General features: G+C 42.5%; 38 protein-coding genes and 1 riboswitch. Of the genes, 21 read left to right on the forward strand and 17 right to left on the reverse strand.

The window, feature by feature from the left end; all coding sequences use genetic code 11:
• Positions 1-92: 92 nt before the first annotated feature.
• Entirely contained in the window at positions 93-539 is a 447-nt protein-coding gene (locus HY063_15215; GenBank protein ID MBI3503135.1) for a hypothetical protein, read from the reverse strand.
• Between the two features lie 121 nt (positions 540-660).
• On the opposite strand from HY063_15215, the gene HY063_15220 reads away from it, so the two are divergent.
• Positions 661-3,207, forward strand: a complete 2,547-nt coding sequence (locus tag HY063_15220) for a gliding motility-associated C-terminal domain-containing protein (protein ID MBI3503136.1) — start codon at positions 661-663, stop codon at positions 3,205-3,207.
• A gap of 39 nt (positions 3,208-3,246) precedes the next feature.
• Here the strand turns inward: HY063_15220 and HY063_15225 are convergent, their stop codons facing one another.
• From HY063_15225 to HY063_15260, 8 genes are all read right to left on the reverse strand, one after another.
• Complete coding sequence (locus tag HY063_15225; protein MBI3503137.1) at positions 3,247-3,495, reverse strand: hypothetical protein; 249 nt, start codon at positions 3,493-3,495, stop codon at positions 3,247-3,249.
• On the reverse strand, positions 3,492-3,707 hold the full coding sequence (locus HY063_15230; protein MBI3503138.1) for a hypothetical protein: 216 nt from the start codon (positions 3,705-3,707) through the stop codon (positions 3,492-3,494). Before HY063_15230 ends, HY063_15225 begins: the two co-directional genes overlap by 4 nt.
• 341 nt (positions 3,708-4,048) lie before the next feature.
• Positions 4,049-4,873, reverse strand: a complete 825-nt coding sequence (locus HY063_15235; protein ID MBI3503139.1) for a T9SS type A sorting domain-containing protein — start codon at positions 4,871-4,873, stop codon at positions 4,049-4,051.
• A 136-nt stretch (positions 4,874-5,009) separates the two neighbouring features.
• The gene (locus HY063_15240; GenBank protein MBI3503140.1) at positions 5,010-5,861 is read right to left on the reverse strand and encodes a T9SS type A sorting domain-containing protein; all 852 of its coding nucleotides are present in this window, start codon (positions 5,859-5,861) and stop codon (positions 5,010-5,012) included.
• Between the two features lie 13 nt (positions 5,862-5,874).
• A complete protein-coding gene (locus HY063_15245; GenBank protein MBI3503141.1) occupies positions 5,875-6,177 on the reverse strand; it encodes a hypothetical protein in 303 nt (100 codons plus the stop codon).
• A 187-nt stretch (positions 6,178-6,364) separates the two neighbouring features.
• Entirely contained in the window at positions 6,365-7,123 is a 759-nt protein-coding gene (locus HY063_15250; protein ID MBI3503142.1) for a hypothetical protein, read from the reverse strand.
• A 337-nt stretch (positions 7,124-7,460) separates the two neighbouring features.
• Positions 7,461-8,870 carry a T9SS type A sorting domain-containing protein gene (locus tag HY063_15255; GenBank protein ID MBI3503143.1) on the reverse strand — a complete coding sequence of 470 codons (1,410 nt, stop codon included), beginning with the start codon at positions 8,868-8,870 and terminating at the stop codon, positions 7,461-7,463.
• A 71-nt stretch (positions 8,871-8,941) separates the two neighbouring features.
• Positions 8,942-10,579, reverse strand: a complete 1,638-nt coding sequence (locus HY063_15260; GenBank protein MBI3503144.1) for a tail fiber domain-containing protein — start codon at positions 10,577-10,579, stop codon at positions 8,942-8,944.
• A gap of 197 nt (positions 10,580-10,776) precedes the next feature.
• Here HY063_15260 and HY063_15265 point away from each other — a divergent pair, with 197 nt between their 5' ends.
• Positions 10,777-12,264 (forward strand): hypothetical protein, encoded by a 1,488-nt coding sequence (locus tag HY063_15265; GenBank protein ID MBI3503145.1) that lies wholly within the window; start codon positions 10,777-10,779, stop codon positions 12,262-12,264.
• A gap of 12 nt (positions 12,265-12,276) precedes the next feature.
• Here the strand turns inward: HY063_15265 and bamA are convergent, their stop codons facing one another.
• Both bamA and HY063_15275 read right to left on the reverse strand, forming a co-directional pair.
• Entirely contained in the window at positions 12,277-14,940 is a 2,664-nt protein-coding gene (bamA, locus tag HY063_15270) for an outer membrane protein assembly factor BamA (protein ID MBI3503146.1), read from the reverse strand.
• A 123-nt stretch (positions 14,941-15,063) separates the two neighbouring features.
• Positions 15,064-15,807, reverse strand: coding sequence for an isoprenyl transferase (locus tag HY063_15275; protein MBI3503147.1), 744 nt, complete (start codon positions 15,805-15,807; stop codon positions 15,064-15,066).
• A 110-nt stretch (positions 15,808-15,917) separates the two neighbouring features.
• Between HY063_15275 and HY063_15280 the strand changes: the two genes are divergently transcribed.
• The 12 genes from HY063_15280 (at position 15,918) to lpxB (ending at position 30,846) form a co-directional block, all read left to right on the forward strand.
• Positions 15,918-16,133 (forward strand): hypothetical protein, encoded by a 216-nt coding sequence (locus HY063_15280; protein MBI3503148.1) that lies wholly within the window; start codon positions 15,918-15,920, stop codon positions 16,131-16,133.
• Between the two features lie 28 nt (positions 16,134-16,161).
• Entirely contained in the window at positions 16,162-16,719 is a 558-nt protein-coding gene (locus HY063_15285) for a hypothetical protein (GenBank protein MBI3503149.1), read from the forward strand.
• Positions 16,716-17,153, forward strand: a complete 438-nt coding sequence (locus HY063_15290) for a hypothetical protein (GenBank protein ID MBI3503150.1) — start codon at positions 16,716-16,718, stop codon at positions 17,151-17,153. The genes HY063_15285 and HY063_15290 overlap by 4 nt, the downstream gene beginning before the upstream one ends.
• Before the next feature lie 13 nt (positions 17,154-17,166).
• Complete coding sequence (locus HY063_15295) at positions 17,167-17,976, forward strand: T9SS type A sorting domain-containing protein (protein MBI3503151.1); 810 nt, start codon at positions 17,167-17,169, stop codon at positions 17,974-17,976.
• A 163-nt stretch (positions 17,977-18,139) separates the two neighbouring features.
• Entirely contained in the window at positions 18,140-20,326 is a 2,187-nt protein-coding gene (locus tag HY063_15300) for a hypothetical protein (protein MBI3503152.1), read from the forward strand.
• 485 nt (positions 20,327-20,811) lie between these two features.
• On the forward strand, positions 20,812-21,243 hold the full coding sequence (locus tag HY063_15305) for a hypothetical protein (GenBank protein ID MBI3503153.1): 432 nt from the start codon (positions 20,812-20,814) through the stop codon (positions 21,241-21,243).
• Positions 21,161-23,902, forward strand: a complete 2,742-nt coding sequence (locus HY063_15310; protein ID MBI3503154.1) for a PKD domain-containing protein — start codon at positions 21,161-21,163, stop codon at positions 23,900-23,902. Before HY063_15305 ends, HY063_15310 begins: the two co-directional genes overlap by 83 nt.
• Before the next feature lie 15 nt (positions 23,903-23,917).
• The gene (locus HY063_15315; GenBank protein ID MBI3503155.1) at positions 23,918-25,489 is read left to right on the forward strand and encodes a T9SS type A sorting domain-containing protein; all 1,572 of its coding nucleotides are present in this window, start codon (positions 23,918-23,920) and stop codon (positions 25,487-25,489) included.
• A gap of 438 nt (positions 25,490-25,927) precedes the next feature.
• A riboswitch (cobalamin riboswitch) is annotated at positions 25,928-26,142 on the forward strand.
• A 179-nt stretch (positions 26,143-26,321) separates the two neighbouring features.
• Positions 26,322-28,622 carry a TonB-dependent receptor gene (locus tag HY063_15320; GenBank protein ID MBI3503156.1) on the forward strand — a complete coding sequence of 767 codons (2,301 nt, stop codon included), beginning with the start codon at positions 26,322-26,324 and terminating at the stop codon, positions 28,620-28,622.
• 3 nt (positions 28,623-28,625) lie between these two features.
• Positions 28,626-29,429: a 5'/3'-nucleotidase SurE gene (gene surE, locus HY063_15325; protein MBI3503157.1), complete on the forward strand. Its 804-nt coding sequence runs from the start codon at positions 28,626-28,628 to the stop codon at positions 29,427-29,429.
• Positions 29,426-29,731 (forward strand): hypothetical protein, encoded by a 306-nt coding sequence (locus HY063_15330; GenBank protein MBI3503158.1) that lies wholly within the window; start codon positions 29,426-29,428, stop codon positions 29,729-29,731. Before surE ends, HY063_15330 begins: the two co-directional genes overlap by 4 nt.
• Complete coding sequence (lpxB, locus tag HY063_15335) at positions 29,728-30,846, forward strand: lipid-A-disaccharide synthase (GenBank protein MBI3503159.1); 1,119 nt, start codon at positions 29,728-29,730, stop codon at positions 30,844-30,846. The genes HY063_15330 and lpxB overlap by 4 nt, the downstream gene beginning before the upstream one ends.
• A 79-nt stretch (positions 30,847-30,925) precedes the next feature.
• Here the strand turns inward: lpxB and HY063_15340 are convergent, their stop codons facing one another.
• The 4 genes from HY063_15340 to HY063_15355 all read right to left on the reverse strand — a co-directional run bounded on the left by HY063_15340 (position 30,926) and on the right by HY063_15355 (position 32,784).
• Positions 30,926-31,108, reverse strand: coding sequence for a hypothetical protein (locus tag HY063_15340; protein MBI3503160.1), 183 nt, complete (start codon positions 31,106-31,108; stop codon positions 30,926-30,928).
• Positions 31,109-31,231: 123 nt separating this feature from the next.
• Entirely contained in the window at positions 31,232-31,765 is a 534-nt protein-coding gene (locus HY063_15345; GenBank protein MBI3503161.1) for a hypothetical protein, read from the reverse strand.
• Between the two features lie 10 nt (positions 31,766-31,775).
• On the reverse strand, positions 31,776-32,201 hold the full coding sequence (locus HY063_15350; protein ID MBI3503162.1) for a hypothetical protein: 426 nt from the start codon (positions 32,199-32,201) through the stop codon (positions 31,776-31,778).
• A gap of 31 nt (positions 32,202-32,232) precedes the next feature.
• On the reverse strand, positions 32,233-32,784 hold the full coding sequence (locus HY063_15355) for an RNA polymerase sigma factor (protein ID MBI3503163.1): 552 nt from the start codon (positions 32,782-32,784) through the stop codon (positions 32,233-32,235).
• Positions 32,785-32,865: 81 nt separating this feature from the next.
• Between HY063_15355 and recN the strand changes: the two genes are divergently transcribed.
• On the forward strand, positions 32,866-34,521 hold the full coding sequence (gene recN / locus HY063_15360) for a DNA repair protein RecN (protein ID MBI3503164.1): 1,656 nt from the start codon (positions 32,866-32,868) through the stop codon (positions 34,519-34,521).
• Positions 34,522-34,524: 3 nt separating this feature from the next.
• On the opposite strand, the gene HY063_15365 is transcribed toward recN, so the two are convergent.
• Positions 34,525-36,462, reverse strand: a complete 1,938-nt coding sequence (locus HY063_15365; GenBank protein ID MBI3503165.1) for a glycosyltransferase — start codon at positions 36,460-36,462, stop codon at positions 34,525-34,527.
• On the reverse strand, positions 36,459-37,091 hold the full coding sequence (gene recR, locus HY063_15370; GenBank protein ID MBI3503166.1) for a recombination protein RecR: 633 nt from the start codon (positions 37,089-37,091) through the stop codon (positions 36,459-36,461). Before recR ends, HY063_15365 begins: the two co-directional genes overlap by 4 nt.
• Before the next feature lie 117 nt (positions 37,092-37,208).
• On the opposite strand from recR, the gene HY063_15375 reads away from it, so the two are divergent.
• From HY063_15375 to HY063_15400, 6 genes are all read left to right on the forward strand, one after another.
• Positions 37,209-38,060 carry an aminotransferase class IV family protein gene (locus HY063_15375; GenBank protein MBI3503167.1) on the forward strand — a complete coding sequence of 284 codons (852 nt, stop codon included), beginning with the start codon at positions 37,209-37,211 and terminating at the stop codon, positions 38,058-38,060.
• Complete coding sequence (locus HY063_15380; protein MBI3503168.1) at positions 38,057-39,292, forward strand: outer membrane protein transport protein; 1,236 nt, start codon at positions 38,057-38,059, stop codon at positions 39,290-39,292. Before HY063_15375 ends, HY063_15380 begins: the two co-directional genes overlap by 4 nt.
• Before the next feature lie 49 nt (positions 39,293-39,341).
• Complete coding sequence (locus tag HY063_15385) at positions 39,342-40,676, forward strand: carboxylesterase family protein (GenBank protein ID MBI3503169.1); 1,335 nt, start codon at positions 39,342-39,344, stop codon at positions 40,674-40,676.
• Between the two features lie 49 nt (positions 40,677-40,725).
• Positions 40,726-42,123 carry a hypothetical protein gene (locus HY063_15390; protein MBI3503170.1) on the forward strand — a complete coding sequence of 466 codons (1,398 nt, stop codon included), beginning with the start codon at positions 40,726-40,728 and terminating at the stop codon, positions 42,121-42,123.
• Between the two features lie 122 nt (positions 42,124-42,245).
• Positions 42,246-42,587 (forward strand): hypothetical protein, encoded by a 342-nt coding sequence (locus HY063_15395; protein MBI3503171.1) that lies wholly within the window; start codon positions 42,246-42,248, stop codon positions 42,585-42,587.
• Positions 42,588-42,622: 35 nt separating this feature from the next.
• The coding region (locus HY063_15400; protein ID MBI3503172.1) for a hypothetical protein at positions 42,623-43,000 on the forward strand (378 nt) is incomplete at its 3' end.

The following is a 43,000-nucleotide window of genomic DNA, read 5'->3' on the forward strand; positions in this document are numbered from 1 at the left end:
ATGATGTAGTGTTAATGTTCGGTAATAACTCGCCACGAGTTATTCTGAACATTAATACTGTTGCTCTAAAACAAAAAATGTAACTTTAAACTCTAAACCAAAAATCGCCTTGTTGCGCTAAGGCCTTGAATGCACCACAGGTAATTATAATTGAAAGTTTCCTCTGCAAGTTTTTCCGCTTTGTCAAGAATTTTCTTTGCCGGTTTGAACAGCCGCTTTGCTTTCAGCAGTTCGATGCGCTGAAGGAGCCGCTGCAATTTTATGTCGGCTGAGTAATCGGAATAATGATGTTCGAGGAACCGGAGCAGTGCCTCTTGAAGGTAACTTTTAATGCGTTTCAGGTTTTTCAGCGCTCCCTGACGATGTAACATTGCGCCCAGTTTTCTTTCATCGTATTGTTCAAGGGAGTTGATGCAGTCAAACAGCCGGATGAATCCCGCGTTCTCCTGCTTTCCCTGGTAAAATAATTTAAAGTGCCGTTTTTCCTGGCTGGAAAGAGAATGAATCAAGTGAAAAAGTTCATCTGAAGGTGTTTTCATATATCAGTGCAAAAGGAAACACCGCGAATATATGAATGTTTTCTTAAAGGTATCTTTTGAACAACTTTGATTTGTATTGCAAGCCGCCTCTGCTTACTTTTGAATCATAAAACTTTCAGATATGAAAAAATATTTTTTACTCACCTCCGCTTGTCTCCTTGTTTCTTATTTTATTTCCGCTCAGGTTTGGAATGATGAAATAATTTTCCGCATGGAAATGAAAAACCAGGGAATGACAGAGGAAATGATAAACCAGGCGGTGAATGAGCACACCCAATTTTTAAAAGAAGGAAAAACTATTTCCACTCCTGCTCAGTTTAAAAATAATTTCATTCCTGTTCCCAATGCCGTGTGCAGCGATTTAGGCGTGGAGAACGGATGGGGCGCCTGGCAGGCGTTCCAGGGGAAAAATATTCAGGGCGGAGGATTGTCGCTTGCGCCAACTTCGCCTGTTTCTCCGCGCTTCACTCTGATGAGCGGAAACGGAATTGATGCCTGCACACCCGGTCCGCTTGCCGGCTCTCCCGTCATTACTGAAGTGGCTCCGGGTTTTGGAAACTATACCATCCGCCTTGGCGAGCCGAATACAAACGGAGTTCAGGGCGGCTGCTGCAACACGGTTACCGCTGGATGTGCCGAGCAGTTAATTTATCCGCTGAGCGTGACTGCGCAGGATACAAATTTTGTTTACTCGTATGCCATTGTGATTGAGAACCCGCAGAACGGGCATCTTGTTTCGGAAGCGCCTTATGCCGAAATTTATATTCTGGATTCCAAAGGCGACACGGTGCCGTGCAGCCATCACAAGTACATGGGAAATGTTTTGGATTCATCCGTTGCGCCCGGAATGTATCGTGGCGGCTGCGCGAGCACTTATATTCCCGCCTGGAAAGATATTACCTACAAGCCATGGACCATTGAAGGAATAAATTTATCGGCTTATGTGGGGCAGGCGCTCACCGTTGTGCTCACGAATGCCGATTGCCAGCAGGGCGGGCATTTTTGCCATTCGTACTGGGATTTTTCCTGCGGAATAATTAACGGAACAAAAACGTTGAACTGCAACGCTGCGGTGCAGGATACTTTTTGCGCCCCGGGTTCTGACCCCAGCAATCCCTATACCTACGCATGGACTCAAAACGGAAATGCTGCCGTAATCGGAACTTCGCAATGTTTGATTGCCACCGTGAATCCTAACGATACTTTTTATGTGGAGGTGCAGCAGCAATCGGGCTGCCCGTTTCATTTGATTTATGTTCCGAACACGCAGCAGGTCAGTCCTGCGTTTTCCACTTCGGGAAATTGTTCCTCCCTATCCTTTACCGATAACACTGCTTCCAATCCTGCGTGGACTATTGCTTCGTGGAACTGGAGTTTTCCCGGAGGAAATCCTTCTTCGTCCACATTGCAGAATCCCGGACCCATTATTTTTCCTGCGGGAACGTATACCATAACGCTGACTGTTACAACCAATACCGGCTGCACGGGAACGGTTCAGCAGGTTATCACTTTCGGAACGCCTCCGACTATTTCGGTTACGAGTTTTTCTTCCTGCTCCAGCGCAAACAACGGAAGCGCCTCTGCAATTGTTTCCGGTGGAAGCAGCCCTTATACCTATAACTGGTCGCCTGCGGCAGGAAGCAATTCATCGGTTTCAGGATTGGCGGGCGGAACTTATACGGTGCTTGTGACTGATGCAAACGGATGCGCAACTTCTGCAACCACTACGGTTTCTGTTTCTCCTCCTCCCGTTGCTTCGGCAACTTCGGCAACTGTTTGCGCAGGACAAAATGCAATTCTTACTGCGAGCGGTGGCGGCAATTATTTATGGAGCAATGGAGCAACCGCTTCTTCCATTACTATTTCTTCTGCCGGAAATTATTCCGTAATTGTTTCGGTGGGCTCGTGTGCCGATACCGCCTATAGTTCCGTAATGGTTACTCCTTCGCCTTCGGTGAATCTCGGAAACAATCAAACGCTTTGTGACGGACAAAATTTTATGCTCAATGCAGGCAATGCGGGCGCGGGCTATTTATGGAGCACGGGTGAAACTTCGCAGACAATTTCGGTTTCGGGAGCGGGAACTTACTGGGTGATTGTGGCGTTGAATAATTGCCTGGCGAAAGATACGGTGCAGACATTCATTGCTCCGAAGGTGCATCTTTTTGATTCATCGCTTTGCACGGCTTCGCCCATTGTGCTTGATGCGGGAAGCAATGCTTCTTCGTATAGTTGGAGCAATGGCGCTGCCACGCAAACCATTTCGGTTAGTGAAGCGGGAAATTACTGGGTTCAGGCAAGTTTTGGAAACTGCGTTTCGTCCGATACGGCAAAAATCACCGGCATGGAAGGAGGAGCGGGCGCGCTCTATGTTCCAAACGCATTTACTCCGAATGGCGATCGCCTGAATGAAATTTTCCTGGCGAAAGGGGAAGGAATCACATCCTTTGATATGAAAATTTTTGACCGCTGGGGAAATTTAATTTTTGCTTCCGCCAATATGAAGGAGGGATGGGATGGAAAAATTCAGGGCGGGCATTATTTGCTGAAAGAAGATGGAAGCGAACCCGCGCAGGAAGATGTTTACATCTGGAAAATTAATTATACCACGCAGTGTTTTCCTGCAAAAGAGATGCGCGAGACGGGGCAGGTGAGCATTGTGAAGTAAAATGGAAGGCGATATACGAATAGCGTTGACGAGGCAGTATTATTTATAATGATTTGTAATTTGAAAAACTTCCGCTTCTCCTTGAGGAGTAATGAAAAACAATGCCCTATACTTTGAATCAAGACGGAAAGAATAAATTCCGCGCCAATGCGGCTCAAGGATTTCGGTATTTAAAGAAGGGTGGCGGATATTTATTTCAAACAGGCGAACAGATTTTTCCCATTTCTTTTGAAGATGATGCTTGTGAATGTATTCAAGCAAATCATTCCGCAGAGATTTTATTTTCATCGTTTGACGTACGATGATTTTTTCAACCCCGCTTCAAGGTCTGAAAGGAATGCTTCAGAATATAATTTTGTTTTACGGAAATCTTCAACCACTGCTTCCGCTGAATCAGTGATAACAGATTCGAATATGCGCCCTGCCAGCTTTTGAAATGCTTTGGCTTGCTTGCGAAGCTTTTGATATTCATCTCGGGATATTACAACGGTTGAACTCATAGAGTATATAGATTTATATTGTTCAACAAAAATACGAATTTATTCCCTGTTTACCATTTTGAATGCAGAACAAAAAAATAATTCATTTCGCAGCCGAGTATCCGTTTCGGGACTCGGATTAGTTATACGCAGTGTCCCTTTCAGGAGACACTGCTGCGAATGAAGCATTGTGAAATAAAATGGAAGGCGATATACGAATAGCGTTAACAAATGCGCATATACGAATATCACTTTACTACAATCATCTTCTTACTCCCCACACTTCCTTTGCTCGTTTGCAAAAAACTCACCCTGTCCTTCGGACATCCCTCTCTATCAGATAGAGAGGGAATGAGGGTGAGTTATTTCACCACCACCATCTTCTTGCTCCCCACACTTCCTTTACTTGTTTGCAGTTGGTAAAAATAAGTTCCCGCTTGCAGTTGCGTGTTATCAAGCAGTAAATCATTAAAAGTATCATCCACTTTGTAGCGTTTTACCTCTGCGCCTTGCGTGTTGTATAAAATTATTTCTCCCTCGCGCTCTCCTTTTGGCAACTCATATTGCAGGGTTGCTTTGCCGGTGCTGGGGTTTGGGTAAAGGTTGCCTAAGCCCTGCGCCTGCATAAGCGCGGCATTGCCCTCTTGTATGCCGCTGCTTAATGTGCCGGGTAAGCCAAATACTTTTGCCTGCCCGTTAGGGCAACTTAAAATCATTTTTGTCCCAAAAGAGGTATTGTAAATTGGTAATTGTTGTTGCTCATAATTTGTTTTTATCCAAGCTAAACTTGTATCTGAAAAAAGCAAAGTACCATCTTCATTATATATGCCTGTATAAAAACCTCCCGAAACAGGAGTATCATACATAAATTCGATTTTATCATCCAAATTAAACAGATGTTCTGACAAATAAAGAACATCGAAAACACCACTTGGCGTTGGAACGCCAGCAAGAGAAATGGTTTTGACTAAAGAATGATTCATATCATAAATATCAATTACCGCCTGAGCCCTGTTGACTTTAACATAGTGCTCTCCTGAAACTTCAAATTTTATTATCATTAACTGACTGCCTTTACTACTCGGAACATTCCATGTTGCTGCACTATCGTAAATGTGTTCCAGAGTTATCTGCGCTTGTGTATTTGTTGCAAACGCGATAAGAGATATAATAATATATTTTTTCATGTTAAATGTGTTTTTGTAATTTTTATTTTACTACAATCATCTTTTTCGCTCCCACACTTCCCTTACTCGTTTGCAAAAAACTCACCCTGTCTTTCAGACATCCCTCTCTTTCTGAAAGAGAGGGAATGAGGGAGAGTTATTTGATTACCACCATTTTTTTTGTTCCCACACTTCCCTTGCTTGTTTGCAGTTGATAAAAATAAGTTCCCGCAGGCAGTTGCGTGTTATCAAGCAGTAAATCCTTAAAAGTATCATCTACTTTGTAGCGTTTTACCTCTGCGCCCTGTGTGTTGTATAAAATTATTTCTCCCTCGCGCTCGCCTTTGGGCAACTCATATTGCAGTGTTACTTTGCCGGTGCTGGGGTTTGGGTAAAGGTTGCTTATTGCGCCCTGCGCCTGCATGAGCGCGGCATTGCCCTCCTGTATGCCTGCGCTTAATGTGCCAGGCAAAGAAAATACTTTTGCCTTAAAACTACTTAAAGTACTTCCCTTATAACTTAAAATCATTTTTGTGCCTTGCGTAGTATTATAAATAGGATATTGCTGCGAAGGGAAATTAATCAAAATTTCCGCAATAGCAGTGTCAGAAAAAATCAAAGTGCCATCGTCATTATATATTCCGGTATAAATATAAGGCGGAGTAGATGTTTGATCTGACGTGTACATAAATTCAATTCCAGGGTCAGTATCAAACAATGATTCTGAAAGATATAGTATGTACAGATTTGGCGACCCGGGAAAACCTGAAAGGTCAATTGTTTTAAGTAAAACATGATTCAAATCATATATAGATATTTTTTCTCCGTGCCTGTTTATTTTAACATATCTGTCTCCTGAAACTTCAAAATGTACTAACTCCAATTGGTCGCTTAAGGCTGGGCTTCCACTTTTAAAAGTGGAAGCAGTATCGTAGGAATGTTCCAAAGCAATCTGTGCATTTGCATTTATACTATATGCAAGCAAGATAATGTATATGATTTTTTTCATAGTAGTAGTTTTATTAGTTTGTGTAAAGATAAATATTTTTGAGATAAATAAAAAAAGCCAATCTGCAGGTCTCACGCCAAGTCATGCAGGGAAAATCATTTTCCCTGCAAGTCCGTTTGTTGTCCTTACAGGGATGGCGTTTTCGCTGCAAGTCCGTTTGCTGTCCTTGCATGGATGGCGTTTTCCCTGCAAGTCCGTTTGCTTTCCTTGCAAGTCCGAGTGTTTTCCCTGCAAGTCCGTTCGCTTTCCTTGCAGGGATGGCGTTTTCGCTGCAAGTCCGTTCGCTGTCCTTGCAGGGATGGCGTTTTCGCTGCAAGTCCGTTCGTTTTCCTTGCAAGTCCGAGCGTCATTCCTGTATGTCTGTTCATCATTCATCGCAAAACCATTGTTTTTTATGTGCAGATAACGAATTGTTACGAATCTTTGAATAACTGCTATTGTATTCCTGCCCGTTCCGCAGGCGGGCATTCGAAGATTCGCAGTTGTTCGTTATCCGTACCTCTCTACATGACTCCCGTATAAAGAAAATCCGTCCACAGATAAGGGTCTGCATTGGTGTGGCTGTAAACCGGATGTTTCGCCTTGTTTGCCGGAACGGAAGAGGCGGCTTTGCTGGTTTGCGTAGTTGCCGCGCTGGTTTTTTTTGTATGCGAAACAGGAAGAATGCTGGTGTGCTGAATGCCCACGATGCTGCCGCTGGCAAGGTCGGAAATAATAATGTCGGCTTCGAGGGTGAAGCGAAGAATAACGATTACAGGCGGTGTGCCTTTTTGCGTGGTGATTCCATACCTCCATATATGACCTTCATTTCCTTTCTTTGCTTTTTTCACGCGGTAATGCTCCCAGCCCGGTCCGCTGTCCACCAGTTCAAAATCGCGCGGGTGCAGTTCGGGTTTCTTTTTTAATTTATAGCCGGTTCCGAGAATAAGCCCTTCGGCTTTTTTTTCATCGCCCGCGCCAAGAGTGTTAGCCACATCTTCTACATAATGCCCGTTGGAAGTGAGCGAGAGCATGAGCGCGGTTGCCTGCTGCTGCATCTGGTTGGTGAGGGTTTCTGATTTATCACCCCCGGCAATCAGTTTAAGCGTGGCGCGCAGGTTAACCACTTGCGTATTTACAGTAGAGAGCGGCACCAGCGGACTGGGAAAATTAGTGTTGCCGGTGAGTCCCTGCACGGTGCCATCGCCAAAAGTGGCGAGTTTGCTTGCATCCATTTCTCTGAATTCGAACGATACTTTTGCTTTTCTGATGATGAGTTTCATAAGTGGTCGGTTTTAGTGAGTGTAAAATTTATTTTGTACAAAACTAACCTTGCCTGCCGGAATGAACAAGAAAAAACGACTGTACTTAAATTACACGGGCAGAAAGAAAAGTTAATAACTGCGCGTTTGATTTCATAGCGGAAACCATATAACTTCATGTACTTTGATTACACGAGTTGAAAGATGTTACTAACTTTTTAAAGGAATGAGTGCAAAAAAATGACAGCAAAGCGGGAGAAAAAATTATTCAAGGTGCATAAAACAAAAATCCCCCGCGCTGTCATGATGGCGAAGGGGAGTTTTTTGCTGCTTCTGTTCAAACAATGGAACAGGGAGATTATCTTGCCAAAATTATTTTCTTTGAAATGATTGCTTCTCTTGTAATGATTTGTCCGCCAGAGGACGGATTCGTCCATTTGGCGAACAGAAAATAAATTCCCGCGGGCTGAGTACTTAAATCAATTTCTGATTTTTCATTTTGAAATTTTTGAGAAAGAATTTTTTCTCCAAGAGTGTTTGTTAGTATAATTGCATATTCTTTTTCTTTACTTTCAATAGTGAATGTTTCGGCAGATGGATTTGGATAAATGGAAATATTTTCTAAAACTTCTTCATTCTCTTCTGCTGATGAAATATTACATAATCCGATAACTTGCTCTGGAATTGAATCATTCAAGGTTGTTCCATTGCCTAATTGTCCGTAGCCATTGTAACCGCAAGCCCAAACTGTGCCATCGTTTTTTAGAAAAAGAGAATGGATATTTCCTGATGCTATTGCAACAATGCCTGTTAAACCCAACACCTGAGCAGGTGTTGGATGTGGATTTGCATCTGCACTTCCATTACCCAATTGCCCGTATTGATTATTGCCACAAGCCCAAACTGTGCCATCGTTTTTTAAAAAAAGGCTGGTTTCGTGTTTTGATGCTACTGCAATAATTCCTGTAATACCCTGCACTTGAACAGGAGTAGTTTTCGTAACGGTTGTTCCATCTCCAAGTTGTCCGCGTGTATTATCACCACAAGCCCAAACTGTACCATCACTTTTGAGAAAAAGTGAATGACTATTTCCTGCTCCAACTGCTGTAATGCCATTTAAAACTGCTGATTTAACAGGAACCAATTTATTGGAAGATGTAAATCCTAATCCAAGTTGACCAACATTATTTGCTCCGCAAGCCCAAACCGTGCTGTCATTTTTAAGAAAAAGTGAATGATAAACCCCGCCTGCTGCCGAAATAATTCCTGTTAAGCCCACTACCTGAACGGGCGAATGCCTATCTGTTGCTGTTCCATCACCAAGTTGACCAGCACCATTAAAACCGCAAGCCCATGCTGTTCCATCGCTTTTTATAAAAAGAGATTGATTGCATCCGCTTGCCATTATTGCAATAATGCCTGTTAAGTTAGATACCTGAACAGGCATTAACTGGTTTGTGCTTGTACCATCGCCAAGTTCGCCTTCCCCATTATATCCGCAAGCCCAAACGGTACTATCGTTTTTCAGAAAAAGAGAATGGATGCTGCCACCTGCTACAGCAATTACACCTATTAAACCCATTACCTGAACCGGAGTTGACCGGGGAGTAGTTGTTGCATCTCCAAGCGAGCCATAGGTATTTGCTCCCCATGAGCGCGCTGAATTATTTGAACAAAGTGATAAAGAATGTTCGGTACCGCATGAAATTGTTTGAGTATTTCCAATTCGACATAATACTAATAAAGAAATCAGTAATTTTGTTTTCATATATGTAAAGATAAAAAGAAAAGGCGGACTCTGAAAACAGAATTGCCGCCTTTGAATATTTAAGTATAAAATTAATTATTCTTAATCATCTTTTTTGTGTCCACCACTTTTCCGTTTATAATAAGAGAATAAGAATAAAAACCTGAAGAAAGATTCACAGTTGAAACATTCAACTGTCCCATTCCTTTTTCTTCCACTTTAAATTCTTTCAATTTATTTCCGAACTCATCAAGGAAAATTATTTGTGCATTGCTGTTATCGGATACAAAATATTTGATGGTTGTTCCATCGCCAAAAGGATTCGGTGCATTTTGATAGAGCATTGCATTGTTTGCAAGTTCAATCTGACTGACCGTTGCATTTTTTCCTTGCGCGTCATTATTCATTGTGCGTTGAGAACTTTTTGCGTTTGATAAACTATCAACTTTATGACTTAATTCCTGCACTGCTTTGATTAGCGGCACAACAAAATCGCTATAATTTAAGCCGCACATGCCGCCCAAGGCGCAAGCGCTGACAACTCCGCTAAAATCATAATTGATTTTCTTTGCAGCAGAGTCAACCTGCTGTGCAATTAAGCCCGAGTAAGTAATTTTTTCTTTATCATATTTTCCATCCCAGTAAGAAGTATCAACAACTTCTTTAGTTACTGCTGCGGTAAAAATTCCATTAGCAGTATCATTTACAGCCGGACTGATTTCAATAACTCTTTTTGGATATCCAAGTATATTATTCATTTTATGAATATCATAATTAAAAGAAACCGGCTTCAATAAATTAATAAAAGCAAGTCCCGGAATATTTTCCTTGATATTGTTTTTAACGCGCCTGTCGCTGCATGATGTAATTGAAGTTGCGCCACAATAGAGCGTTGTGGTGCTGGTATTTCCTAATTGTACCTGATTGCTGCCGGTTAAACAACTGCCGGATGAATTGCCCAATGCAACATCATTTGTCCAAGTAGTGGAAGAAACATTTGCGCCATAACCTATAATGGTATTACTTCCATTTGTAACAGGTGTTTGCCCTGCCGCTGCACCCACTACTACATTATGCGTTGCGGTTGTAATTCCATTTCCTGCCTGAAAACCTACAATGCAATTATCGGCTCCGGTTGTATTTACATCGGCTGCCTGATAACCCATAAAAACATTTTCGCCTCCGCTTGTGTTTGCAAGGCCTGCTTCAGAACCTATAAAAGTATTGAAACCGATTGTGTTCACAAGCCCAGCCTGATAACCCACAAAACAATTATTGCCGCCTGTTGTAATGGCATTTCCGGCTTTGTAGCCGAAAAAAGAATTATTACTATTGTTGTTGCCTGCTACTCCTTGCCCCGCACCATATCCACAAGAAGTATTATTGTTTCCTGTGGCATTATTAAAACCTGCCGCTAATCCTACAGCAATATTTTGCGCTCCAGATGTATTTGCATTTCCTGAATTATGCCCGAAAAAAGAATTACCGCTACCTGTGCTAATGGCAGTTCCGGCTTGATAGCCATATGAACTATTTCCTGTTCCGCTCATAGCTGCAGCGCCTGCTCCGCATCCAACAGAAGTATTGTTTACTCCTCCATCATTTGCTCCACTAGTACATGAATTTGTCATTCCACCACTGCCTTTAGTTTGTCCCTGCGCATTAAACGCAACCATTGCTCCTGCAATTACCATTGCAAAGAAAATGGATTTCATTTTTGTTGTTTTCATTGTAATTGTTTTATATTGATCTTTTGTTTTACATAAAACTAAGCCGCCTTTTTATAATAAAGAAGAAAAAACGCGTTATCCTGAATTACATTGGCAGAAAGAAAAGTTAATAACTGCGCCTTTGATTTCATAGCGGAAACCATATAACTTCATGTACTTTGATTACACGAGTTGAAAGATGTTACTAACTTTACGGAATGAAAGCGATAAGAAACATTGCCACGTTGCTGAAAAAGCACGAAGCGCAGCGGTTTATAAATTATTTATACCCGCAGCAAAAGCCGGATAAAACGCTTGAACTCTTCCGCCTGCTGCGCGCGCATAAGAGAAAAAAAATAAGCGTTCAGGAAATGCAGGAGTTCGGGAAAAAAATCTATCCCATTGCCGGTCGGGATTTGAAATCCCGACCAACAAACCGCCTCGATGTATTGCACCACCGCCTGCGCGAAGACGTGCTTGATTTTTTAACCAGCAATTCATTTCTGAAAAACCACCCCGTGCTTGAGCCGCTTCATGCCGCGCAGGTGGAAATAAAAAAGAAATGGGCGCAGCAGTATATTCTCCGCTTCACGGGCAGAACAGGAGAACCTGCCGATTCATTGCTTGATGAAGCCATTGCGCTGGCAAAAAAATATGAATACTATAATGAACTGATTAAACTGATTCAGACAAGGCGGCTGGAAAGGGCGTACCGTTTTGGCGAGCGCGAATTGAACAAAACCACCGCAGAAATAAAGCGCTATGAAAAATGCGAGCGGGCGGTGCGCAGGGCAAATGAAATTTATTACCGCATACTCATCTGGCAAAAATTCCATGCGAATCCTGACAAGAAGAAATTGCGTGCCTACGAAAAAAAAGTAATAAAGGAATTACACCGGCTGCATGCGCAAACCAAGGCATCGGAGGTATTGTATTTTCTGAGGTACATTGAAATAGATTTTTACCAGCAGCGGCAGCAATATGACAAAGCAAGGGAAGCGTGCATCCAACTGTTGAATATAGTTTATCATTACCCTGCCGTGCAAACCCGCCCGCGTTTCGATTATGTATTCGGCAATCTCGCCCAATGCCATGTGTACGAAGGCGATTATTCCAAAGCGCTGGATGCATTAAGCGAGATACATTATTTGACCCATCAGCCGCTCGACTGGGCGGAAAGCAAAGAAATGGAAACGCGGATTTTATTTTATCAGAGAAAATATCAGGAAGCCATGCGCCTGCTTAATAAAATAATTAAAAAACTTCCGGAAGATGCCGAGCCGGTTCGCGTATCGCGCCTTCACTTCATCCGCGCCTGCATTTTATTCGCGCAGGAAAACAAGGAAGCGGCAAAAAAAATTATGGAACGCAAATTATATATACGGAAAGATAAAACGGGCTGGAACATTGCCGTGCGCATGCTGGAACTTATGCTGCTAACGGAAGAAAAGAGCGTTCGCTCATTCCGCATGGCAAAACACCTGAAAAAATTTCTGCTGACACAGGAAAAAAAATCCACACGTGATACGATGCTCGCTGCTTTGTTTTTTCAAATGAGCAAAAATAATTTTATGTTCCGCAATTATAAAGAGCAATTCCGCAGAACGCAAAAACTTTTTTCCATGCAAAAAGGCAAATACGCATGGAATCCCCTGGGACATGAACTGATTAAATATGATGCATGGCTGAAGAAAATTTATTCCTGATTCGCAGCGCATTTACAACTCACCGAGGTTATAGCCAATCGTAAAGTGGAACTGTGATTTCTGCATGCCGGTGCGGAAGGGCACATCGTCAAACCGCCAGCCATAATCAAAGCCCAGCATTCCGAACATGGGGAGGAAAAAGCGAATGCCCACTCCGGCAGAGCGCCTCACGTCAAAGGGCTTGAAATCGCGTATGCTTCCCCAGGAATTTCCGGCTTCGGCAAACACCAGCCCGAAAATAGTTGCCTGCGGATTGAGCGAAAGCGGATAGCGCAACTCAGCCGTGTATTTTGCAATGCTCGATGCGCCCGGGTTGTTCTGCGGCTTGCTGAAATTATATACTTCGCCATCGTCATAGCCGCGCAGGGCAATAATTTCCCGTCCATCAAGGGGATTGTAGCCGGTGAGCCCGCTTCCTCCGAGATAAAACCGTTCAAAGGGAGTTAATCCCAGTTCTTTGTTGTAGAAGCCGAGAAATCCGTAACCGAAGCGGTTCATCAGCACTAATTTCCCGGTGAGTTTGATAAACCACTCCGAAGTTATTTTGAGTTTATAATATTCCAGCCAGTGGTATTTCTGCTGCGCGCTCATTTCGGAGAAGGCGGTGTCGGGGAAAAAATATTTCTTCAGCAGTTTGCCGGAAACAGGCAGCGTGCTTTGCGCGGAGAAAGTGAGTTTGGAGCAGGTGTAATTCTTTCCCGGGTAAATATTATCATCGAGGGCGTTCCGCGAAAGAGAATATTTAAAGTTAAGGTCATTGGCAAAGCCATTGGTGAAAGAGAACACGCTGCGGTAATTCTTCAGCACATAGTAGCGGTAATTGATTTCAAAGAGTTCGGAGAAAAAATCATCGGGCACTTTTTTTCTTCTTCCCAAGCCCACGTCCATTCCCCAAATGTTCAAATCGCCAAACTGCGGGTCGCTCTTGGTTCGCCCGTTGGTAATGCGGTTCACATAGGGAGTGATGCTGAGGGAGTTTGGTTTTTTTCCGCCCAGCCACGGCTCGGTGAACGACATGTTCAGCGATTGATAGTAACGTCCGTTCGATTGCCCGCGAACGCTCAGCCGCTGCCCATCACCCGAAGGAAGCGGCTGCCACGCGCCTTTCCTGAAAAAATTCTTTGCTGAAAAATTATTGAACGCCACTCCCATGGAACCCACCACGCGGTTCGCTCCAAAGCCGCCCGAGAGTTCCAATTGGTCGGATGATTTTTCTTCCACCTGGTATTCTATATCCACCGTTCCGTTTTCGGGATGGGGAATAGGGGTGACGCCCATTTTTTCCGTATCGAAATAACCGAGCACCGATAGTTCGCGCTGCGAGCGGATGACATCGCTTCTGCGGAACAATTGCCCGGGGCGCGTGCGTATTTCGCGCATGATAACGTGGTCGTTTGTTTTGGTGTTGCCTTTCACCGTTACTTTATTTATGGTTGCCTGCTTGCCTTCGTAAATTCGAATTTCAATGTCAATGGAATCGCCCACCACTAAAATTTCCACGGGTGTTACCTGGAAGAAAAGATAGCCGTCATCCATGTAAAGCGAACTCACATCGGTGGCGTTAGCGTTCATGGTAAGGCGCGAATCGAGCAGCGACTGGTTGAACACATCTCCTTTTTTTATGCCGAGCGCTTTGTCGAGTTCTCTGGTAGAGTATTTTGAATTTCCCACCCACGTAATGTTTCGGAAATAATATTTCTTGCCTTCGCTCACGTGAATGTCAATGGCAATGCGGTTGTTTTTCAAATCGCCTTCGCTGCGCTTTTTAATTAAATGCCCGAGGGAATAAAAAGCAATTCCGTTCTCAATCACTTTTCCATAGAGCGGAGCAACAAAATCGGGAAGTTCGGTTTCTTCTATGCTGTAAACCGGATAAATGGTATCGCTTGTAATTTTCGCATCGCGGAAACCTTTGGATAAATATTTATCAATGACTTTCTGCTTGTCGTCTTCGTATTTTGTTTCGAGCAGCGTGTGGGAATTGAAAATGGCATACCAGCGTTTTTGCTTGGTGTCTTTCATGGCGCGCCTCAAGGTTCCGCTGCTAACATTTTCATTTCCGAAAAAGTTCACGTCTCCGATTTTCACTTTTGAACCTTTGTTCACGCTGATGTAAAGAACCACGCTGTTGGCAAGTTCTTTGTCTTTTTCCTGCGAAACAATCACCGTGCAATTCTTGTAGCCCTTATCCCTGAAATGTTCGAGCGTACGGTTTTTTGTATTCACCAACACATTTTGGGTTACCACTTTTCCGCGGTTGAGGTCGAGTTTCTTTTTCAGGTCGTCAATTTCTCCTTTCTTCAATCCGTTGAAAGAAAATTTGGAAAGGCGCGGACGTTCTTTCACTTGTATTTCAAGAGTAATGGTTTTTCCCATTACCCTCGTAGCGACCACTTTTACATCTTCAAAAAATCCTTCCTTCCATAAATTTTTAATGGCGGAAGAAATGGATTCTCCGGGAATTTTTATTTTATCGCCCACATACAAGCCGGCAATGGAGAGCAGCACGCTGTTATCGAGCGAGCCGGCACCGGTAATGGTTATTCCGCCAATTTCATATTCTTTGGGATTGGAATAATCGAGCGTGAGCGAATCTTGTCCGGAAATTAATTGAGAAAAAGCAGAAGCAGAAAAAAGAAAACAGAAGAGAGAGGCGAGGAGAGTTGTTTTTTTCATAGACCTCACCCCCTTCCCCTCTCCTTGAAAAAGGAGAGGGGTGTCTGAAAGACGGGGTGAGGTTTTCAGTAACGACATTCCTTCAATTAAATTTTACTCTTCATTAACTTTGCACTTTAAACATTAAACCTTCACCTGCTCGCTTGTTTTCCCGAATCTTCTTTCGCGCTGCTGGTAATCGAGAATGGCTTCAAAAAAATCTTCCTTGCGGAAATCGGGCCATAACTTTTCAGTGAAGTACAATTCGGCATACGCAATCTGCCACAGCAGAAAATTGCTGACGCGCTGCTCCCCGCTGGTGCGGATGAGCAGTTCGGGGTCGGGAAAGTTGGGGGTTTTCAGATAGCGGGAAAAAACTTTTTCGTCAATATCTTTTTCTTTTAGTTTTTCTCTCTTTACTTTTGATGCAATCAGTTTTACCGCTTCCAGAATTTCCCACCTTGCACTATAACTCAGCGCGAGCACCAGCGTCATGTGTGTGTTGCCTGCGGTTTCCTGCATGGCGCTTAGCAGTTCGTTGCAGCAACTTTCGGGCAGCGTTTTTAAGTTTCCGATTGCGATTAGGCGTATTTTATTTTTGTTCAGCGTGGGCACTTCTTTATGAATGGTGCTTACGAGCAATGTCATGAGCGCGTCCACTTCTTCTTTCGGGCGGCTCCAGTTTTCGGTGGAGAAAGCATAGAGCGTGAGGTATTTTATTCCTATTTCTGCAGCGGCTTCGGTAATTTCGCGCACGGATTCCACGCCATGCTGATGCCCGAAAATGCGGTGTTCGCCCTGCTGTTTTGCCCAGCGCCCGTTGCCGTCCATGATAATTGCAACGTGGCGGGGGAGTTTATCTGCATCTATTTGTTCTTTCAGCGACATAGTAATTTTTAGCGGCAAAAGTAATGTAAAATGTTTCGCTCCCTGTTGTTTATATTTTTTTAACACATTTCTGATAAATATTTTTATCTTTGATTTCAAACCGAACTATCATGATGAAGAAAATAGTTGTCTCTCTTTTCTTTTTCACTCTTGTTTTTTTAGCAACTGAAAGTTTTGCGGGCGGTCCTCCCGGTCCTCCCACCGGTCCTCCTCCTTGCTGGCCTCCTCCGTGTTCCATTCCTCTCGATGGAGGCATCAGCATTTTGATTGCCGCAGGCGCAGCGCTGGGCGGAAAAAAATTATTCGATCTTAAGAAGAAAAAGTGATTCCACTTTTTTCTGTGTAATCTTTTTTATGAAAAAGTTTTTTCAGGAGCCGGTGGTAAGATTTTTATTCTTCGGCTTGGCGCTTTATCTTGGCTGGCTCGCAATATATGAATGGTGGATTCAGCCGATGCGGTGGGCGGATAATGCAGTTATCAGCAACACGCTTTTTCTCAGCCGGAAAATTCTCGGAGGATTCGGTTATGAAACTGCTTCGTGCAGCGAACGAATGATATGCCTGAAAGGAACTCCCGGCCTTTTCATGGGCGACAGTTGCAACGGCATTTCTCTTTTTGCGCTCTACAGCATTTTCCTCATCGCTTTTCCGGGGAAAATTATTTCCAAACTTATTTTTATTCCAGCGGGCATTGTATGCATTCACCTGTTAAATGTGTTTCGCGTGGTTTGTCTTTCGGTGATTGAAACGTATTCTTATTCCTGGACGGAATTTAACCACACCTACACCTTCACCATTCTGATTTACGTTTTTATTTTCGGAGCGTGGCTGTATTGGGTAAATAAATTTTCTTCAATCACCGGAAAACGCCCTTCGACTTCACTCAGGGAGACAACGAAAAATACGAAATGAGGAAAAAGAAACTCTTCATTGCGCTGCTGATTATTCTTACAATTGGTTTAGGATTTTTGCGAGATTATGTTTTTGTTCACATCAACGAAAAAACGGGTCAAGGATTGGCCGGGATTTCAAATCACGAACAGCGGGAACTTTTCATGTTGAAATGGCTGCTCACATTTGCTTTCGCGTTTTTATATTTCGGAGCCGCTGTTTTATTCCTGCATTTGCTTTTCAAAAAGAAAAAATATTTTCAACTCACCGCGCTTATTTATGCCGCACTTATCCTGATTTCTGTTTTTACTGGAGCAACAGGATATTTTTTTTTCTCCTTCGAAAAAGCGTATCCTTTTATACGCACCGTGATGGGAATCGCTCAATCGCCCATTGTGCTGATGATTCTGATTCCCGCCTGCCTTATAAATGAATCAAAACTTTTTATAAAATGATTACTTTTGCTTTATGAAAAAATTCCTTCTAATCCTTTTCGCATCGCTTGCCATGAATGTGCAGGCGCAGGTTAATTTTGAACATAATTATCCCAACTCAACTATTAATTATGCCGAATTCGGAATGACAAGGTTGGACAGTTCAACTTATATGTATTACCTGATAAATTACGACAGCACAAAATTCAGGTTGTACAATCTTAATCACTCTCTTTATCTCACCGTGCAGATTCCTGTTGCCTATATTTCTTACGATTATAATATTCAACATATCACAAAATCATTATTTGACTGCGATACCTCAAACATCGAATACTTGTTAGCGTACCACAGCGGAACTACCTACTATGTAAAAATATTCAGAACAGACGGAACACAGTTATTTTTTTCTGACAGCGCACAAGTTGTAAATTGTTTCGATTGTGCTTCTGTAGAAAATTATTATATCGTGAACACTCCTTTAGGTGCCAAAATGTTTTTGCAATATCCTAACGGATCCACTTCTGTATTCGGATTGTGCGGTACACTGCCTGTTGAAAATCACGAATACGGCACCATGGAAAATGGTTTTAAAATCTCCAATCCATATCCAAACCCAACAACGAATTCAACACGCATCAACTACCAATTGCCTCCGAATGTAAACCAGGGCGAAATTGTTTTTTATAATTTACAGGGGAGAGAAATTAAACGCTTTATGGTGGATAGAGCATTTGACCACCTGCTTATTTCCGCTGCCGACATTGCTGCAGGAACTTACATTTATCAGTTGCAAACCAACGCTCAAGCCAGCGCAAGCAAAAAAATAGTAGTAATAAAGTAATATTTCGGAGCAGATTACATGGTTGCCATCACACGCTATCTGTTGAAAAATATTTTTTCGTCTTCTTACTATTAAGCGATTTTTTGTTACTTTTAGAGTGTTGTTTTGCCATCCCCGTGAAACCGTTAATTGTTCTTTAACTGACAGGTTAAATTTTTTTTCTATGAAAAAGAAAACATTATGGAGCATGGGGATGTGTATTTTTTTCTGCTCCGGAAAAATTCTTTCACAGGGCATCGGCATCAGCAACAGTTCCATAACGCCTGATGCTTCTTCCATTTTAGAATTGCGTTCTACAACACAGGGTTTTTTACCTGTGCGAATGACCACCGCGCAGCGCGGTGCGATTGCATCGCCTGCAACCGGGTTAACCATTTTTAATACCAGCACTCTTCAATTTAATTTTTATGATGGAAGCGCGTGGCAAGTGCTTTTAGGAGGCGCTGGAAACGGAATAACTTCGCTAAATGGATTGACAGGAGCATCACAAACATTTACAAATGGAACAAACATCAGCATTACTTCTGCTGGAAGTGCGCACACTATTGGAATCACGGGAACAATTGGAGTAACCAATGGCGGAACAGGATTATCTTCTGTTGCACAAGGAGATTTACTTTACGGTTCGGCTGCGAATACAATTTCTGCTCTTGCAAAAAACACAACTGCGACAAGATATTTATCCAACACAGGCGCGAGCAATAATCCCGCTTGGACGCAAATAGATTTATCAAATGGCGTTACCGGAAATTTACCTGTAGGAAATCTGAATTCAGGAACGGGAGCATCCGCAACAACTTTTTGGACAGGCAATGGAACTTGGTCCACTCCTGCGGGAACTGGGGTAACATCTGTTACCGGTTCAGGAAATATTGCTTCGTCAGGTGGCACAACTCCTAATATTACATTCACTGGAACATTGCCTATAGCAAATGGCGGAACAAACTCATCAACAGCATTAAATAATAACAGAGTAATGATTTCTTCCGGAGGTACAATAGCAGAGCAATCTGCCCTTACGGCTTCTAAACCCATGCGAACTGATGCAAGCGGACTTCCGACAACAGGAAATACTGATTTGTCTTCGGAAGTAACCGGCAATTTGCCTGTAGGAAATTTGAATTCAGGAACATTAGCATCGGCAACCACATTTTGGAGAGGAGATGGAACCTGGGTAACCCCTGCAGGAACAGGAGTTACTTCCGTTACCGCTTCTTCGCCTTTATCTTCCAGCGGAGGAACTACTCCGAACATTACGATTACCAGTCCGCTGCCGGTTACCAATGGCGGAACAGCATTATCATCCGGAACTTCGGGAGGAATATTGGGATTTACCGCTGCAGGAACTTTAGCGTCATCGGCTCTTCTCACTGCAAATGCAATTATGATTGGCGGAGGAGCGGGAGCAACACCCGCTGTGCTGGGAAGTTTAGGAACAACCACAAGTGTTCTTCACGGAAACGCGGCTGGCGCGCCAACATTTAGTGCAGTAAGTTTGACAGCAGATGTTACCGGTATTTTGCCCGTTGCTAACGGAGGAACCGGTTCTGCCGCACAAAACTATGTTGACCTTACCACCGCACAAACGGCTGCTGGCGCTAAGACATGGAGTAATCTCGGAACATTCAATGCAGGTATAACTTCCATTGGCGCGGCAGTTAATTTGAATGCGAGTTCAAATTTTGCTGCTAATATAAATACCGGAACTTCTACAGGAGCCGTTTCGATTGGAAACAGTTCAAGCGGATTGATTTCGATTGCTTCGGGAGCGAGCGGAGTCAGCATCAACGATGCAATTAATAATCCCATTAACATAGGAACAAGCACTTCAACGGGAACAATTTCTCTTGGAGGAACAGGCGCACAAACAATAAGCATTGGAAACGGAGCCGCAGCAAAAACAGTGAACCTTGGAAGTTTAAACACAACGAGTACCACCACAATACTATCCGGTTCAGGAGCGGTAAATATAAATGCCAGCAACAATCAACCTACAAATATTAACACCGGAACTTCTACGGGAGTTGTGAATCTGGGCAACAGCACCGGATTAGGCGGCATAACTGTTGGAGGCGGAGCGGTGATAAAACAAATTTTATCTGCTACTGCTTCTCTGAATTTTCCGGCTACGGGTAATGGTGCTTCAAACACTTTAACAATGACTGTTGCAGGAGCAGCCGATGGGGACCCGGTTTTTGTTGGCGTTCCTAATTCCATGAATTTTATAAACGCTGCTTACTCCGCATGGGTTTCGGCAGCAAATACTGTTACCGTTCAGTTTTCAAACTTTGGAGGAGGAAATAAAAACCCCGGAATCGGCACAGTCAGAGCAACGGTGTTTCATTATTAAAGCGCACCTTATATGTTTACTGCTGTTTTTGAAAAATATACTATGATAACCTCACTCCCTTCCCCTCTCCTTGCACAAGCAGAGAGGGGTGTCCGCAGGACGGGGTGAGTTCCTGATGTGACAATGTTGGCGACTCACGTAATAGTCGCGCAGGTTGTTATAAGAGAAGCGAAGATTGTTCTAAGAGAAGCGAAGGTTGTTAGAAGAGAAGCATAGGTTGTTATAATAGTCGCGCATACTATTATAAGAGTCGCGCAGATTGTTACAGCAACAGCACAGGTTGTTAAAGGAGTCACGCAGATTGATGCATGAGTAGCGCAGATTGATACATGAGTCGCGCAGATTGATACATGAGTCGCGAAGATTGATGCATGAGTAGCGAAGATAGATGCAGGAGTAACGCAGGTTGCTGCAATAGGATGAATAAGCGTGAAAAATACAGCCATGCGGAAAATTGAGTTCTTCAGCAATATAACTGATGCAGAATGAAAAAAGAAAAGTATAAAACAGGAAGCACGAACAACACCATATATGGTAAAATGCATGAGTTGTTTCTTGAAATGAAAGAAATGAGTAAAGAAATGCACGAAATGTATGACGAAGTAGTAGAAATATACAACAAAGCAACCCGGCTTTTGGAACCTTGCAAACAAACCCCCTCTTTAATTCTCCCCCTTGTTCAAGGGGGAGATGTCCGAAGGACTGAGGGGGTTTGTTCGGAAATGAACGCCTTTGGCGCCATCACGCAAGGCGTGACCCGGCTACTTTCGGTATATAATAAGAAATGGCTCATAGCGCTCTTGCTTCTTCCTTCGCTTTGGCAGGGGGTCGGGGATGAACTGCTTTTCCCAAGTTATTTCAAACTCCGGAGCCGTTGCAAATATCACTTCAGGCACGGTTATCAGCAACGCAAGTGATGTTGGCAACACCAGCGGCACTATCAGCAATTCGGGAACAATTACAATGTCCGGAAATCTCACCAACAGCGGCACTATTAACGGAAGCGGGCTTATTAACCTTCCGGGCAACTTAACCAACAATGCAACTTTTACCGGCAACAGCGTAACTTTTAACGGAACAACAAGCATTCTCGGTTCTGCCGTCAGTTCTTTCAATGATGTAACCATTGCAGGCGGCAGTTCGCTTACTGCCTATTCCGGTAATATGAACATTGCAGGCAATTTTACGAATAACGGCACCTTCACACACAACAGCGGCACTGCAACATTTAACGGCAGCAGCGCACAAACAATAGGAGGAGGCGACCTGAGTGATTTTTATAACATCACGCTTAACAACAGCAGCGGGGCAAGCATTTTGCGCGATGAGCATTTGATTAACACGCTCACCATTTCCAACGGAACATTCACCACCACCGGCTATGACTTCACCCTTCTTTCCAATTCAAGCGGAACTGCGCGCATTGCCGCCATTCCTTCGGGAGCAAATTTAACGGGCAACATTAACATGCTGCGCTATACCGGAACGGGTCCAACCGACTGGCGGTTTCTTGGCGCGCCTGTGAGCGGAGCCACCATTGCCGATTGGGCGGATGATTTCGCCACCAGCGGATTCACCGGCTCCACGTGCCCCGCGTGCGCTTTCAAATCCATTTACTGGTACGATGAAACGCAACCGGGCGACAAAGACCAGTTCGGCTATGTTGCCGCAACGAATGTTACCAACCCGCTGTATGTGGGAAGAGGATACTGGGTATATCTCGGACCCAATCCGAAAACATTTGCGGTGAAAAATACTCCCAACAAATTTACGCAGTCAATACCGGTAACTTTCACCAGCAGCAGCGCGGGAATAACTCATGACGGATGGAATCTGGTTTCCAATCCCTATCCCTGCGCGCTTGACTGGAATTCCGCTAACTGGACAAAAACAAAATTAGACAACGCCATTTACATTTATAATTCTTCCACCGGAAGTTATGCGAGTTATGTGAGCGGAGTGGGCGTGAACGGAGGCACGCAGTACATTCCTTCTTCGCAGGCGTTTTGGGTGCACACCAATGCCGCCTCACCTGTTCTTACCGCAGTGGAAAATGTAAAATCAACTTCCGCCAATCCCGTTTTCCTGAAAACAAATCCACAGAACATTTCACATTACCCGCTTGCGTTCAAAGATTTTCCGGTTCCGCTTAACGCGAACACCATTCCGAACAGCATTAAACTTACCGCGAAGGGGGGAGGATATGAAGATGAAACATTCATCCGCTTCCTACCGGGCGCCACCGATAGTTTCGATGTGCAATACGATGCCTATAAAATGTGGGGCACACTGAACCTTGCTTCCGTGATAAATGATTCGCTCGATTTATCCATTAACAGTTTGCCCGATTTAACTTCGGATGTAACCGTAAAAATGCGCCTCACTATTCCCACAAACAAATCCGGAAATTATTCCATCCGCAGAGACAGCACGCTGATGCTTCCGATGAGTTCGTGTTTGATTCTTGAAGACCTTGCAAACGGAAGCATGACCGATTTGCGCGCGAACATTTCGTATTCATTCACTATTTCAGACACCACTGCCGCACCGCGCTTTCTTCTGCACGTGTACGCGCCCATCACCAAGCAGGCAGTCAACACGCATTGCGCCAGCGACAGCACCGGTATGGCAATTGCCATGGGAACAGGAAGCGGTCCGTGGACGTATACATGGAAGGATTCCATCGGAACTATTTTGAAAACTACAATCAGTTCTTCCACAGCCGATACATTGTTCAATCTTCCGAAAGGGCTTTATTGGGTGGAAGTTTCTTCGGGCGTTTGCGGAACGGTGAAAGATACACTGCGCATTAATTCTTCTTCCAACCTGCTTGTGATGGTGAACTACAGCGATGTTTCCTGCTATGGCGCAAACGATGGCTCTGCTTACACCACCCTTTCGGGAGGAATTGCTCCGTTCACGTATTCGTGGAGCAGCGGGCAAACCGCTTCCGCCATTACTAATCTTTCTGCGGGAAATTATTCCGTAACGGTGATTGATTCCAACGGATGTTCCCAAACCCAGTTTATTATTATTTCGCAGCCCAACCTGCTCGCTGCCGCTTTCACTCCTGGCGCGGACACGGTGAATCTTTTTATAAGCGGAACCGATTCATTCACGAATACTTCTTCGGGCGCGCTTTCCTGGCTCTGGAATTTTGGCGATGGCTCGCCTGCCGATACTGCCATGAATACTTCGCATACCTACACTGCCGTGGGCACATACACGGTAATGCTCATTGCGCAAAACGGAAACTGCTCTGACACTTCGTATAAGGTGATTGAAGTGATTTACGACAATCTCACGGGCGCGAATGTGCTGTTTACTTCTTCCGATGTAAATGTTATGTACGGCAATGGCGAAGTGTATTTGGATTTTGATTTGCCCGCCATCACCGATGTGAGCATCAGCATTTATAGTTTGCTGGGAGAAAAAATTGGCACGCAATACGAAGAGCATATCCGGAAAAAGCGTGTGCGCCTCGAAACCTCCCTGCTCTCTGCCGGAATTTATATTTCTGTTTCCTCCATGAAAGAGGCGGTGATTTCAAAAAAGATTATGCTGCCGGGGAGGTGAGTAAAATAAAAGAGGATGAAAAAAGTAGTATTCATCTTATTGTTATCCGTTTCTATCTGCACTATAGCAAGTGCGCAGCAGATAACTTTTTCAAAAGTATATTATGATTCACTAAACATGGGGATAGGCGCTAATGCATTTGTTCCCACATTTGATAATAAGTATATTGTTGCAGGCGGGTCATTCAGCAGCGCAGGGGGATACATTATGAAAATTGATTCGGCAGGAAATTCTCTCTGGAGTAAAACCATTGCTTGTGATGGATTTAATTGTATTGTTTCAACCAATGATTCCTGTTACATTCTTGGCGGCAGCAAATATAACGGCACTTTCTCCGATGCATTTTGTACAAAAATAAATTCAGCAGGAAGTGTTATTTGGTCGAAAACTTTCAGCGCGAATGACAACTTAAAGATTAATTCCATTCTGCAAACATTTGATTCGGGCTTTGTGATGACCGGCACTTTAAATATGAATGCTGCTCCTTATTCGAAAATATTTATCGCAAAAATGGATGCGGCTCTAACTATTTCCTGGGTGAAATTTATTGTTATAGGTAGCGATGACAACGAAGGATTTTCTGTGAAGCAGGCGCCTGACAGCAGTTATTATGTGGCTGGAAATACTGCCGATTATCCTCCTTACAATGCATACGCATTTGCCATTCATCTCTCAGAAAGCGGAACTGTATTGTGGGCGAAAAAATATAATTCAGGAAGTTATATTGTATTCAGTGATTTTATTGTTATATATAACGGACTTGTTTTCTATTTGGATGATGGTGGTAATGCGGAGCTTGCGAAGACAGATTTTTCAGGAAATATTTTATGGAATAAATGTTATCAAATTTTTCCTCAAGGTCCGCATATGTTTTTTCCCCAGGTTACAAGTAAAGTTCATCAAACAGCCGATACTTCTCTTGTTTTTGTAAGCGGTTCCTGTGGCGGAAGTTCCATGGCAAAAACCGATTCCTCCGGAAATGTGATATGGAGCAGAAGTTTAATTCTTGATGTGGTAGAAGCCGTAGAGACAAAGGATAAGGGATATTTCATTTTTGGAAATGGTCCCATGTGCGGCAGCAAACAACCACCCACTACTAGTTCTCAGATTGGCATTCTCAAAACCGATTCACTCGGAAATGATACGATTAATTCATGGTGGGGATGTATGTATGATAATCCATTTTCTGCTTCCTCCTGCATCATTAATTCCATTCTGGCAACCTTTGGAGTTTCTGGCGGTATAACATCAAATACTATTGCTTCTTCGGCAAATAATGTTGCAATTGTGGTTGAAGGTGGCTGTGTGGCGGTTTTAGGAGCAGTATCTGAAAATAAGGAGGATGAGTCCATTTCCATTTCCCCCAACCCCTTCACCACGCAAACCACAGTGGAGATAAAAGGAAATAGAGGTATAGGGGAAATAAGGGCAGAGGTCTATGATGTTTTCGGACGAGAGGTGAAATCATTAGTCATTAGTCATTCGCCATTTACCATTGAGCGCGGCAATCTTGGCAGCGGAGTGTATTTTCTGCGGCTGACTGAGGAGAATAAAATCTTCACTGGCAAATTAGTAATTACTGACTGACACAATGATGTGCCGTCAGGTGTTCCCATTTCTCTGAAACGCTTCAGGATTCCTCTGAAACGCCTCAGGATTTTTCTGAAACGCCTCAGGATTTTTCTGAAACACCTCAGGATTTTTCTGAAACGCCTCAGGATTTTTCTGAAACGCCTCAGGATTCTTCTGAAACGCTTCAGGATTCCTCTGAAACGCCTCAGGATTCTTCTGAAATGCCTCAGAATAGTCCTGAAGTAACGCAGCATTTCTCTGCGGTAATGCGGGAACTTTCCGTGCTGACGCGAGATTGTTTCGTGCTAACGCGAAGGTTTCTCGCGGTGACGCGAAATTGTTTCGCGGTTGCTAAATCGTATAAATCAATCAAAAAACATATAAACAACTAAATTCATACATCTTTTGCGTTAATGACAAAAAAAGCGAAAACATTCTCCAATCCTATTTTTTCTACTTTTGCGTTGCATTGGTTTCCCGACAAGTCGGGATGAAAAGGGAATCACGTGAAAATCGTGAGCAGTTCCCGCTGCTGTGAGTCCGTTAAAAAGCCTGCCTGCCGGCAGGCAGGTTTCTGTTTCATTTGCCACTATCCCGATGGCTATCGGGATGGGAAGGCGGCAGAAACCGGACAAGCCAGAAGACCTGCCAAAGCAAAACAATGTTTCCACAACATTGTTTCATTCGGAACTTCGGGAGAAAGTAACTGAGTGAGAAAAGAAAAACCGCTTCCTTTTTTTCTTATCTCCTCTTTTTATTTTCTCTTCTGGTTGCGAAAAGAAAATCAGTATAATACTGCTTTTTCCTTGCGGTGGAACTTTGAAAAGGCAGAACAAAAACAAAAACTATGCAAACAATTCTATCTTTGCAGGACAAAAACAAAATCTCCGTGGCAAAAAATTTCTCTTCTCTTTTAATTGCTGTTTGCCTCTTCAGCAATTTTTCTTTTTCGCAATACCTTCCCATCCGCAACCGCGCGGTTTGGAAAAGCCATGCGAAAGCCGACACAACTAAAGGGCAAAAACATGAAGCCAAAGCGAACAATTCACTCCCCCCGATGGGGGGAGATGGAGGGGGGCTTGACACTGCAAAGCGCTTAACCGAATTTATTGTTACCGCTTCGCGCACGGAGAAAAAAATAGAGGATGTGGGCAGAAGCGTTACTGTAATTTCTTCCGAAGAAATAAAAAAATCAGGCGCCAACTCGCTGGCGGAACTTCTTTCGCTGGCAGAAGGAATTTACATCACCGGCACACAGCAGAATTTCGGAGCCAACCAGAGTTTGTTCATGCGCGGGGCAAACAGCAATCAATCCGTTGTGATGCTCGATGGAATTCCAATTGCTGACCCATCCACGCCCAACAGCGCGCTCGACCTTTCCGAACTTTCGCTCATGGATATTGACCGCATAGAAATTGTGCGCGGCTCGCATAGCACGCTCTACGGCTCTTCGGCAATCGGAGGAGTCATCAACATCATCACAAATAAAAAAATGAAAGAGGGATTGAACATGAACGTAACCGGCACTGCCGGAAATTTCGGAAAAGGAACTTCGCTGCTTTCGGAAAATGTTGGAATGAATTACACTTTCAGCAATGGTTTATATGCAGGATTGACTTTTGCCAATGCCGATATTAACGGATTGGATGCAACGGTTGATACGAGCACGGCTGTTCCTAAAGTTCCGCGCGATAAAGATAACTTCAACCGCTTTGATTACGGAGGGAAAATCGGATTCACAAATCACCGGTGGAATTTATTTCTCTCGCAGCGGAACAGCGAAACACATTCCGATATTGATGCGGGCGCTTTTGCCGATGACAACAATTACACGCTCGCGCTCACGCGCAAACTTTTTTCGTATGGCATTTCCTGCAGGGTGGACAGCGGCTTCACGGTTTCTCTAAATGGCGGGCATTCCATTCTTTCGCGCACCGCGCTGAATGATTCTTCGCTCGTTGACAATCTCGGAAACTACGACCACATTTATTCGAATCAGGTTTATTCCGCAGAAACATTCACCAATGAAATGCAGTTCAAGTTCAGCCAAAAATCTTTTCACGTCATCTTAGGCGGAGGAATGAATGACCAGACCATGAACCAGAAATATTTTTCTTCTTACTACGGCACCATTTACCAAGGGGATTTGGATTCATTGAAACTTGCTTCGCGCACAAATAGTTTTTTTATTCTCACGGATATCAGCGGCACGGCATTTTCAGAAAAAGTAAAAAACTTTTCTCTTGCACTGGGCGCGCGCAGCAACCGCAACAATACCTTCGGAAGCAGCATCACGTACCAGGTGAATCCCATGCTGAAAGTTTCTTCCACTTCGTCCATTTATGTGAATATTTCCACCGGCTATAATGCGCCTTCGCTGTATCAACTTCATTCGCCCGATAAAACCGATTCCATTACGCGCGGCAACATTAATCTTCATCCTGAAACTTCGCTCACAAAAGAGTTTGGCGTGTATCAGAAAATAAATGAGAGCACCGGCTTGCGCATCGGGTATTTTCAAACGGTGGTGAAAGATATTGTCGAATATGTTTATCTCTGGGATAAAAATATTCCGGTGAATTCTCTTTCCTATTCCGATTACCGCGGAGATACGTATCTGAACCTTGGCACGCTCACTACTGAGGGAATTGAATTTGAAGCGCACGGTGCCATTGGAAAAAAGTTTTTGGTTGCAGGCAATTTCACTTATCTGCGCGGGCATCAGTTGAATTCGTATGAAGCCATTGACACCGTGAAAACAAAAGGCAATCACGTGCAGTTGGTTTCTAACGGTGGATTTGTTGACCAGAAAGATATTTCCGTGAACGGGTTATCGCGCAGGCCCTCCGCTGCAACTATTTCTTTGACTTATTCTCCTGTGGAAAAATTTTTCCTGAAAGCAGTTGTTAAAACCATTGGCGGAAGAAACGATATTGTCTATGATTATTCGCTCGGTCCCTATGGCGCGCTGGGAAAAATGCCGCTTACTTCTTACACGCTGGTTGATTTTATTTCAGGCGCAACCTTCAGTTCAAATCTTTCTGCGCTGGTGCGCGTGGAAAATATTTTCAACATCAACTATACCGAAATCATCGGTTACACTACGCGCGGGAGGGGAATTTATTTGAGCGTTCATTATTCGTTTTGATTTATGGCTAAGAAACCTCTCATTCTTGTAACCAACGATGACGGAATTTCTTCTCCCGGAATTTCTTCGCTGGTGGAAGTGATGAAAGAAATCGGAGAAGTAATTGTTGTTGCGCCTGACAAACCGCAATCGGGAGTGGGGCACGCCATCACCATTAATTCCACGCTGCGCATTCATAAAACAAAATTTCACAACGTAAAAATTGAGTACAGCGTTACCGGCACTCCGGTGGATTGCGTGAAAATGTGCATCAGCGAAATTTTAAAAGTGAAACCCGATTTAATTGTTTCGGGCATTAATCACGGCTCAAATATTTCCATCAATGTAATTTATTCGGGAACGATGAGTGCTGCGATTGAAGGAGCGATAGAATCCATTCCCTCTATAGGATTTTCGCTCATGCACGATTCTATTGATGCTGATTTTTTCGCATCAAAACAGATTGCAAAAACTATTTCCAAACAAGTTTTGCAGCACGGCTTGCCGAAGGACACGTGTTTGAATGTAAATATTCCCAAACTGCATCTTTCCGAAATCAAAGGAATAAAAATCTGCCGTCAGGCGCGCGCCAACTGGATTGAAGAATTTGACAAGCGCAAAGACCCTTCGGGAAATCCTTACTACTGGCTCACCGGAAAATTTATAAACTACGATGAAGGCAAAACCGATACGGATGTGTGGGCGGTTAAAAATAATTTTGTCTCCGTTGTGCCCATTCAGTTTGACATGACGGGCTACACAGCGCTTTCGCATATAGAAAAATGGAAGTGGGAACAGGAATTTCCAGTGGATAAAAAGAAAAAATGATTCACTCCGGAAAAAAGTTTGACAAAGTATGGCTCGGTGCAGCGCTCGGATTGGGCGCGCCATGGCTCACACTTTTTATTTTTTATTTAATCAAGTACAGCCAGATTTCTTTTTCCGAGTTTTTCAAAACCATTATTCTCGGCTATAATATTCTCACGCCTTCCGTTAGTTTATGCGTGCTTACAAACCTGCTGGTGTTTTTTATTTTCATCTGGACTGACCGCAACCACAGTGCGCGGGGAGTTTTGCTGTCTACATTTATTTATGCGGCATTCGTAGTTTACCAAAAATATCTCCGATGAAATTTTATATCATAGCAGGCGAGGCATCGGGCGATTTGCATGCATCTAATTTAATGCGCGGATTAAAAAACCTGAATCCGTCTATAGAATTTCGCTGCTGGGGCGGTGATTTGATGAAAGCACAGGGCGGAGAGTTGGTGAAACATTATTCCGAACTTGCGTTCATGGGATTTACGGAAGTGATTTTTAACCTCAGAATCATTCTGAAAAATATTGAATTCTGCAAAAAAGATATTCTGCAATATAAACCCGATGCATTAATTCTTGTTGATTATCCCGGTTTTAATCTTCGCATGGCAGAATTTGCTAAAAGGAACGGAATCAAAGTTTTTTATTACATCTCTCCGCAGGTGTGGGCGTGGAAGCAATCGCGCGTGCAGCACATAAAAAAATTTGTAGATAAAATGTTTGTGATTCTTCCGTTTGAAAAAGATTTTTATAAAAAGTTTGATTACGAGGTGGATTTTGTCGGGCATCCGCTGCTCGATGCGCTGGAGCAGAGAAAGCAAACAAAAGAATCGTTTGAGGACTTCACAAAGAAAAATAAATTAAATGGCAAATCCATTGTTGCCATTCTTCCCGGTAGCCGCAGGCAGGAAATAGAAAAAATGCTTCCGGTAATGTATAAAATGATTCCTTCATTTCCCGATTACCAGTTTGTGATTGCCGGAATTTCTTTACATGAAAAAGATTTTTATCAGAAACTTATTGGGAAAGCAAATGCAAAAATTATTTTTGGCAAAACGTATGAGTTGCTCGAACAATCAGCCGTTGCGCTGGTAACTTCAGGAACTGCCACGCTTGAAACCGCTTTGTTCGGAGTGCCGGAAGTAGTATGCTACAAAGGAGGAAAAATTTCTTTTGCTATTGCAAAACGATTAGTGAAGGTGAATTACATCTCGCTCGTGAATCTGATTATGGAAAAAGAAGTGGTGAAAGAATTAATTCAAAATGATTTCAATGAAACTAATCTTAGAAAAGAAACCGAAAAACTTCTCAACGATAAAACATACCGCAGCAAAATGATTTCTTCACTCGAAGAATTAAAAGAGAATCTCGGTGGAGCAGGCGCTTCGGAAAAAGTTGCTCGCTTAATGTTAAAATATCTCATGTAATCATCGAAAAACGAAACAATACGAAAAATACGAAAGTGTATTCTTTCGTACGTTCGCACAAATTCGTTTTTCGTAGATTTCAGAATTCCAGAATCCATGCAGAAATTTTATCCGCCCATCTTGGACTGCAGCGCTGAATAATCGCCATCGTAATCCAGAAGGGAATCATTGAAATGAGAAACATCAGGGTGAATGTTCCAAAAGTAATGATGAATAACCAGATGAAGAACCCGATTATTTGCGCTGATGTTACAACTTCCATAAGAGAGATTTTAATTTGTTGAGACAAAAATATACATTTTATTATATCTCCGAAATCATTTCATTCTTCTCTTATAAACAAAGACCTTTCAGGTTTTCAAAACCTGAAAGGTCTGCGGAAGAATTAATGCTCCTCGCCTGGAGGCGGAGGTGGCGGTTCCATCATTCCTTTTTTCTTTCCTCCATGTCCTTCTCTTCCTCTTTCTGAAATTTGTTCAAGCAAACGGTGCGCAAACATATCTTCTGCACGGTAAAGTTTTGCAACTTTTTTAACAGGAAGAACTGATTTGAATTTTCCATGGTATTCTTTTTCCAAATCCAGATTTTTTTGCCGGAATGCCATTTCTTCGTCCACAATTTTTTCCACTTGCTTGTCAGAAAGCGAGTCGATATTTTCTTTTGCATTCTTTACGTCCTCTCTGCGTTTCTTGTGAAGTTCCTCCCGCTTTTTCTGAAACTCATTGTACACGGGCCAGAACTTTTGCGCTTCTTCCGGAGTTAAATCCAGTTTTTGCGTGAGAAACGCAATGCGCATGGATTCCACTTTTTCTTTTTTGGGTCCGTCAGGAGGAGGTGGAGCAGAAGGCGGAGCGGGCGGCTGCTGCGAAAAAGATTTTGCCGCAAGGGCAATCAAAAAAATAATGATTGTGTTTTTCATATGATGTGTTTTAGAGTTCATTGATAATAGTATTTACATCGGTATTTTCCTCGAGATAGGAATTTATTTCTTCATTTGAAATATTTGTTTCTTCCTTTAACGCTTCTTCCGAAACAGAAGAAAGAAATTGTTCGGTAATGACAGATTCACTGATGTTATACAATTCAGGAGTGTCAATAATCTGCTGCACATCGTTATCGGAAAGAATAATTTCATTTTGGGAAATATTTTTCTTCAGGAGAAATATAGTAAGCAGAATGATTCCTGATAAAACTGCAAGCGAAGAAATAATTATAGAGGGCTTCAGAAGAAAAAATCTTTCTTTTGATTTTTCCCTGCTATGAATCCTGTCCATTATTTCTTCAGGCAGGTAATCGAAATAATTTTCGGGAATCTTAAAGTGGTTTTCTTTTTTTATGTTTTCAAGTTTGCTCATCGTCTGTTTGATGTTTGAAAAGGTGAATGGTTTAATTGTTTTTCAAATAGTCCTCAATCTTTTTCACGGCATGATGATACGATGCTTTCAATGCACCCACCGATGTGCCGAGCACTGCCGACATTTCTTCATACTTTAATTCATCGTAATATTTCATGTTGAAAACGATTCGCTGTTTTTCCGGCAATCGCAAAATTGCCTGCTGAAGTTGCTGCTGAATGACATCTCCTTCGAAAAAATTATCGTCCTTTAACGTTCGCTCAAGTTTTCTTTCAACTTTAATTAATGGAATAAAAAATATAGTTCGCTTTTTTCGGAGAAATGAAAGCGCTTCGTTGGTTGCAATGCGGTATATCCATGTGAAGAGTTGCGATTCTTCTTTGAATGAATCCAGATTTTTCCAAACCTTCAGAAAAGTTTCCTGCGTAACATCATCGGCATCATCGTGGTCAATTACAATTCTTCTTGCGTGCCAATAAACTTTCTGCTGATATTTCCGAATGAGAAGGTTGAAAGAATAATTCTTTGTATCCGGATGGCGAAACCGCTCCAGCAATTCTTTATCGCTTAAATTTTCTGGCACAACTGTTAGTTAGACCAAAATTAACAGGGTTGGTTTAATGGAATGAAAAGAAATAAATTTTATTTCTACTTTTGACTTAACATGCTTCGCCATCTTTCCATACAAAATTATGCACTGATTGAAAAAATTGAAATTGATTTTCCAGAAGGGCTGTCCATCATTACCGGAGAAACGGGTGCAGGAAAATCTATTTTACTTGGCGCGCTGTCATTGATTGCCGGCAGCCGTGCAGATTCAGGCACGCTTCAGGATAAAACAAAAAAATGCATTGTAGAAGGAATGTTTGATATAAAAAATTCTTCTCTTGAAAATTTTTTCAAACAACATGAATTGGATTATTCAGAGCACACGGTTGTGAGAAGAGAAATTTCTCCCGATGGAAAATCACGCGCCTTTATTAATGACACACCGGTTACCCTCTCGCAATTAAAAGAATTATCGGTTTGTTTGATTGACATTCATTCGCAGCACGAAACGCTTACATTGAACGAATCCGAATATCAGTTATCGGTTGTTGATGCTTTTGCCGGCATAAATGACGCCATTCAAAAATATAAAATAGAATTCAAAAAATATAAAGAGGTTGAAAAAAAACTTGCTGAACTAACGGAGAAGGAAAAGCAATCGAAGTTAGATGCCGACTATTGGAAATTTCAGTACGATGAATTTGAAAAATTGAATTTGCAGCCGGGCGAGCAGGAGAAATCCGAACAAGAATTGAAATTACTTGAGAATGCGGAAGAAATAAAATCTGTTCTTGAAAAAATTTATGATGCGCTGAACGGAGGTGAATCAACTATTTTATCTGCGCTGAATGAAAATAAATCGCAGTTATCATCCATATCGAAATTAAATTCTGCTTACAATGAATTGCTCTTGCGCATCAGCAGTTCTTATGTGGAGTTGAAGGATATTGCAACTGAAATAGAAAATCTTTCGCAGAAAATTTCTTTCAACCCGAATCGCGCAGAAGAATTAACCAACCGCCTCGATGAAATTTACCGCTTGCAGAAAAAACACCGGGTAAATTCGGTAGAAGAATTGCTCGATGTAAAAACAAATGTGAAGCAGAAACTGAAAGAAAATTCTTCACTTGAAATTGAAATTAATAAACTGCAAAAGGAAGCCGAAATAGTTAGGGAAAAACTTTTTGCTCTTGCAAAGAAAATTTCATCTGACAGAAAAAAATCTCTTCCCAAATTAGAAAAAGAAGTAAATGCGCTGCTTGCTTCGCTTGCCATGCCCAATGCGCAGTTCAGAGCGGAACATTTGCTTCTCGAAATGCTGACAGAACACGGAATAGATAAAATCAGATTTCTTTTTTCAGCCAACAAAGGAATTGAACTCAAACAAATTTCCAAAGTGGCTTCAGGAGGAGAACTTTCGCGGCTGATGCTTTCCATCAAATCACTGATTGCAAAAAACACTTCTTTGCCTGCAATTATTTTTGATGAAATTGATTCCGGAGTGAGCGGAGGAATAGCAGAACAAGTTGGAAAATTAATTTTTGAGATGTCAAAAACAATGCAGGTGATTGCCATTACCCATCTTCCGCAAATTGCAAGCAAGGGAAATTCTCACTTCACAGTTTTCAAGCAGGAAAGAGCGGGAAAAACTTTTACGCAAATAAAAAATCTAAGCAAGGAAGAACGAATAAACGAAATTGCAAAGATGCTGAGTGCGGGCAAGCCAACTGAAACTTCAATGAAGAATGCAAAGGAACTACTGAGAATATAAATTTTATGCGCCCAGTTTTCTCAATCCTTTCAAAATAATTTTCACTTCATTCATTGAATTATAATCCTTCTCGTAAATTTTATTAAGCCGCTCTGAAATTTCAGGAATGCTGTTTTTTATATCCATTGCTTCCGAAGGAAAAATAATTCCTTTTCTTTTTTCAGAAAAATCAGGCGTGAATTCGTAGCCAACCCAGGTGTTGAACCCAAATAACACTTTGAAAATATTTAGAATAAAATTCAGCGGATATCTTACAATGAAAATTAAAACAGGAAGAAGAGGAATAAACAAAATTGAAAATAAAATATCTATGATTCTTTTCTTGCGCTGATTGGAGGGTTTGTTTACTGAATTTACATCAATGGTGTATAAATCTCCTGCTGTGTCAATGGAATTGCTTCCGATGATGGATAAACTTTCTTGCGGAGCAATTTTAAATTCCACGTTTGAATTTCCAAGTGATGACATTGCGTCAATAATTTTTTCAGAAGAAATATTTTTCGAGCAGAAAATTATTTCATCAATTTTATAGATGCTGATTATTTCGTTGAGTTGAGAAAATTTTCCTATATAATTTTCAGAGTTGTGTTCTCCGTCAATGTTTACAAAGCCGACAAATCCTGTTTTGATATTTGATTCTTTCAGCAGTCCGAAAACTCTTTTGTATTCTTCTTCGCTTCCAATAATAGCAATGCGTCCGGAAGAACTTCCATCAAGAGAAAAATTTTTTATTCCAAAAAGATGAAACAACATTCGCGTGGCGAGCATTGAAATGGTTGCCCATCCGGTTCCGATGAGAATTAACGCGCGCGAGAAACGGTATTGTTCAGGAAGCAGGGCATAGGCAATGAGAATGATAGCACTTCCCCAAAAAATTCCACGGACAATTTTTTGAAGACGAATGGGTTTATCATAACCACCGCTGAGAAAAACAGAAAAGATCCAGATGAAAACATAAATGCCAAACGCAAGGAGAACGAGATTTTCAGGATAAGAAATGTTTTTTACATTGTGTTCATAGTAATCTTTTATGAAATATAATCCTGCAAAAAGACAGGAAGCATCAAGAAGCGGAACAAAAATTTGTGTGAGAAATCTTTTTGCAAGCGATATGTCTGCGCGGAGAGCAATGGCAAAATAAATCAGTAGTGAAAAAGTTTTTGCACGGCTCTTTGCAAAATGTTTCTTTGCGAAAATCGCCATTGCATTATAGAAAACCAAAACATAATTCACCGAACTTTTTTTCGTACTCTCGCCTTTATAATGAATGATTCTTGTCTCCGGAAAATAATAATTTTTAAATCCTGCCTGTGTAATTCTATAGGACAAATCAATATCTTCGCCATACATAAAAAAAGTTTCGTCAAGCAAACCGGTTTTATCGAGAACAGATTTTCGGATGAGCATGAATGCGCCCGCGAGCACATCCGCTTCGTGAATTTTATTTTTGTCGAGAAAGCCGAGATGATACTTGCCGAATGTTTTTGATTTGGGAAAAAGTTTTGCCAGCCCGAAAATTTTATAGAACGCAACCGATGGAGTGGGCAGTCCGCGTTTCGATTCTGGAAGAAAATTTCCTTTTCCATCCAGCATCATCACGCCAAGGGCGCCTGCATTTTTATTTTCATCCATGAATTTAATGGTCTTCTCAAATGTATCTTCCTGCACAACTGTATCCGGATTCAGAAGTAAAATATATTCTCCTTTCGCCTGCCTGATTGCCTGGTTGTTTGCTTTTGCAAATCCGACATTCCTCTCATTGGAAATTAATTTTACTTCGGGAAATTTTCCCTTTACCATTGACACAGAACCATCCACTGAAGTGTTATCCACTACAAAAATTTCTGCAGGAATATTTTTTATCGCTTTGCGAACGGAATGCAAACATTGTTCGAGAAAAGGCTCGACATTGTAGTTGACAATAATTACAGATAATTTCATTTAATCGGCAGGACGTTTTCGTAAGGAACGCGGTTCGTAATAGAACGCCCGAGCGTAATTTCATCCGTGTATTCCAGTTCATCGCCTATGGAAATTCCGCGCGCAATGGTTGTCATGGTGAGATTAAAATCTTTCAGCCGCTTGTAGATATAGAAATTTGTTGTGTCTCCTTCCATGGTTGTGCTGAGCGCCATAATAATTTCTTTTATTGAATTTCCATTTTCTCCTGAAGAAATTCTTTTCACCAGCGATTCAATGTTCAAATCATTCGGACCAATTCCATCGAGCGGAGAAATAATTCCACCGAGAACGTGATACATTCCTTTATATTGTTGCGTGCTTTCAATCGCCATCACATCGCGGATATCTTCCACCACGCAGACAATAGTTTTATCACGATTATGATTGGAGCAGATGCTGCAAACTTCTTTGTCGGAAATATTATGACAAACAGAACAATACTTCAACTCGTTTCGCAAATTGACTATTGAATTTACAAATGCTTCCACTTCTTTTGTTTCCTGCCTGAGAACATGCAGCACATAGCGCGTAGCGGTTTTTCTTCCCACGCCCGGAAGTTTTGCAAACTCGTTGATGGCTTCTTCAATATGTTTTGAACTAAAGTTCATAATCTTCGAAAAACGAAATTGTACGAAAAATACGAAAGAAAAATAAATTCATACAAAAGTAAGCAAAACAAGTAAAGCCATTTCGTACTTTCGTACAATTTCGCTTTTCGTTGATTTATGAATTACTTCTGCTACGCAAACGGAAAAATCCTTCGCAAGAATGCAATCAAGGTTGGCATTACCGATTTGGTGATGCTGCGCGGCTATGGAGCGTTTGATTACATGAGAACTTATTACGGAGTTCCTTTTCGTGTGAATGATTACCTGAACCGTTTTGAAAATTCTGCACGGGGAATGAAATTGAAACTTCCTCTTTCAAAAGGGAAAATAATTTCTGTTATTACTACTCTTCTGAAAAAAAATTCTTCTCCCTTCGGGGCAGGGGCAAAAGATTTCGGAATACGCTTGCTGCTCACAGGCGGCTACTCGCTCGATTCCTATTTGCCGGCAGCCAAACCTAATTTATTTATTCTGGTTGAGGACTTGCCAACTTATCCTGAATGGTGGCCGGAAAAAGGAATTAAATTAATGCTTCACGAACATCACAGGGAACTGGCAAGAGTAAAAACCACCAACTACCTCACTGCAATCCGCCTGGCAGATGAAAGGAGAAAACAAAAAGCGCAAGACACGCTCTATGTTTCCGATGGAAAAATTCTGGAAACAACTCGCAATAATTTTTTTCTGTTTCATGGAAACACACTTATAACTTCGCAGGATGAAATTCTTCACGGCATTACCCGAAAAGTTGTGTTGGAGATTGCAAGTAAAAAATTTAAAGTGGAAGTCCGCGAGGTGTTGAAAGAAGAATTAAATTCGTGCACCGAAAGTTTCATCACCGGCACCACGCGCGGCATTACTCCGGTGGTGCAAATTGATAAATTAAAAATCGGCAACGGAAAAGCCGGAAAGAACACGAAAGAGTTAATGCAGCTTTTCGAACAAACAGTAAACAAAGAATGTAGATGAAAAAACGGTATACACTTTTTTTAATTTTTAATTTTTCATTTTTAATTTCCCATGCCGGAGGATTCCAGGTAAACCTTCAGGGACAAAAGCAAATGGGAATGGGACATACCGGAACCGGATTGCTTCTCGATGGTGCTTCCTTGTTTTTTAATCCCGGCTCCACTGCTTTTCTTGATTCAGTTCGTTTGGTTCAGATTGGCGCGAGTTTTATTATTCCACGAACAGAATATCTGGAAGCGTATCCCGGAATTTACACGGCAGAAATGGTTCATCATACAGGCACTCCCTTTTCAATTTATGCAGCGGGAAAAATAAAAAACAGCAGCAAGTTGACATTGGGTTTGGCAGTTTATACTCCGTTCGGCAGTCACGAGGAGTGGCCCAAAGATTGGAAAGGGCAATTTCTGCTGCGCGAAATTGACTTGAAAGCAATTTTTATTCAGCCCACCGCTTCCTATAAAATAAATGATAAACTCGGAATTGGTTTCGGTGTTGCTTATGTGGAAGGAGATTTTAGTTTGCAGCAGGGAATTCCTGTTCAGGATTCAACAGGAACATACGGCACCGCAACGCTTCATGGCTCGGCAAACAGCTGGGGATTTAACGGAGGAATTTATTTTAAACCCACTGCTAAATTTTCTGTTGGATTAGATTACCGCTCTTCCGTGAAAATAAAAATGAAAAATGGCGATGCCAACTTCACCGTTGCTTCCGCCCTTGCCGATTCTTTTCCCCCTACAACATTCAATACGACTTTGACTCTTCCTTCCACTACCACAATCGGTTTCGGATATATTGTAAATGAAAAATTAAAAACCGCTCTCGATATAAATTATATTGCATGGCATGTATACGATACACTTGCTTTTGATTTTACAAACAACACCACGCTGCTGAAAGATGTTCACTCACCGCGCATGTATAAAAACACATTCATTATTCGCGGAGGCGTGCAGTATAAGATGAACGGAAATATTTTTCTGCGCGGAGGAATTTACTTTGATAAAACTCCTGTTCAGAGCGGCTACCTCACTCCTGAAACTCCCGATGCAAACCGCCTTGGCGTTACGGCAGGTTTATCGTGGAAAGCGAATGCGCATTTTAATTTTGATGTTTCTTTTTTATATATAGAAGGAATGAAACGCACCGACACCAATATTGAAACCCAGTTCAGCGGAACGTATAAAGCAAGAGCCGTTGCTCCGGGATTTGCCATTGAATATTTATTTTAGAAAAATATTTTGTTACTTTTGTAATGCTCAACATCTAAAACTTCCACACATGAAAAAACTTTTACTTCTTTTCCCGCTTTCCTACTTTCTCACTTTCTCACTTTCTCACGCTCAAACTTATTGCGGCACTCCGCGCTACGACACTGTGGTGTTCAGCAGCACAACGGTTACGAGCAACGTGGTGTTCGGCTCAAATGTTGACCTGAACGGAAATACCGTAACGCTGAAAATGGATATCTATGAACCCGCAGGCGATACTGCTTCCATGCGCCCGGTAATTGTGTTTGCGCACGGAGGAAGTTTTGTAGGCGGGGATAAAGCCGATTCTTACTGCGTGGATTTTTGCCAGCGCTTTGCAAAGCGCGGTTACGTTACTTGCTCCATTAATTACCGCCTCGGCATGGGCTTTCCCATCAATCAAGATAATGGGCAGAAAGCCGTTTGGCGTGCAGTGCAGGATATGAAAGCGGCTGTGCGTTTCTTCCGCAAAGATGCCAACACAACGAACACCTACAAGATTGACCCGAATTATGTTTTCATTGCAGGAATGTCTGCCGGAGGATTTATGACTGTGCATTATGCTTATCTTGACCAGCCCTCTGAAATTCCATCCGGAATTGACACCACCAAACTTGGCAACTTGGAAGGCAGCAGCGGAAACCCATATTATTGCTCAAGAGTAAATGCAATTATAAACTATGCCGGTGCCATTGCAGATACCAATTGGATGCACACAGGCGATGAGCCCATGATAACTTGCCAGGGCAATAACGATAACACCGTTCCTTACTGCACCGCCATGATTTACGTGGGTGGCTTTCCCATCATGGTGGTGAGCGGTGGCGGCACCATGACCAGCCGCTGCAAAAACATTGGATTGGAAAATCCCATGCACACCTATTACACGCAGGGACATTCTTCGCCTATGGATACGGTGCATGTGAATGGCTATTGCAATATGGATACTACCGCAGTTCTTACCAGTAATTTTCTTTACCACCAACTCGGATGCGCAGCCGCTTCAGCCATGTTTGTAAACCAGCAAACCTGCAATCCCACTGACGGAATTGATACTGTTACTTCCTTTTATACAAGCGACCCGTGCCCGCTCGATGCCGGAATTAATGAAATGCTTTTGAACGAAGAAAAAATTTCTATCGTGCCAAATCCTGCGGTGGAAGCGGCAATGCTTATGCTGAAAGATGTGAAAGGAAAAAAGTTCTCGGCAGAAATTCATGATGTGACCGGAAGAAAAGTAAGGCAGTTTGAATTTAGTGGAAAGAATTACCTGCTTGAACGGAATAAAATTCCTCCGGGAATTTATTTTATACGATTGAAATCAGATGCGGGAGAACTATTGACAGCGAAACTGATTTTTGAATAATAAGCATTTGTCACTTCGAGCGGAGTCGAGAAGTGACGAAATAAAATAAATGAGAAAAGGTTTTTTCTTCTTACCTGCCCGCCATCTATTGTTAAACATATTGACGGCAGGCGGGCTTCTTACTTCTTACTTCTTACTTGTCGCACTGAGCGTAGCCGAAGTGTCCTGCAAGCCAAACTTAAAAGCGCCAAAGCCCTCATCAGGCGATGCTGACTTTACAAAGTTTGTTGCGCTGGGCGGAAACTTTATGGCGGGCTATCAGGATTGGGCGCTCTACAAAGACGGGCAGCAATATTCTCTCCCGTATCTTCTTGCAAAGTTTATGCATCTCGCAGGAGGTTCGGCAAACTTCGCTCAACCATTCATGCCGGATAATTCAGGATTGGGATTGAACAGCAAAACATGGGAGAACACCTATTTCAAAGCTGCGCATTTGAATTATGCTGCCGATTGCAAAGGCGTGACAAGTTTAATGCCGATTGTAAATTCATTTCCTGTTTCTTCTGCCGGAAGTTATTTGCAGCACACAAGCGATTATGTTTTTCAAAACATGAGCGTGCCTTATGCAAAGATTTCTGACTACAATAATTCCGGGCTTGGAATTTCCGGAAATGCAAATCCGTATTATGCGCGCTTTGCAAACAACCCGGGAACTTCAACCATGCTCAGTGATGCAATGGCGCAGAAACCAACCTTCTTTGCTTTGTGGGCGGGCATGGAAGATATTTATGATTATGTGAGCAGCGGAGCGTATGGAAAAACAATTCTTCCTTCTTCCACGTTCAGTTTATATCTTGATTCCATTCTTTCAAAGTTGAATACGAAAGGAGTTATAGCAAACATTCCCGATTTCACTTCCTGTCCTTTTTACACCACTGTTCCCTGGAATGGGCTTGACTTAACGCAGCATCAGGCAGATTCGCTCAACACTGCCATTGGCGTTTCAAATTTTTTCAAGTTGGGAAAAAACGGTTTCATGATTGCCGATGCGAATTCAACCACTCCTCCTGCGGGATACCGCCACATGATTGATGGAGAATATATTTTGTTAACGGTGCCGCTCGATTCTATAAAATGTATCGGCATGGGCGTTGCCACTTCAGAACTTCCTGACCGTTATGTTCTCGATACAACGGAAATTCCTTACATCAACAAACTGATTTCTGATTACAATGTGGTGATTGCCGCCAAAGCCCAGCAATATAATCTTGCGATGGTGGATATGAATGCGTATTTCAAAAAAGTTCAGTCGGGAATAAAATGGGATGGCGTGGATTACAACGCGCAGTTTGTGAGCGGAGGATTTTTTTCGCTCGATGGCTATTGCCCCAATCAGAAAGGATATGCGCTCCTTGCAAATGAATTTATCCGCGCTATAAACGATAAATATAATTCAACAATTCCCTGGGTGAACTGCCCCGAATGCAATGGCGTGAAGTTTCCGTGAGATTATTTCTTTAACCTTTTTTCCCGAATGCGCGCTTTGTTAATAAGTTTTGGCAAGTAGTTTTAGGACTTACGCAGAAGTTTAGTGAGTATTGTCATTTCGACCATAGGGAGAAATCTCGTATGTTTGGCACAAAGGAGATTCCTCGCTTCGCTCGGAATGACACCGTTTTGCGTAAGTCCTATTATTATATGTTCATCCCCGCCTTCGGGGCATTGCGGCTCTGCTTCGTGCATTGGCTGAGGCACTCCGCAGGGCAGCAAAATTATTCAAAAAACGCGGTTCTCTTAACCGGAAGGCATTTATCCGCATGGCTGAGCCATTCATCCATACGGCTCAGCCATTCAGCCGTATGGAAAAACCACTCATCCACGCGGCTCAGCCACTCAGCCATACGGAAAAATTATTCAGCCATGTGGCTGAATTTCCAAGCCGCAGGGCTGCCCGGTTCATTGCTTTTCTAACCAAATACAACCATAACTAAAACCAATTTTCAATCATGGCTAACACACGCATCCCCAACAAACCCTCGGAGTTTGCCGCTTATATGGTGAACACCGATAACTACCAACTTGCCAATAACCGCTACCAGAACTGGGGCTGGACGGGGCAGGAAAGCACTGACTGGCATAACTTCCGCAGCCAGAGCGATACGCTTTACGCGCAGTATGCCGACAAGCGGCACAAGAACACCGACATTAAAGACCAACTGCTTATTCTGATTAAGAATGTGCTTCGCTACGACCACGATAAAAACACGGGGCATCACCTGCTCGATAAAATTGCGCTCAACGGAACGGTGAGCGACTGCGAAACCTTCCGCATTAAGAAAGGAACGCTTTTGCAGGATACCACCCTCACGCGCACTGCCGCGCCC

This window comes from Bacteroidota bacterium (assembly GCA_016195025.1).
Lineage (GTDB): Bacteria > Bacteroidota > Bacteroidia > Palsa-948 > Palsa-948 > Palsa-948.

What these genes read in the sequence shown, in the direction of transcription:
- HY063_15215 (MBI3503135.1), bottom strand. Translation starts at nt 539, where the DNA reads ATGAAAACACCTTCAGATGAACTTTTTCACTTGATTCATTCTCTTTCC.
- HY063_15220 (MBI3503136.1), top strand. Translation starts at nt 661, where the DNA reads ATGAAAAAATATTTTTTACTCACCTCCGCTTGTCTCCTTGTTTCTTAT.
- HY063_15225 (MBI3503137.1), bottom strand. Translation starts at nt 3,495, where the DNA reads ATGAAAATAAAATCTCTGCGGAATGATTTGCTTGAATACATTCACAAG.
- HY063_15230 (MBI3503138.1), bottom strand. Translation starts at nt 3,707, where the DNA reads ATGAGTTCAACCGTTGTAATATCCCGAGATGAATATCAAAAGCTTCGC.
- HY063_15235 (MBI3503139.1), bottom strand. Translation starts at nt 4,873, where the DNA reads ATGAAAAAATATATTATTATATCTCTTATCGCGTTTGCAACAAATACA.
- HY063_15240 (MBI3503140.1), bottom strand. Translation starts at nt 5,861, where the DNA reads ATGAAAAAAATCATATACATTATCTTGCTTGCATATAGTATAAATGCA.
- HY063_15250 (MBI3503142.1), bottom strand. Translation starts at nt 7,123, where the DNA reads ATGAAACTCATCATCAGAAAAGCAAAAGTATCGTTCGAATTCAGAGAA.
- HY063_15255 (MBI3503143.1), bottom strand. Translation starts at nt 8,870, where the DNA reads ATGAAAACAAAATTACTGATTTCTTTATTAGTATTATGTCGAATTGGA.
- HY063_15260 (MBI3503144.1), bottom strand. Translation starts at nt 10,579, where the DNA reads ATGAAAACAACAAAAATGAAATCCATTTTCTTTGCAATGGTAATTGCA.
- HY063_15265 (MBI3503145.1), top strand. Translation starts at nt 10,777, where the DNA reads ATGAAAGCGATAAGAAACATTGCCACGTTGCTGAAAAAGCACGAAGCG.
- bamA (MBI3503146.1), bottom strand. Translation starts at nt 14,940, where the DNA reads ATGAAAAAAACAACTCTCCTCGCCTCTCTCTTCTGTTTTCTTTTTTCT.
- HY063_15275 (MBI3503147.1), bottom strand. Translation starts at nt 15,807, where the DNA reads ATGTCGCTGAAAGAACAAATAGATGCAGATAAACTCCCCCGCCACGTT.
- HY063_15280 (MBI3503148.1), top strand. Translation starts at nt 15,918, where the DNA reads ATGATGAAGAAAATAGTTGTCTCTCTTTTCTTTTTCACTCTTGTTTTT.
- HY063_15285 (MBI3503149.1), top strand. Translation starts at nt 16,162, where the DNA reads ATGAAAAAGTTTTTTCAGGAGCCGGTGGTAAGATTTTTATTCTTCGGC.
- HY063_15290 (MBI3503150.1), top strand. Translation starts at nt 16,716, where the DNA reads ATGAGGAAAAAGAAACTCTTCATTGCGCTGCTGATTATTCTTACAATT.
- HY063_15295 (MBI3503151.1), top strand. Translation starts at nt 17,167, where the DNA reads ATGAAAAAATTCCTTCTAATCCTTTTCGCATCGCTTGCCATGAATGTG.
- HY063_15300 (MBI3503152.1), top strand. Translation starts at nt 18,140, where the DNA reads ATGAAAAAGAAAACATTATGGAGCATGGGGATGTGTATTTTTTTCTGC.
- HY063_15305 (MBI3503153.1), top strand. Translation starts at nt 20,812, where the DNA reads ATGAAAAAAGAAAAGTATAAAACAGGAAGCACGAACAACACCATATAT.
- HY063_15310 (MBI3503154.1), top strand. Translation starts at nt 21,161, where the DNA reads ATGAACTGCTTTTCCCAAGTTATTTCAAACTCCGGAGCCGTTGCAAAT.
- HY063_15315 (MBI3503155.1), top strand. Translation starts at nt 23,918, where the DNA reads ATGAAAAAAGTAGTATTCATCTTATTGTTATCCGTTTCTATCTGCACT.
- HY063_15320 (MBI3503156.1), top strand. Translation starts at nt 26,322, where the DNA reads ATGCAAACAATTCTATCTTTGCAGGACAAAAACAAAATCTCCGTGGCA.
- surE (MBI3503157.1), top strand. Translation starts at nt 28,626, where the DNA reads ATGGCTAAGAAACCTCTCATTCTTGTAACCAACGATGACGGAATTTCT.
- HY063_15330 (MBI3503158.1), top strand. Translation starts at nt 29,426, where the DNA reads ATGATTCACTCCGGAAAAAAGTTTGACAAAGTATGGCTCGGTGCAGCG.
- lpxB (MBI3503159.1), top strand. Translation starts at nt 29,728, where the DNA reads ATGAAATTTTATATCATAGCAGGCGAGGCATCGGGCGATTTGCATGCA.
- HY063_15340 (MBI3503160.1), bottom strand. Translation starts at nt 31,108, where the DNA reads ATGGAAGTTGTAACATCAGCGCAAATAATCGGGTTCTTCATCTGGTTA.
- HY063_15345 (MBI3503161.1), bottom strand. Translation starts at nt 31,765, where the DNA reads ATGAAAAACACAATCATTATTTTTTTGATTGCCCTTGCGGCAAAATCT.
- HY063_15350 (MBI3503162.1), bottom strand. Translation starts at nt 32,201, where the DNA reads ATGAGCAAACTTGAAAACATAAAAAAAGAAAACCACTTTAAGATTCCC.
- recN (MBI3503164.1), top strand. Translation starts at nt 32,866, where the DNA reads ATGCTTCGCCATCTTTCCATACAAAATTATGCACTGATTGAAAAAATT.
- HY063_15365 (MBI3503165.1), bottom strand. Translation starts at nt 36,462, where the DNA reads ATGAAATTATCTGTAATTATTGTCAACTACAATGTCGAGCCTTTTCTC.
- recR (MBI3503166.1), bottom strand. Translation starts at nt 37,091, where the DNA reads ATGAACTTTAGTTCAAAACATATTGAAGAAGCCATCAACGAGTTTGCA.
- HY063_15375 (MBI3503167.1), top strand. Translation starts at nt 37,209, where the DNA reads ATGAATTACTTCTGCTACGCAAACGGAAAAATCCTTCGCAAGAATGCA.
- HY063_15380 (MBI3503168.1), top strand. Translation starts at nt 38,057, where the DNA reads ATGAAAAAACGGTATACACTTTTTTTAATTTTTAATTTTTCATTTTTA.
- HY063_15385 (MBI3503169.1), top strand. Translation starts at nt 39,342, where the DNA reads ATGAAAAAACTTTTACTTCTTTTCCCGCTTTCCTACTTTCTCACTTTC.
- HY063_15390 (MBI3503170.1), top strand. Translation starts at nt 40,726, where the DNA reads ATGAGAAAAGGTTTTTTCTTCTTACCTGCCCGCCATCTATTGTTAAAC.
- HY063_15395 (MBI3503171.1), top strand. Translation starts at nt 42,246, where the DNA reads ATGTTTGGCACAAAGGAGATTCCTCGCTTCGCTCGGAATGACACCGTT.